The sequence below is a fragment of the Butyricicoccus sp. AF35-5AC genome (genome assembly GCF_003477715.1).
GTDB lineage: Bacteria > Bacillota > Clostridia > Oscillospirales > Butyricicoccaceae > Agathobaculum > Agathobaculum butyriciproducens.
This window is the reverse complement of record NZ_QUDX01000002.1, coordinates 1-57,147: the sequence shown is the minus strand read 5'-3', so window position 1 is coordinate 57,147 and position 57,147 is coordinate 1. Positions and strand designations below refer to the sequence as shown.

The following is a 57,147-nucleotide window of genomic DNA, read 5'->3' as shown; positions in this document are numbered from 1 at the left end:
CTCAATGAGAGGCCGGATAATACGTCCGCGCACCGGTGGAATGCCCGTGAGACCTTTCGCACCTGTGCCGCGCACCAGATGGAACAGCATGGTTTCCAGATTGTCGTCCGCATTATGCGCCACCGCGATTTTGTCTCCATGCGCGGCATGCTCCAGCCGCGCATAGCGAATACGCCGCGCGGTCTCCTCTACCGCGGAATCGCCTGCGGCAGCGGCTATGTCCACGCGCTCGACCGTCAGTTTCACGCCGAGCTTCTCACACAGCCTGCGGCAGAAGGCTTCGTCCCGGTCGGACTCTGCACCGCGCAGACAGTGGTTGAGGTGAAACGCCCGCACAGGATACCCCAGCTCGCGCAGACTCAGCAGAAGCGCTACGGAATCCGCACCGCCGGACAGGGCGACAAGCACATTTTCGCCGGTTTCGAGCATCGTATAGTCGGAAATCGTTCGTTTTACCGTATCCAGCATGGCTTACTCCTCGTGAATGCGGTCCGGGTTGGAGAAGGTCGTGTACTGACCGACCCACTGCAGCTCAATGGTGCCGGTCGCACCGTGACGGTTTTTCGCAATGATAATTTCTGCGATATTTTTGTTCTCGCTCTCGTCATCGTAATAATCATCGCGGTAGATAAACATAACGATGTCAGCGTCCTGCTCGATCGCGCCGGACTCTCGCAGGTCGGACAGCATCGGGCGCTTATCCGAGCGCTGCTCGGACGCACGCGACAGCTGCGACAGACACACGACCGGAACATTGAGTTCCTTCGCCATAATTTTCAGCGAACGTGAAATCTCTGCGACCTCCTGCACACGATTATCCATGTGACGGCCGCCGACGTGCATCAGCTGCAGATAGTCGATGACGATCAGACCGAGTTCGTCACCCAGTCTGCGGCATTTCGCCTTGATCTCCGCAACCGTGATGGCCGGATTGTCGTCCACATAGATATTCAGTCCTGCCAGTACGCCGGACGCACGCGCGATCTTTACCCAATCGTCACCGTCCAGATTACCGGTTTTCAGCTTCTGCGACTCAATGAGCGCCTCACTTGACAGGAAACGGCTGGCCAGCTGTTCCTTGCCCATCTCAAGCTGGAACACGCACACGCCGGTGCCCTTTTTGTCGCCGCGCTCCTTATTCTTAACACTTGCCTTAGCCGCATTGAGCGCCACATTGAGCGCAAACGCGGTCTTGCCCATGCCGGGTCGTGCCGCAATGAGAATCAGGTCGGATTTATTGAGACCGGTCAGCGCCGTGTCCAGCGCGTGGAAGCCGGTGGACATGCCGGGAATTTCACTGTCCGACCGGGCACGCTCGTCCAGTTCGGTATACAGATCAGCGATAACCTCAGAAAGCCGTGACAGACCCTTAATTTCACGTCCCTGACGGATGCTGTAAATACGCTGCTCCGCCAGCTCGGCAATGCCGGAGGCTTCACCGTGGGCTTCGAGGGCGTTCTGCTGAATCTCGCTGCCCGCATCCGCCAGCTGGCGCAGCAGGCTCTTGTCACGCACGATGCGGACGTACTCGTTGACGTTCCGCGCACCCGGCGTGACCTCCATCAGCTGAAAGAGATACGCGCGGCCGCCGGCCTCGTCGTAGTAGCCCATGCGCGTGAGCATATCCAGAACGGTTACCGGGTCAATGCGCTGTGCGCCGTTGAACATCGAGTAGATAGTCTCAAAGATGCGCTTGTTTTCTTCCGCGTAAAAATCATCGGCGCGCACCTGCTCGATGACCTCGGGAATGCAGTTCGGATCGACCAGCATCGCGCCTAAAAGCGACTGCTCCGCAGTCAGATCCTGCGGCACCTGCCGCATTAAAAGTTCGTCGGGCACTTACTTACCTCCCTCCGCTAAAAAATAAAAATGGAAAATGGAGAATTGCGAATGAAGAACGAAAAATGACAACGCAGGCATAGCCTGCGTCAATCAAATCCCGCTTTGCTTGCAAAGCGCAACCACATGACAGGTTTTCCAAACGGAAAACCGAGTCATTGGCCCGCAGCGCGACCAAGAAGTCGCGCAAGGATAGCGGCCGCGGCCGCGACCGTGCGTTTCACGCACGGCATGAAATAGGACACGGCAATACCGTGTCCGTAAAAAGTCAGGACATGCGCCTGACTTTTTACCCCCCGACCCAGCGCCCTTGGGGCGCGTCCGGGGGTATCGCCGGTCGGTTTCTCCGGAACCGACCGGCGTATATAGGGGGTATTGGATACCCCCTATAGGTACAGGTTAGGCCTCGACTACCTGCACCAGAATCTCGCCTGCGATATCCTGATACAGCTTTGCCTTTACGCGGTGTACACCGAAGGTCTTGATCGGCTCCTCGAGCACGATCTTCTGCTTCGGTACGTTCAGACCGTACTGCTTGTTCAGCTCCTCAGCGATTTCCTTGGAGGTAACAGCGCCGAACAGACGGCCGCCCGTGCCGCCCTTGGCCGGAACCTTTACCGGGCTCTCCTTGAGCTTCTCGGCTGCCTCGCGGGCTGCCTGCTGCTCGAGTGCGATCTTGCGTGCGTGTGCCTCATCCTGCGCCTTCTTGACGTTCAGGTTATCCGCGGTTGCCGGCTCTGCCAGACCGCGCGGCATCAGGAAGTTGCGGCCGTAGCCCTCGCTGACCTCGATCAGCTCGCCCTTTTTGCCCTTGCCCTTAACGTCGGCCTTAAGAATTACTTTCATGGTGATTACTCCTTTTGTGTTTGCTATATCGAATGCGGCGAACAGCTTCGCCTGCTTTTCGGTTTTATTTATTGTCGTCCTGCTTTTCGGTCCGCTGATCGTCGAAGTAGCTGCGAATGGCATCCGTGATCAGCTTGTCGGCCTCCTCCGGCGTGGTATTCTTCAGCTGTGCACCGGCCGCCGAATGGTTGCCGCCGCCGCCGAGTCGTTCCATCAGCAGCTGCACATTGACGTGGCCTGCCGCACGAGCGGAAACCGCCATATCATCGCCGCTGCGGAACGCAACAACGCTTGCATGTGTGCCGATGATGGACAGCAGCTCGTCTGCTGCCTGTGCGGCCGCAATACGGTCTACCTCCTCACCGGTGATAGCGAAGATAACGCCCTGACCGCAGTTGCGCGCGGACGAGATCAGCTTCTGACGTTCCATATACTGGTCAAAGCTGGACTGGAACAGGCGCTTGACATCGCTCGACTCCGCACCTGCGCGGCGCAGATACGCTGCCGCCTCAAATGTGCGGACGCCGGTACGCGTTGCAAAGCCCTTGGTATCCAGATAAATACCCGCCAGCATGGCTTCCGCCTCGCAGGTGAGAATGCCGCTGGTCGGCACAAGATACTGCAGCAGCTCGCTGACCAGCTCGGATGCGGACGACGCATACGGCTCGTGCAGGGATACGACTGCGTTCTCGATATAATCCGCCGCACGGCGGTGATGGTCAATGACTGCGATCTTGTTGATGGATTCGAGCAGCGCCGCGCTCTCCACATAGCCGGGACGGTTTACGTCCACCACGATAAGCAGCGTGTTGAAATCGCACGCGATCATCGCATCCTCGGCGCTGATGAACACGCCCTTGTACTCAGACTGGGTTTCCAGCCGTTCGATCAGGTCATTTGCCATGGTGTGCTGACGGTCCACAACAATGTGCACCGGTCTGCCCTTGACGCGCGCGGCACAGACCATACCGGCAGCAGCGCCGATGGCGTCCATATCGCTGTTCTTGTGGCCCATGACCAGCACCTGAGACGAGTCGCGGATCAGCTGGCTGAGTGCGTTGGCAACCACGCGGCTCTTGACCTTGGTGCGCTTCTCGACTTCCTCGCTCAATCCGCCGAAGAAGGCAAAGTTAAATTTATTCTTGATAACCGCCTGGTCACCGCCGCGGGACAGCGCCATGTCGACAGCGAGTCCGGCAAACTGATAGCTTTCCGCAAGCGTTTCGCCGTCGCGTCCGATACCGATGGACAGAGTGGCTACAACGCCCTCGTGGTTCTCAATTTCGCGCACCTCCTGCAGAACGGAGAACTTGCGCGCAACCAGCTTGTCCAGCTCAGCGTTTTCGATCACGAAGATATACTTGTCGCGGTCGTACTTGCGCAGTACGGCGCTCGAGTCCTTCACCCAGGCAAACAGACGTTTGTCAATGCCCGCCAGAATGTTGGATTTTTCCGAGTCGGTGGTGTTCTTGACCAGCTCCTCGTAGTTGTCGATTGCGATAACCGCGATAGCCGGACGGGTAGTCTCAGCCGCATCCCGCAGACGGACAAACTCGGTGCAGTCGATGAAATGCAGCATCATCAGTTGTCCCGCACCGCTCTGCACCATACTGCCGAATACATGGTACTGCCGCTTGCCAATGCCAAGCTCTCCCGGGAACGCGGTCTGTCCCTTGATGAGCCAGCCGGTCTCAAACGTCGGTGCGATCTCGCCCATGCGAACGCCGCTTACCGCAGTCCCCCGACCGCTGATTTCCGCAAATGCGTCATTCGCCCATACGATCTCGCCCGTGGTAGCCAGCGCAACAGCTGTCGGCAGCGGCGAGCGTGTCACCGCCGGACGGATCTCTCCGCCATCTACCTCGATGTTGTTCATCAGCTCCTGCACCTGCCGCCGCCGTGCCGCATTCGTACGCAGCGAAACAATCCGCAGAATGATACACACCACAATCCCCGCCGCACCGTACACGCGGGAGAAATAAAGTCCCACGACCGCAAACAGGAAAAACAGCACATAAAACATTACGCTGTTGGGAGCCAGCATCTTCTGTAATCTCTTTTTCAAACCCCTGCCTCCTTTTTTGGGACGCAAATATTCAACCTAATTATAGCAAGCCATTGTAGAAATTTCAACACTAAATGCAAACCGGTTTTGTATCTTTTCGCCGTCCGCTTGCAATTTTCACAGCTTCATGGTACAGTAACCGTAGATTCGCAATCAGGAGGATATCATTATGCAATTTTCGTTTGCACACAACAACTTCAACGTCCGCGATCTGGACCGCTCGCTTTCTTTTTATAAGGAGGCTCTCGGTCTGACCGAATCCAGCCGCATCAACGCACCGGACGGCAGCTTCATTATTGTATACCTGACCGATGGCGTAACGCCGCATCTGCTCGAGCTGACGTGGCTGCGCGACTGGGACAAGCCGTACAACCTCGGTGACAACGAGTTCCACCTGGCCTTCCGCGTGGATGATTTCGATGCCGCACACGCCAAGCACAAGGAAATGGACTGCATCTGCTTTGAAAATCCGTCAATGGGCATCTATTTTATCTCCGACCCGGACGGCTACTGGCTGGAGGTCATTCCCGCAAAGTAAACAGAAAACGCTTGGAGCTGCTGCTTTGAGCGTTTTTTTCATTCTCTTAACAGGATTATTCTGTTCATTTTTCGGCAACGGGTGTATACTATTGAAGTTATCTCCTGACGAAAGGACTGTATCATTTGAATCCTTACCTTGATCTATACCTCACGTTTGCAAGGATTGGCGTGTGCACGTTCGGCGGCGGCTATGCCATGCTGCCGATTCTGCAGCGCGAGGTCGTTGAAAACCGCCACTGGGCGACTGAGGACGAGCTGATGGACTACTACGCCATCGGTCAGTGCACCCCGGGCGTTATCGCGGTGAACACGTCCACGTTCATCGGCTACAAGACGCACGGCATTCTCGGCGGCATTGCCGCCACGGCAGGCATGATCACGCCATCGCTGATTATTATCACGATCATTGCCGCATTTATCCAGCAGTTTGCGCATCTCGCTGTCGTGCAGCACGCATTTGCCGGAATCCGCATCGCGGTCTGCGCGCTTGTGCTGCAGTCCGTGTGGAAAATGGCGAAAAAGGGCGTTGTTGACGTTCCGACCAGTGTTATCCTGCTCGTTACGTTCGCGGCTGTCGCTTTCTTCGGCGTATCGCCGGTTGTGATGGTCGTTATCGCCGCTGCTGCCGGTATTATCATCGGTATGATCCGGAGGAAACGCGCATGATTTTTTTACTGCTGTTTCTCGAATTTTTCAAGACCGGTCTGTTCGCCATCGGCGGCGGACTGGCGACCCTGCCCTTTCTCAAGCAGATTTCGCTGCGGTATCCGTGGTTCACGCCGAATGATCTGATGGACATGATTGCGGTCTCCGAGTCCACACCCGGTCCGATGGGCGTCAACTCGGCAACATACGCAGGCTTCCACGCAGCCGGCATTCCCGGTGCCATCACAGCGACCTGCTCGCTTGTGCTGCCGTCGGTCATCATCATCATTCTGGTGTCGCGTGCGCTCGATAAGTTCCGCGACTCTCCGCTGGTCCAGAACGGCTTTTACGGCCTGCGTCCGGCGTCCGCGGGTCTGATCTTCGGCGCAATGCTCGAGGTGTTCGCCGCTTCCCTGCTGCACACGGAAAACTGGGCCGGTATTGCCAGCATCGGTTCGGTCATCAATGTTCCGGCGATAATTATTTTCCTCGTGCTGTCGCTCGGTATCTGGAAGCTCAAAAAGCTGCATCCGATTGTGTTTATCCTGATCGGCGCGGTATGCGGCATTGTGTTTAATCTGTAAGTTTTGATTTGTTATCGTGCAGATTCTCTGTGGAACGGCGGGATGGGGCATCCCGCCCTACCCGATACATTCTGCCAAATGTTTTGCCGCATACACCATAATCACACGACATACCGTAGGGCGGGGTGACCTCACCCTGCCGCTACCCTCCGAATTGCACAAAAAATCCCTTTCTCAGTCGAGAAAGGGATTTTCTTTTTATTTCGTGAGGTATTCCTCAATCAGCTCACACGCATCCTCAATGCAGCCCGGACAGGAGCGCCGTACATTGCCGTCGGCTACGCCCTTGAGGTCGCGGCACAGATACGCGCCGTTCTTCTGCTCAAACTTCTCCTTGAGCATTTTCGTGACCTTATAGGTCTGACCCTTGGTCGTGCCCGGCTGATCCGCTCCTGCGCTGTTCTTCATGCCCGCGAGCATGAACGCACCGCTCAGCGCGCCGCACATCTCCATGCAGCCCATGCCAAAGCCGAAGCCTTCCGACATTTTATAGGCGGTCTCCTTATCCAGACCAACCAGATCGCAGTACGCGCAGACCACCGCCTGCGCGCAGTTGTAGCCCTGATTGTGAAAATCCTGTGCCAGTTTTGCCCGTTCTGTCATAACAAATATCTCCTTCTGTTAAAGCAAACCGCGCCTGAAAGACGCGGTGTTGCCTCTTTAATACTGCACCTGCGTGAAATAATACAGGATCGCATTGCGCTGTGCACGCGCCTGCTTCTGCCAGTCCTCCTCACTGTCGATGAACTTCTGGTCCTCCTCGTTATCAATGAAGCAGAATTCACTCGTCAGCGCCGGAATATTCAGCGCCGCTGCTGCACGGTTGGTGTAATAATAATCGCCGTGGCTGCCCTCGCGGAACACGATCTGGCGAATCGGAACCCCCAGCTTTTCGTACTCGTCGAGCAGCGCCTGCGCCAGAATTTTGGTCGGGCCGCCGTTCTTGTCCGCAATCTGCGCCAGAATTTCCGCTCCGCGTGCAGTGGTGTTGGCTGCATTGTGGTGGATACTAAAGAACAGGTCCGCCGAGGACGCATACTGTTTCATAACAGCGCCGCGCAGCGTCAGCTCGCTGCCTTCCTCAAGGGTATCGCGCACCATGATAACCTTTGCACCGGCTGCCTCAAGGTACTGCTTGAGGTACTGCGCCACATACAGGTTGACATGCTTCTCATCGAGCGAACCGCCGTTGTTCCCGCCGACATCGCTGCCGCCGTGACCTGGGTCGATAATGACCGTCATCACGCCGTCAATGTGCGAGGTGCGCGGCGGCTGTATCGGATCGTTATCCTCGTCGCCGCTGACGTAGTCGCGCACGCGCGTCAGGTAAGCCGCACTACAGTAGCGGCCGCTGCCCGAAGCGTTATCCATAATATGTGCCCAGCCGCTGCTGATGCTGTCAACCGCGATTTCCGCTCCGCTTTTCAGCACGCCGACCAGCGTGCCGGAGGTGCTCGGGCTCGAGCGAACAGACAGCTCGGAGTCCACGGTTACACGGTACACGCCGCTTGTGAATGTCTCGGCGGGCGTATCCGGCGTTGTCGGCTCAGTCGGCGTCGTCGGCTCGGCGGGAGTCGCCGGTGTACTCGGCGTCGAAGGTGCGCTCGGCTTGGAGACAGTCGGCTCGGTCTGCTTATCGACCGCCGCATTGTAATCTCTTACGCGCACCAGATAGTCCGCGCTGCAGTAACGGCCGCTGCCGCCTGCGCTGTCCAGTAGGTGCGCCCAGCCGTTCGACAGCTTATCCACGATAACCAGAGCATCCTTGGCGTACTCGCCGACTTCGGAATAGGTTTTGCCCGGACCGCTGCGCACGGTCAGCGCCGAATTGACATTGACGCGGTACACACCGGTCGTGAACGAAGCCGGAATCGGTGCAGGTGTCGGTGTTTTAAGCGAAACCGTGCGGCTGGGTACGTCATAATCCGCCGTAAAGCCGAGTGCAGCCGCCATATCGGCAATCTTGTAGTAGTTGTTTCCGTTGATGATGTAACCGTCAAACGAAACCTTTTTGCCGTTCACCTTGACGATAGCCGTGGTGGGTTTGCCTGCCGCGCTGGACAGTGCCGCCGTATTCAGCTCTCCGCCAACCGCGGTGTAATTTTTGCCGGTCGTCAGGGTGATGACGTTGGTGGATTTCTCCCAACCCACCTCAAACTCTGCGGTGCTGTTGCGCAGCAGATAGGCTACGTCACGCAGCTTGAAATAATTATACTTGTTAATTAAGTACGCCTGCGGATTGGTCACCGCCTTGCCGTTGAGCTGAAACGCATGCGTGGTCTTTGCCGCGCTGACGACCGCTCTCGCCTGCGGCAGATCCTGTGTCAGATCCCGCTCGGCGGCAGTCTCGGTCGTGACGGCTGTGGTTTCTGCCTCCACAGCATCCTGCGGCAATTCTGCGGCCGCCGCACCCGCTGTCATATATATCGCCGCACTCAAAAATACCGCGATCATTCGTTTGAAACGCATTCTTGAACCTCCATGCTGTTTCGCCGATGGGTTGCTTTCCTGCATGCCCGCTGCGGGCATTCTTGATGGTATTTTACCACAAAACGGGGCACATTTCAACGAAATATGACGAAACCGGGGCATTGTAATATTACAAATGCCCCGATTATTCCATATAAGTACAATATTTCGTTAAATTTCTTCCATCTGCCTGTTGATGGAATCCTCGCAGGAACGCATGGCATCCAGCGTTTGCTGCCACAGTTCCTCGAGCGTCAGTCCGCACAGCTCCGCGCCGCGCTCGATGACCTCACGCGAGCAGCCTGCCGCGAACTTTTTATCCTTGTATTTTTTCTTCAGGCTCTTGAGCTCCATGTCCTGCACGCTCTTGGACGGGCGCATGAGCGCCGCCGCACCGATCAGGCCGGTCAGCTCATCGGCTGCATACAGCAGCTTTTCCATCTCGTGCTCCGGCTTGATGTCCACGCAAATCGCCCATCCGTGGCTGCATACCGCGTGAATAATGCTCTCGTCTGCACCGCCTTCGCGCAGCAGCTCAGATGCCTTGACACAGTGCTGCTCCGGCCACTGCTCGAAATCAATGTCATGCAGCAGACCGACAATGCCCCAGAATTCCGGGTCATAGCCGCGCTGCTCCGCAAAACAGCGCATGACGCCCTCAACCGTCAACGCATGCCGTAAATGGAACGGCTCCGCGTTGTACCTGCGAAGAAGCTCCCATGCTTGTTGTCTGGTCATTTTACAAAATCCTTTCTGGCATTTTCAATGTATGCATAGGACGGGATGCCCATATCAGTTTTGCAGCCAGCTTGGCTTTTCTCGCATTCTGACGCCGGCGGCGATGCCGAGCGCGGCGAACATGGTTACGATAGACGTACCGCCGTAGGAGAAGAACGGCAGCGTCAGACCCATGACAGGCAGCAGACCGACATTCATAAAGATATTCATAAAGGTCTGGAACAGCAGCATGCCGCTTACACCGACCGCAATCAGCGCCGAAAACGGCGTAGAGGCGCGGTACGCCACATAAAACAAACGGATGATCAGCGCCATCAGCAGAATGATGATAAGCAGGCAGCCGAGGAAGCCCAGTTCCTCACCTGCGACCGAGAAAATGTAGTCGGTCTGGTTCTCCGGCACATACTGCATCTGGGTCATCGTGCCGTTGGTCCAGCCCTGACCGGTGAACTGCCCCGAGCCGATGGCGATCTTGCCGTAGGTCGCCTGTCGGGACTGCTCCACGTCAATGGACGGGTCAAACAGCACGAGAATGCGCGTTTTCTGGTAATCCTTGAGCACATAATTCCACAGGATCGGCACGCTTGCGATACCGACTCCGGCGGCAATGCCCAGCCACTTGAGCGGCAGACCGGCCGAGAACAGCATGATAACCGCGATCATCAGGTACTGGATCGCCATGCCGGTGTCGCCCGACGAGAGCACGACCGCCCCCATCATTACCAGCGTGTGCAGACCGACCGAAACCAGTCCGCGCCATTCGGTGATATGATCCTGTATTTCGGTCATGTGCGCGGCAATCGTGAAGATGAAGATCAGCTTGCCAAGCTCACCCGGCTGCAGGCTTGTCACGCCCAGATTGAGCCATGCACGCTGGCCGTTGACCTCGGTGCCGAGCGGCGTAAACAGCAGGAATTGCAGCAGAATGTTGCCGATCACGAATATTTTCCATAGGTCGCCCAGATTTTCCAAGTCGATCAGACTGAGCGCAATAAATGCCGCCAGACCGAGAATGATCGCGGCACCCTGTACATACAGGTTTTTCGTCGAGCCGTCCAGTGCCGTCACCGGGTTGAGCGTTGCCGAGTAAATGAGGAACATGCCGTAGATCGAGCAGACCAGTCCCAGCAGCATCAGATACAGGTCGGTGTTTTTGATATAATGCGTAACAGAGTGTACAATGGAACGAGCAGCGTCCATCAAACCCCTCCCTTTCAAAATGGAAAATTGAGAATTGAGCATCGGAAATTAAGGTATCGCCGCAAAGCGGCGGAATTAAGGCAATACCGCATAATTGAACAAGAGTGATTTGCGAGTAAATTTTGCGTACTGACGAGGCACAGTTTTGCGGCAATACTTGATGTATTACCGTAAAACTTCGGCAGCGCGGACGGAACTCGCGCAAGGAACCGAAGCCAAAGTCAGGACACAAAATTTCCGCAAAGCACCGCGGCAGCGCGACCGGAGCCTGCGCGAGGAGCCGCCGCTTTAATTGTGCGGTGTTGCCTTAAATTGCAGTGCTTTGCACTGCCACACTCATTTTCCATCCTCAATTACATTTCTATATGATACCACAACACACCCCTCTTTGCGAGTAACAATTTCGGCAAATTTTTCGCGTGCTTGTATGGAAAACCGGACGAAGTATTGATATAATGAATATATTATGTTACCCGCTGCAAAATAGAGGAGGAATTTCATGTTATCCGATATTGAAATCGCACAGGGCTGTCAGATGCGCCCGATCACCGAGGTTGCCGCTGCTGCCGGTCTGGATGCCGATGATCTGGAACTGTACGGCAAGTATAAGGCAAAGCTGTCCGCAGACGTGTGGACCAAGGTGAAGGAAAAGGAAAACGGCAAGCTGGTCCTCGTTACCGCCATCAACCCGACGCCTGCCGGTGAGGGCAAGACCACGACCTCGGTCGGTCTGGGGCAGGCACTGTGCAAACAGGGCAAAAACGCGATTATCGCACTGCGCGAGCCATCTCTCGGTCCGGTATTCGGCATCAAGGGCGGCGCGGCAGGCGGCGGCTACGCGCAGGTTGTTCCGATGGAGGACATCAACCTGCACTTTACCGGCGATATGCACGCCATCACGGCAGCAAACAACCTGCTGTGCGCCATGCTGGACAACCACATGCAGCAGGGCAATCTGCTGAACATTGATCCGCGCCGTATTGTGTTCACCCGCGTAATGGACATGAACGACCGTGCTCTCCGCAACATCACCATCGGTCTGGGCGGCAAGGTGAACGGCGTGCCGCGCGAGGACCACTTCATGATCACCGTAGCGTCCGAGGTTATGGCTATCCTGTGTCTGGCCGCTGATCTGGACGACCTGAAAAAGCGTTTCGGTGATATTCTGGTGGCATACAGCTACACCGGCAAGCCGATCTATGCACGCGACCTGCATGCAGAGGGCGCCATGACGGCACTGATGAAGGATGCCATCAAGCCCAACCTGATTCAGACGCTCGAGGGCACGCCCTGCCTGATGCACGGCGGTCCGTTCGCCAATATCGCACACGGCTGCAACAGCGTGCAGGCAACCAAGCTGGCACTCAAGCTGGGCGATATTGCCATCACGGAGGCAGGCTTCGGCGCTGACCTCGGCGCAGAGAAATTCATGGACATCAAGTGCCGCAAGGCCGGTCTGGCTCCGGACTGCATCGTACTGGTTGCGACCGTCCGCGCGCTCAAGTACAACGGCGGTGTAGCCAAGGCTGATCTCAACCAGCCGAACATGGATGCGCTGAAGCACGGTATCTGCAATCTGGATGCACATCTGGATAACATGAAGAAGTTCGGCGTACCGGTCGTTGTTGCCGTCAACGCATTCCCGACTGACACTGACGAGGAGATGGATTTCATCCGCGAGCACTGTGCCGAGCGCGGTGTGCGCGTAGCACTCTCCGAGGTATTTGCCAAGGGCGGCGAAGGCGGTCAGGCGCTGGCCGACGAGGTTCTGGCTGTGCTCGACGAGGGCAAGGCCGACTTCCACATGCTGTATGAGGATTCGCTCCCGCTCGAGGACAAGATCCGCAAGATCGCCAAGGAGATTTACGGTGCACTCGGCGTGACCATCGCGCCTGCCGCAAAGAAGGAGTTGGCAAACATCACCGAGATGGGCTACGGCAACCTGCCGGTCTGCGTTGCAAAGACGCAGTATTCGCTCTCCGATGACGCATCGCTGCTCGGCCGTCCGACCGAATTTGTTGTCAACGTACGCACCGCTCGTCTGGCTGCCGGTGCAGGCTTTGTCGTTGTAGAGACCGGCTCGATCATGACCATGCCCGGTCTGCCCAAGGTTCCGGCTGCGGAGAAGATCGACGTAGACAACAACGGTAAGATCACCGGTCTGTTCTAAATACAATTCAAATGAAGAGTGGAGAGAACATCGGCTGCGGTGTGCTCTCCACTTTTCCCTCTTCTTTTTGCTGTGAAAGTGATATTATGCAAATCAGTCTTATTTTAGCGCAGCAGATTGCCGAGCTGTTTCTCATTCTTCTGATCGGCTGCGTGCTCGTCAAGGCCCGGCTGCTCAAAAGTGCGGACAGCCGCGTGCTGTCGGTCGTGATGGTATATGCGGTCATGCCGTGTGTCATCATCAACGCCTTTCAGGTGGATTACACCCCTGCCGTTGTTACCGGATTGCTGTACGCCTTTGTACTGGCGATTGCGCTGCACGCGCTGCTTCTTCTGCTGGCGCGGCTGCTGCGCCGTCCGCTGCGGCTGGATGTGATTGAGCGCACCTGCATCATCTACACGAATGCGGGCATTCTGGTCATTCCGCTGGTGCGGGCACTGCTTGGCGAGGATTATGTGATCTATTCCTGTGCGTTCCTCGTCGTACAGCAGGTTCTCCTGTGGACGCACTGCCGCAGTCTGCTCTGCGGTACGCGCGGCTTTGCGTGGAAAAAGATCATCGGCAATGTCAATATCATCGCCATTTTGATCGGCGGTGCACTGTTCATCCTGCGGCTGCCGCTGCCCGGTCTGGTGAACGATTTGTTCTCTCAGCTTGGCGCGATGGTCGGCCCGATCGGCATGCTGCTGGCTGGCATCGTCATTGCGGACACGCCGCTCCGCCAGCTGTTTATGCGCCGTCGGCATTATGTTCCTGTGCTGCTGCGGCTGATTATCTGCCCGATTATCACGGTACTGCTGCTTCGTGTCATCGGTGCAGCAAGCTGGATTCCGGATGGACACAGTATTCTGCTGACCGTGTATCTCGCGTGCATCACGCCTGCGTGCGCTACCGTTACTTCGATGGCGCAGCTTTATGACCGCGATGCTGAGTATTCCAGCGCACTGTATGTGCTCACAACGCTGTTTTCCATTCTCACCATGCCGCTGATGGTATGGGTGTTTGAGGTGCTCATTTAACAAAAACCCGTGTATTTCACAAGAGATACACGGGTTGCGGCTGTCGCGAAACTACAGTTTCGCCGACAAGCAGGAACGGACCGCAGGCCGTTCCAAAGTCGTCCGAAAGTTCCTATGCAGAAACTTTCTCCCTCTAAAAGTGTAAAAAACCAGATACATGCTCCGGCTTTTTACGAATTTGCACAGCAAATTCTATTTTATGCGCGCTGTCGCGCGATTGAATTAAATTCAACTTTTTCGATAAACTAAACCCGTGTATTTCACAAGAAATACACGGGTTTTTGTTAAGGCAACACCGCACAATTAAAGCGGCGGCTCCTCGCGCAGGCTCCGGTCGCGCTGCCGCGGTGCTTTGCAGAAATTTTGTGCTCTGACTTTGGCTTCGGTTCCTTGCGCGAGTTCCGTCCGCGCTGCCGAAGTTTCACGGTAATACATCAAGTATTACCGCAAAACTGTGCCTCGTCAGTACGCAAAATTTACTCGCAAATCACTCTTGTTCAATTATGCGGTATTGCCTTAATATCCCAGTTTTTCGCCGATGAGCACGACCTCACAGCTTTCAAATCCGCTCGGCACGCCCATATGAATGACCATGGCGCGGCAGATGCGCTCCGGACTTTCGCAGTTGTGACACCTGCCGTCAACCGCACACGGTGTTTTTTTATTCAGCCGCTTGGCATTGAGCGGAGCGGCAATATTTCTTGCCCGCTCGATGGCGCTCTGCAGGTCGGGACGCAGCTTGTTCACGCCGCACACGAAAATGCAGCGCTTCGGTCCGAACAGCGTGGCCGCCACGCGGTTGCACTTGCCGTCGATGTTGACGATCTCGCCAGTCTCGCTCAGTCCGTTCGCTGAAGACAGGTAAACGTCCGGCGTCTGGCAGTACACGCCCTTGTCGATCCAATGCCAGTGCACGTCCGTGCTGTCCGCAAAGTTCTCCGGAAAACCAAGCTGCTTCATCGTCATTGAGCCGCCCATCGACACGGATTTGCCTGCACAGGTGTCTCTCAAGTAGGAAACTGCCTCATCTTTCGTTTCAAAGTAGCGGAAACCAAAGCCGTAACCGGTCAGAGCCTTCTCCACCTTGCTCACATCGGGCACGCCGTACTCGAACAGCGGCAGCAGATCGCTCGGCTCATACGCAAGCGCGTCCGCACCGGATGCACGCAGCTCCTCCGTCGAGCGAAATCCCCAGGCAACACCGATGGCGGTCAGTCCTGCGTTTACTGCGGTCTGCATATCGGTCGCGCTGTCGCCGATGTAGAGGGTCGTTTCCTTGTCGCCGCCCAGCTCGTCCAGCAGCTGCAGCACGCTTGTCGGATCCGGCTTGCGCGGGATATTCGGGCGTTCGCCATAGGTAATGCACACCAGATCGCCGAAATAGTGCTCAATCAGCGCTTTCGCGGCGGAATCGTACTTGTTCGACAGCACACCGACCGTCACGCCGTTCTCCTTGAGCGTTTCGAGCACCGAAACAATGCCCTCATACGGATGCGTGCGGTTCATCATGTGCTCGCCGTAGAACGCGCGGAAATCCGCCAGACAGGTGTCGATCATCTCGTCCGTGCGGCTCTCCTCGGGAATGCTGCGCTCGACTAGCTTGCGTACGCCGTTGCCGATGCGGATGCGCGTCTGCTCCATGCTCACCGGCGGAAAGCCGTGCTTCTCCACGGCATAGGTTACGCTGTCGCACAGATCACCGAGCGAGTTGAGCAGCGTACCGTCTAAATCAAAAATGGCAGTTGTCATTTTCATACATATTCGTCCTTTTCTTGTCCGTGAAAATAGAATACCGCACCACAGAATCCCGTGATGCGGTATCATTATAGCACATTTTCTTACCCGCGCATATACGTCTTGGTAATTTCACCGAGCATGGACGAAACCGTCGGGTTGAGCGCTTCCGCGCGCACGCGCCAGCGCCAGTTTTTGCCGCCGATAGTGGCAGGCGTATTCATGCGGGAATCCGCACCGAGCGAGAGCAGATCCTGCAGGGTCGTCATAGCGATGTTCGCCGAGGACGCCCATACGCACTTGATGGCACTCCAGCCCATGGCCTCGGCGTGCGAGGTACGCAGATAGCGGTATGCAAACTGCTTTTCCGGCTCGGAGCAGATGTCCATGATCTGCTCGCACACGGTCTGCGAGTCATGGGTCGAGGTGTAGACGATGCTGTTCGGCTTATAGTTGTGCGGCAGATGCTCGTTGTCGTAATCCGGCGTAAAGCCGAAAATCAGCACGCGCATGCCCGGGAAACCGCTTTCTTCGAGCAGCTTCTTGACCTCATCGGTCTGCACGCCGAGGTCCTCCGCGATGAGCGGCACCGGACCGAGTGCCTTCTCGATGGCGTTAAACAGTTCCATGCCCGGACCCTTGCGCCACTTTCCGTTGATGGCGGTCTCCTCGTCCGCGCCGACCTCCCAGTAAGCGGCAAAACCGCGGAAATGGTCGAGACGCACCACGTCGAACAGCGCCATGTTGCTCTTCATGCGCCAGATCCACCACGCGTAGTTTTCCGCCTTGTGCGCCGTCCAGTTGTACACGGGGTTGCCCCACAGCTGACCGGTTGCAGAATAGTAATCGGGCGGTACGCCTGCTACCAGCTTGGGACTGCGGTCGGGCTTCAACTTGAACAGCTTCGGGTGCGTCCATACATCGGACGAGTCGGCGGAAACGTAAATCGGGATGTCACCGATGATCTGAATGCCCTTTTCGTTGGCATACTCGCGCAGTGCCGTCCACTGCTTGAAGAAGATATACTGCAGAAAAATCCGGAAATCCACCTCGTCACGCAGCTCTGCGGTCACTTTTTCGAGTGCTGCAGGCTTGCGGTCGCGCACATCCTTGTCCGGCCACATGTAGACCGGCATGTGATGGTATTTCTCCTCCTTGAGCGCCATAAACAGCGCGTAATCCGGCAGCCATTCACTGTTCTTTTCAGTGAAGACGGCAATTTTCTCACGCATTTCCGGTGTCACGCGGCTGTATGCCTTGCGGAACAGCGGCCAGCGGGTATCGGCCAGCTGCTCGAAATCCGCGGTATCCGCCGAAGCGTTGAAGTCGCCCTGACGAACCTCATCCGCGGTGAGCAGACCGTCCTCAACGAGCAGATCCATGTCGATCAGATACGGATTGCCTGCCGCTGCCGAAAAGCACTGGTACGGCGAATCGCCAAAGCCGGTATGACCGAGCGGAAGCACCTGCCAGTAGGTCTGGTGCGCCGCCGCCAGAAAATCTACAAAATCACGGGCGGTCTTGCCCATGGTGCCCACGCCGTGCGGCGAAGGCAGTGAAGTGACGTGCGCAAGCACGCCGCTGGAACGCTTAAACATATCCTTCTCTCCCTCTGTCAGTGGATCTGTTGTTATTATAGCACAGATGTAGCATTTAACCAAGAACTATCTACAAATTTGCATATTTTTTGTGAAAGTTGTGGTCTTTCTGTAAATTTAACTGAGATAACGGTTGTGCCCGGCTATCTCTCTGTGGTATAATATTATGTCTATTATTGCAGAAGATGTGCCGCAGACCGAAGTATTCTGCGGCAGCTTACTCTTTTTTCGTCCTGTTTGAGGACAGTTTTCCGTACTATAACACTGATGTAAGGGGTTTATCACGCATGAGAATGCGCAAAAAGAAAAACTTGGACGTTCGATTTGCCGCCTGTGCGGACGTTATGGCGTTCGAGCCGAAGGAAAAACGCGGCAAGTGGCGCGCCCTGTTCGGCAACGACAATCCGATCCATCTGGAGATCGGCTGCGGCAAGGGCCGTTTTGCCATCGGCATGGCTGAGCAGCACCCGGATGTAAACTTTATCGCGGTCGAGCGCGAGGAAGGCGCGCTCATTATGGCAGCCGAGCGCTGCCAGCAGCAGCCGCTGCCCAATCTGCGGTTCGTATCCTTCGACGCAGCCGAGCTGCGCGAGGTATTCGCGCCCGGTGAGGTAGACCGCATTTACCTGAATTTCTCCGATCCATGGCCGCCCAACCGTCAGCGCAAGCGCCGGCTGACCTGGCGTGCGTACCTGGAAGTATATGATGAAATCCTGCGTCAGCAGGGTGATCTGTGCTTCAAGACGGATAATCAGCGCTTTTTCGAGTGGAGTCTGCAGGAGATCTGCCAGTTTGGCTGGCTGATTCAGAATATCTCGCTCGATCTGCATAACTCGGACTTTGAGGGCAATGTCATGACCGAGTATGAGGAGAAGTTCTCCGCGGAGGGTTACCGGATTTATCGTCTGGAGGCGCGCCGCCGTCTGCCGGAATTTCTGAAAAAGTAAACGAAAGAGGAAGGTTTTTACCTTCCTCTTTTGCTTTTTCAAAGTTCCGGTTATCAGTATTGTTTGTTAGTCTCTGCCAGACGGTGGTTGAGCGCTTGCGAAGCGAACGAAATCTTGCCTGCCCGGCAGGGGCACAAGAGGGTAGACACCAAGGTTTCCACCCTCTTGTGAATCACCCCTTTCCTAAGATAGTCTGGCGCAGACCAGAGACCGGCGACCGCTTCGAAAATGGGGAACGGCAGAGGATTTTTTCTTCCGTAGGGGCGCACAGAGTGCGCCCATTTCTCTACCTATTCGCAGTGTCAGATTCCATACTGCTACACATACCATTTCATCTCTGCAGACGCGACAACAAGGTGAATTGCCCGAAGGGCAAGAGAGAGTCCCTTGGAGGATGACAGCGTCGCGCAACTCGTTTGCGCGTTGTTACGGACGGCACCTACGAATTTCACCTATTCGTCAACTCCTAACTCCTACCTTGTGGAATCTCTGCACACGAAAAAAGAGGAAAGCACACGCTTTCCTCTTGCTCGTTACAGCTTATTGTACCCTCTCGGGGTGACGATTGCATCCAGTGGAGTGCCTGCGGCACAGTCCGGGCAGGCTTTGCCGCGCACAAAGTTCTGGTAATGCGGGAAATCCGCGCCGGAGAACAGGCTGACAACCTTTTTTCCGCTCAGCTCGCTGATATTGGAGAACAACGCCGCAAAGCCGGAAACGCGGCCGCCGTAATACTCAACGCACTCCTTCGCCTGCGAGAAGGTCTGACCGGTGGATGCGGAATTGACCAGCACAAGCACATTACGGTGCTCGATCATATGGCGCAGGTTATCCGAGAACACAAACTGACCGTTGACGTTGCTGTCCGGCTCGACAAGGTAAATATCCTTGCCGCTGTTGACATTGCCCATGCCCACGCTCGACAGCTCACCGGCGAGATACGCGCCGATGTACTCCGTGCCTTCCATGCACAGCAGTGTATCAATGCTGGTGGACGAGAACTGGTATGCAATGCTGCGTGCGGCTTCTCTGGACATTGCCATGCTGTGCTTGATCTCGGACATATCAATATAGTAGTTGATGTGCGAATGATTCGTGGCAAAATGCCCCGGTATCGCGTCCGCGTAAAGCCGTTTGTTCACACGGGAGGTGATGCGGATCGACTGCTTCATACAAAAACCACCTTTCTTACAGCGCACCCCTATCGAGGAATATCTGAGAATCTATCTATATTATACCTCAGTCCGGTTCTCGTGGCAAGAAAAAAGGCGCGGCAGCAGCTTCTCAAATTGCACGCCATGCATAGGGTCGGTATGCTGCGCGGCAGTGTAGGCGATGCAGTCCTTGACGAACTCGCCGGCAAGTGCACAGGCATCGGCAAGCCCCCTGCCGTTCAGCAGCGCGCCGAGCACGACCGCCGCAAACAGGTCTCCGGTGCCGGGATAATACTGCGCGATCCTCTCGTGCAGGCTGATGGTGCCGCCGTCCGCAGACAAACAGCCGGAACCGACCTTCCCCGGCTCGTAATCCAGACCGGTCAGCACAACCTGTGCGCCGTAGCGGCTGTGAAGTGCATGCAGCCACTCCTGTGCTTCCGTTTCGTTCTGCGGTGCGGAGGCCGGGTCGCGGTCGAGCAGGATAGCCGCTTCGGTCGTATTCGGCGTGATGATATCCGCAATTTCGCACAACTCGCGCATACGCGTGCACATTTCGGGTGTATAGGTGGCGTAGACCTCACCGTTGTCGCCCATCACCGGGTCGATGAACGCCGTACCGTTTTCGGATTTCAGCCGCAGTACGGCATCCCGCACGCAGTCGATCTGATCTGCCGAGCCGAGAAAGCCCGCGTACACCGACTCAAACCGTAACCCTAACCGGTCGTACTGGTCGATGACACGCGGCATAACACCGGTCAGATCGACCGTTTCCCAGCCGGGAATGGCCATGTGCGTGGAAAAATATGCGGTCGGCAGCGGCACGCACTGGTGTCCTGCCGCCGAAATCGCTGCAATGATCGGCACAAGCGACGAACGTCCGAAACCCGACAGATCGTGCAGCGCTAAAACCTTTTTCTGCATGGATTTGCTCTCCTTCTTACTCTATGGCAGCACCACATAATTAAAGCCGCGGCTTCTTGCGCAGGCTCCGGTCGCGCTGCCGCGGCGCTTTGCGAAAATTTTGTGTTCTGATTTTGGCTTCGGTTCCTTGCGCGAGTTCCGTCCGCGCTGCCGAGATTTCTTGCAATACGGCAAGTATTGCAAGAAACCGCGTCTTGTCAGTACGCAAAATTTACTCACAAATCGCTCTTGTTCAATTATTCGGTATTGCCCTGTCTGTATTTCAGCATACAATGAAAAACCTTTTCTGTCAACGCACCTGTCTGCCAGAATTCACATTATGTACTTAAATTTCCCGATCGGTTGTGGTATAATATAGGGTAACAAATTGGCGAAGTTGCTTTCACAAGCAGGGTATGCAATGGTTATGAAAGCAGCTTCCGGATAAAAGGAGATTCTTCATGCTGAAAAAACGCATTCTATCCATCGTGCTGGTACTGACCATGCTGATGATACCGGGCGCTTACGCCGCTCAGCCCGCAAAGGACAATATGCACGGTGTCTGGGTCGCGTCCGTACATAATATTGATTTTCCCTCCGAGCAGGGCATGACCGCCGACCAGCTCAAGGCCGAGGCCGATACCGAGCTGGACAATATTGCCGCAATGGGCCTGAACACGGTATTCCTTCAGGTTCGGCCTTCCGCCGATGCGCTGTATCCGTCCGAGCTGTTTCCGTGGAGCCGCTACGTCAGCGGCACGGCCGGTCAGGCACCGGATGGCAGCTTTGACGTCCTCGGCTACTGGGTAACCGCAGCGCATGAGCGCGGTCTGCAGCTGCACGCATGGATCAACCCATACCGCATTACGATTGACGGCGAAGCCGAATGGAACGCAATCCCGGATTCCAGTCCGGCCAAGCAGCACCCGGAGTGGGTAGTCAAGTACAACGATAACTACTACTTCGATCCCGGTATTCCGGCAGTGCAGCAGCTTGTCGTAGACGGTGCGGCTGAGATCGTCAAGAATTACGATGTGGACGGCATTCATCTGGACGACTATTTCTATCCGGGTACGGATTTTGCCGATGAGGCGACTTATGAGCGCTACGGTCAGGATTTCAGCAAGATCGGCGACTGGAGACGCGACAACGTCAACACACTCATCGCTGCTCTGAATGAGACACTGCATACGCTGGATAAGAACCTCTCGTTCGGTGTCAGTCCCGCCGGTATCTGGGAAAACAAGAGCGCAAACTCCAAGGGCAGCAACACGCAGGGGCAGTCCTCGTTCAGCGAACTGTACTGCGATTCCCTGCAGTGGATCAACGCCGGCACAGTAGACTATATCTGTCCGCAGCTGTACTGGTCGATCGGCTTTGAGCCTGCTGACTTCCAGACGCTTGTCAAGTGGTGGCAGAAGGCGGTTTCCACCAGCGATGTGGCGCTGTACATCGGCATCGGCGCATACCGCTCGGCAGAAGCGCAGCCCGGTGATACCTGGTACGGCACGGATGAAATCGAGCGTCAGCTTACTCTGCTCGATGACAGCATAGATATTCAGGGCGAGGTATTTTTCAGCTATGCCTCCCTTGAGTCCATCGACGGCTGTCCGGCCTTCCTGACCGCGCACTACGCGGCGGATAAGCCGGTCACCAAGCCGGATACCGACAATTCCGGCACTATCACCCAGGAGGAAGCACAGCAGCAGGCTACCCTGCTGGATATGCTTTCCCGCTTTATCGTTTCCCTGTTCCGCTAACCGCACATTTTTCGGAGGTGCATTCCCATGGTCGATCTACTCACCCGTGAATATGAGGTGAATTACAGCCACATTGACAACCGCGGCATTGCCAGGCCGTCCTTCCTGTGGAATATCATGCAGGACGCGGCGACCGTCCACGCAGAAGCGCTGCACATCGGTCCGCTCGATCTGCGGATCGTGTGGGTGCTCTCGCGCATGAAAGCGCGGCTGACGCGTCCGCTGCTGCCGTATGAGCGGCTGCGGTGCGAAACGTGGTGTCCGGGCATTAAAGGTGCAAGCTGGTACCGCAGTTTCTCGTTCTTTGTGGATAACAAGCCGGTTGGTGACGCACAGTCCATGTGGGTAACGCTCGACCCGGAGACTCACCGCATTGTGCGTCCGAGCGCATTTCCCGAAGCCGAGCAGTACCTGCACACCTCCCGCGGAGAGCTGTTTGCGCCGCTGCCCAAGCTGTCGTGTGACAACGTGCGCCTGCATCATGTTCACGAGGTCCGTTATTCGGATCTGGATGTCAACAATCATGTCAACAACGTGCGTGCAGTCGAGCTGATCTCGGACGCGCTCGACCTGTACAAGCAGCCGGGTTTTGTCTCCGAGCTGCAGGTCAACTACACCGCCGAAACCGCCTGCGGCGAATCGCTTTCGCTGCTGACCGGCACGGCGGACAGCGCACGTTACATTCGCGGTGAAGCCGATGGCAGAACCCGCTTCGAGGCGCTTGCCACGCTTTCGCCGCTGCCCGACCCGAAGGAGGGATTGGTATGACGCAAGCGATCGAGCAGGCTGTATGCGATATTTTGGGCGCGTGCCAGCCGGTCAAAATCATCCTGTATGCGGAAAAGCGTACGATGGCAACCGACAAGCTCAAGGCATTCAGCCTTTGCATTATCGTGCCGGAGAGCGCCAACTGCCGCACACTGCGCACACACCTGCACCTGGCGATTACGGTTTCCGTACCCGTCAGTCTGAGCGTTTACACCACCGAGGAATGGGCGGAGCTTTGCACGGACAGTACCTCGTATGCCGCATGGATCGCCCGGAAAGGCAAGGTGATTTATGACCAGACGGCGTAAAGGTGCATCCGACAGTTGTTTTTACTACAAATGGCTGGACAAGGCGCTGTGCGACCTGCAGGCCGCACGTCTGCTGCTGACCTACGGCGGCGATCATTACAACATCGCGTTCCACTGCCAGCAGGCGATTGAAAAGGCGCTGAAAGGCTATCTGCTGTTCCGCACCGGACGGCATTTTGACGGACACAACCTGACGTACCTGTGCCGTCAGGCGATCCAGCTGGACTCGAAGGCGTTCTCCGAATATCTGGACGAGAGTGCGGCGCTCAACGATTTATATATTGAGACGCGGTATCCAACCGACCTGCCGTTTGAGATTGATGAGCTGGAGGTCCGCCGGTATCTGGATATGGCAGAGCGGATGTTTGCCGCGATTCGACAGCAGCTGTATGAGGGCGGGAGACCGCATGAGATTGTGCAGCGCAGATAATTTTTATTTGCGCTGTTTGCCTAACGAATTAGGAATAGGTGCTAACCCTTAGCTGGGGTTCCCAAAGGATAGACACCAAGGTTTCTATCCTCTTGGGACTCCAGTTTCCTTTTGTTTGTTAGTCTGGCGCATACCAGAGACCGGCGACCGCTTCGAAAAGGGGAACGGCAGTCGGGTTACTCTTGCGTTTGTTTCGTAAAATATTCGCAGTTCACAGATACCTTACTGCTACACATATCGGCTACTCTCCGCAGGCGCGACACAGGGTGAATTGCCCGAAGGTCAAGAGAAGGTCCTCTGTGGGATACCCGCACCGCACAACTCGTTCGTCTGTAGGGACTGCAGACGGCACCTACGAATTACAATTATTAACCAATTTTACCGTAGGGTGCGGCAAGGTGAATTGCCCGAAGGGCAAGAGAAGGTGCCCTGGGGTGCGACCTCGGCGCACCGTTTTTCAACCATCTGCACATTGCCTAACCGCAGGGGCGGCCAGTGGCCGCCCACGCAACGCCCAATCATTACAAAACTCCTCACTCCTGACTCTTGCCTTGCATAATCTCTCCCATCTTGACACTTGCATACTCCATCAACTTTTGCTATCATATAAGGATGTAAGGAGTGACTAACCATGAACGCTGCGGAACGACGCACTAAAATCACCCACCTGCTTGCACAGGCGAACGGGCCGTTATCGGCGACCGCGCTGGCCGCGCAATGCGGTGTCAGCCGCCAGATTATTGTAGGCGATGTTGCGCTGCTGCGTGCAGGCGGATTGGCTGTGCTCGCTACGCCGCGCGGATATATTCTGGAGAACACCTCGGCGCCAGCCTGTGCGGAGCGGCACATTGTCAGCCATCACGACAACAGCCGCATGCTTGAGGAGCTATACACGGTCGTCGATCTCGGCGGAGCCGTGATTGATGTGACGGTCGAACACGCTGTATATGGTCAGATCTGTGCACCGCTGCATATTTTCTCGCGGTATGACGCCGACGCGTTTAACGAGAAGATTCAGCAGTCCGGCTCCCGGCCGCTGTCCAACCTGACCGGCGGCATCCACCTGCACACCATCCGCGCTACGGATGAGAAAACGCTCGAACGCGTAATTCAGGGACTCAAGGACAAAGGCTTTCTGCTGCTCGAGGATAACTAAAAACCACCCGAACGATAGATTTCGTTCGGGTGGTTCAGTCCATCAATAAAGTCCGTTTTCGCGATGCTGACGCTGCCGCGCGGCAGCGCGCATGAAATAGAATTTGCTGTGCAAATTCGTAAAAAAGCCGGAGCATGTATCTGGCTTTTTACACTTCTGGAGGAAGAGAGTTTCGACCATCGGGAGGAACTTTCGGACGACTTTGGAACGGTCTGCGGTCCGTTCCTGCTTGTCGGCGAAACTGTAGTTTCGCGACAGCCTCAACCACCCGAACGATAAATTTCGTTCGGGTGGTTTTCTTTTACTCGTTATCTGCCTGCTGCTCCTTATACATAGCGATCTGCTCCGCGTCCCATACCTCCAGATCACGCACACCGGCGCGTCCCTCGACGTGATGACGGAATTCATGCCGCAGAACTTTTCGCATTTCTTCGGTCAGCTCATCCTCATCCAAACGGCGATATGCCCGCTTGAACGAGCCGTAGTACATTACAATATATTTGCCCATCGCCGGATCAATGCGGTACTGCCCCATCACATACAGGGTGCCGTTGCGGTCCTCCGGATGCAGAAGATACCCGGGTTCCACGACGATACCACCGTTCAGTTCCTCGTAAAACGACTGCGGAATCTCCTCCGCGAGATCGGATAAAATTTCTTCAAATCGGTCAATCGAGATCATGCCTGTCTTCCTTTCTGACCTTGCTGCTTGTCTGCCATTACTATAGCACAACCTATTTTTACAGGCAACCAAACTTTTTGTGAACAAGGTGTCTTGACAGGTGTTGTTTTATGTTGTATACTTCTATCTGTTCACAACTCAAATATTGGAAAGGACCTGTTCCCATGGTTAAGAGTAAAAGTTTGTATCATTTGGCGCTGGCCGGCGTACTGTGTGCGATCGGCATCATCATCCCGATTTTTTCTCCTGTAAAGATTCGACTCGACCCGATGAGCTTCACGCTGGCAAGCCACGTTGCTATTTTTCTGGCGATGTTCATTTCTCCGGCTGTCGGCGTGGCCGTTTCAGTCGGCACGACGCTTGGCTTTCTGGTCGGCGGCTTCACCATGCCGGTCGTCCTGCGTGCGCTGACCCACGTTGTCTGGGTTGCGCTCGGTGCATACTATCTGCAGAAGCACCCGGAGCTGATTGACTTCCGTCAGCAGGTTGAAAACCGCAACGCAAAGCTGTTTGGTCTTGGTGCGGTACTCAGCATCATCCACGCGGCACTGGAAACCCTAGTCTGCGTACCGGTTTACTTCGGTCAGGGCCTGTCCGGCGCGGAAACCGTTCGCATTCTGCTCGGTCTAGTGCTGCTCGGCTCGTTCATTCATTCGATGATCGACTATGCGCTGTCTCTGCTGATCTGGCGTCCGGTCAGTGGCACGATGCGCACTAGCAGAGTTTCGTAAACTGCAAAAACACCCGTCAATGACGGGTGTTTTTCTTTTCTTATTTCACCTCGCAGCCGCCCCATTCCACAACGGTGAAGCCGTCTCTCGCAAACGACGTGAATGTCTGCGGCTCGATGGTCTGCGGCCTGCCCAGCGGCTTCCACGCCATGAATACGCGGAGAACGCTGTCCGGTGTCGGGTCAATGTCCAGCTTGGCGATGTCCGTGTAGCGCTCGGACTGGAACGAAATAAGGTTGTACGGGTTATCCTGCATCTTGGGCAGCCAGTACACGATAAATTCGTTGTACTCGCGCGGTGTCAAGCCGATCTCGGCCAGTTTTTCGCGGAGAAAATCCGCCGTGTCCGCTCCGGCGACGCAAAAGCCTGTGGAGAAGTCGTAGTCGGTGTTGTTCTCGCCCTCCCAGAACAGGTAGGAGTATTCGTTTCCGTTTTCATCGTACAGCGTGCCATCCGGTTCGGCGGTGACGCGCCAGCCGTTCTCATACGCCGGATAGGTCGCGGTCAGCGTGCCGTCATAATTGAGCGACACCGAAACCGCTGTTTCCTGTTCGGGATATAGGTAGATGACCGGCTTTTCAGCACATTCTTCATCGCTGACGCAACCCGCCAGACCGAAAGCCAGCGCCGCCGCAAGTGTTCCTGCAAGCAATCTTTTCATAGCGATTCCTCCTTTGTTCGGTTAGACGAAATCGGGGCGGTTTGGTTCCCTATTCTGCGGAAATTTACGGTCGTACCCACTCACCGGTCAGCTCATTCTTCTGCAGAACCAGATGGAAGCCGTCGGCATCATTAAAATAAACCGCCTTATCCATATCCTCAATCGGCAGGACAACGGTATATCCCGCACTCATCGTGTTTGCACTGCCGAATGCGTTGTAAAACGTGAGATAATGTTCGCCGTTCTTCGGCTCGTCCTTATAATTCCGGATATCCTCAATCGGCGGAAAGACAGCTGCATGGAGTGTCAGTGTTTTCCCGTCCTCGGAAACCGTATAATCGCGCAGTGTGACATTCTGCTGCTCGGTCAATCCTGATCCCACACGAAATAGCAGAAACGGCACAAAAACCGCTGCGAATACAGCAATAATTCTTCGTATTTTCATCGTTTTTCTCCTATCCTTTTATCTGTAAAAATGCGAAAGGCCGTCCGCAAGGGACGACCTTTCCGCACTCTCTCTTTTCTCTTTTCCCTATACAGCAGTTACTTCTTCAGGCGATTGATGTACTCCAGAATAATATCGGTGGAATATTCAACGCCCAGACGGCCTGCGTTAATGCAGAGGTCGTAATGGTCGCACTTGCCCCATACCTTGCCGGTATAGTAATTGTAATAGGTAGAACGCTGCTTATCCATCTTCTCGAGAGCAGCCTCGGGCGTCTTGCCCTCGATGACGTAATCACCGCAGGTCTGAACACGCTTTACACGGTCCTCAATCGAGCCATGGATGAAGAAATCGAACTTATTCGGGAAGTCACGCAGTACATGGTCTGCACAGCGGCCAACGATAACACACGAGGAATCCTCTGCCATCTCGCGGATGATATTGGACTGAGCCAGATACAGCTGATCGGTCAGGCTCATGCCGTTCAGACCAACCGAACCGAACATCGTCAGCGAGTACAGGAAGCTATTGGTGGCACGCTTGTCGAGCTGCTCAAACAGTTTTTCGTCAAATCCGGTCTTTTTAGCCGCACGGGTAATAAGTTCCCGGTCATAGAACGGAACGCCCAGACGGAGCGCCAGCTTCTGACCGATCTCACGACCACCGGTACCATATTCACGACCAATAGTAATAATCAAGTTGTTATTCATAACGCACCCTCCTTACCAACCGGAATTATACAAATTGTACAATTCTCTATATCTGTAGTATGAACCATTTATGCGTTTTTGTCAAGTAGGATTCAAAAATTTTTTCATTCTGTAAATTTGATTGGTTTTCGCTTCAAAGCGAACGCGCCTTGCCTGCCTGGCAGGGGCACAAGGTGAATTGCCCGAAGGGCAAGAGAAGGTGCCCCGGGTACGACTCGGCACACCGTATCTGTTTTGACAAAAGAAAACCCGCTCGAAAGCGGGTTTTCTCGTTATCTCTTTACTTATTCTTGATCAGCATCGGTCCGACTTCATTGATATTGCCGGCGCCCATGGTGAGCACCAGATCATTCGGGCCTGCCTCCTTACGGAGATAATCTGCAATCTCGTCAAAGCTGTCAAACGATACCGCGCCCGGCACCTCCCTGGCGATATCCGAGGAATAAATGCCGATGGTATTCTTCTCGCGGGCGGCATAGATCGGAGCAAGAACCGCCTGATCGCACAGCTTGAGCGCGTCCACAAACTCGTGGAACAGCGCCTTGGTGCGGGTATAGGTGTGCGGCTGGAATGCACACAGGATACGGTCGAAGTGCATTTCCTTCGCGGTGTTCAGCGTGGCCTTCATCTCGCTCGGATGATGCGCGTAATCGTCTACGACGGTTGCGCCGTTCGGCATTTTGCCGACCAACTGGAAACGGCGGGACGAACCGGTGAACTTGTTCAGACCGCACTCGGCAGCGTCACCCGGCACACCGAGAAACTCGGCAGCGGCGCAGCACGCCAGAGCGTTCAGCATGTTATGACGGCCCGGAACGGACAGCGCCACCTTAGCGTACTCCTTCCCCTCTACCATAACGGTAAAGCGGTAGTAGCCGTTCTCATCGCGCACGTCAGTCGGGTAAACGTCCGAGGTTGCGCTCGTGCCGAAGGTACGGACCTTGCGGTTGATGCCTGCCACACTGCGCATTGCATGCGGGTCATCGCCGTTGACGACAACAAGACCGTTCATCGGGGTCAGCTCGGCAAACTCATGGAACGAGTGGATGATATCGTTGATATCCTTGAAGAAATCGAGATGATCCTCCTCCACATTGAGGATAACCGCAACGGTCGGTGCAAAGCGCAGGAACGAATTGCAGTATTCGCAGCTTTCAGCCACAAAACAGCCCTTGCCGCCGATACGGAGCGTACCGCCGATGGCAGGCAGGTTGCTGCCGACCATAACGGTCGGGTCCATCTGCGCTTCCATGGTCATGAGCGTCATCATCGAGGTGGAAGTTGTCTTGCCGTGCGTGCCTGCCAGACAAACCACGTTGTCATAATCGCGCATGAGGTGTCCCCATGCCTCGGCACGCTCCATGACCGGAATGCCCAGCTCATGGGCGCGGACAATCTCCGGATTTTCGTCATGCACAGCAGCGGTGCGCACGATGAGCGACGCACCCTCGACGTTCTCCGGCTTGTGCTCGTAGGTAATCTTTGCACCCAGAGCCTCCAACCGTGCGGTAACATCCGTACGCAGACGGTCGGAGCCGGAAATCGGCACACCGCGGCTGAGCAGCAGCTCGCCAAGCGAATTCATGGATACGCCGCCGATGCCGATCAGGTGGATGCGTTCCTTATTTTCAATGTAGGGCTTAATAGACAGAGCCATTTCCCTAAGCCTCCTGTATTTTTGTTTATCAGATTTATTATAGTACAAAATCGCCCGGAATAAAATAGCTAACCGAGAAAAACTCCTGCCGGACCTGAAAAAAAGGAATATATGATACCGGAAATACCGCTGCATATCGCTTATCCGCATACATTTAACTAAAGTGTAGTTTGATTTTTTCACATGTTTACGATAAAATATCTTTAGGCGTGCTGTCCGGTCTGGTCAGCACAAACGCCGCAATATAAGGAGAGGCATTGTATGAGAGTACTGATTTTATCCGTCACCGCCGGATTCGGCCACCATGCCACCGCAAAGGCCATCGGCGACATGCTGGAATCCAAGGGCGCGGAAGTTCACACACTGGATGTTTACGCCTATATCAGCAACCTGATCAAAACCACCATCGACAAGGGCTATCTGTTCTCCTCCAAGCACATGCAGACGCTGTACCGTCTGGTCTACCAGCTGGCCGAGAACAACGGCGCAAGCTATTTTAACTCTGCGCCGAGCATTATCAATATCATCAACGCACTCGGTGCGTCCAAGTTTGCCAAGGTCATTGCGAACCATGTGCCCGATGTTATCATCTGTACGCACGTTTTTGCCGCACAGATGGTCGATGAACTGAAAAAACGCAAAAAACTCGCCGATATCGAGACCATCGGCATTGTTACCGACTACACGCTCCACCCATACTGGGAGGATGTGCCGCGCGTGCAGTACATCGTCACTGCGAGTGAACTGCTCACCTACCGCTGTGTGCAGCGCGGCCTTCCGGAGGACCGCATCCTGCCGTTCGGCATTCCGGTGCACCCGAAATTCAACGAAAAGCTGTCCCGCGAGGACGCGGCGGCACAGCTCGGCATTGACCCGAATAAGAAAACCATCCTGCTGATGGGCGGCAGCATGGGCCACGCCGACCATGTGAAGAACATCGAAAGCCTGTCGCAGATCGGTACGCCGTTCCAGTTTCTTGTGGTATGCGGCAACAACAAAAAGATGCTCTACCATGTAGAGCAGTTTGCCTCACACTATCAGGGCAGCTGCAAGATCTATCCCTACGGCTTTGTACACAACGTAGAGGTGATGATGAGCGCGTCCGACTGCATTGTATCCAAGCCGGGCGGTCTTACCGTGTCCGAGGCTCTGGCGAAAAACCTGCCGATGCTGCTGTTCGATCCGATCCCCGGTCACGAGGAGCGCAATGTTGATTTTCTGGTCAACAACGGCATGGCGGCGCTCATTACCAAGCACTTCCCGATCGACGAGGCGGTGTACGAGCTGTTCTGCAATCCGGTGCGGCTGGAGACCGTGCGGAGAACCATGAGCGAGATTGCCCATCCGGATGCCACCGAACGGCTGGCTGAATTTGTCCTGCGTAAACGATAATACAGTGAAAGGGAGTACCCGCCTGCGGGTACTCCCTTTCGTGCCGTTAAATTCCTACTGATTTACTCAGTTCTGCACTGCATCCGACTGCGGCACCAGCGGTGTCAGCGGTGTCAGCAGCTTAGTGATCAGGCTGACCATCTCGGTCTTCGGGATAGGCTGCGACTCAGTGATCCACTTTTCGGTCATGCCGATGACACCGGTCGCAAGGAAGCGTGCAGCATACGCATCCTCGACACTGCGGTACGGCAGCAGCTCCATGCGGCATTCCTCGATAACGCCGATCATCTTTTTGCCGAAACCATCCGGCGCATTGACCTTGATGAGTGCGGTGACGATCTCACGATTCTCCTCCAGATAATCCATCAGACGGCTGAGCACCAGCTTGAGCGTTACCGTCTCACTCGGACGGATGGCTGCGATCATCCCGCGGAAATCCTCGATCATCCCTGTCTCGATCTTATCGCGCAGGTCATACACATCCCGATAATGCGCATAAAATGTGCCGCGGTTGATATCCGCTTCGCGCACTACGTCGGTCACGGTGATGCTCTGGAAGTCCTTCTGCTGCATCAGCCGCGTCAGTGCCTGCCGCAGCAGCTTTTTCGTTCGTCGGATGCGCTTATCCTCCACTTCTGCCATGGTATTTCACTCCATTCATATTGCTTTTTCCGTTCCATTTCCGTAATTCGCATTTTAACGAACATATACAATATTTTTGTGCGTTATCATCCACTCTTATCATATTTGATTATTGCGTTCGTTATCCTTATGTACTATACTATAACACGAAAAGAAATCCTACACAATATCTATTTCTGAGAAAGATGGTGTTTTCTTTGTGAAACTTAAAGGACATAGCCCTGTTGACCTGATCATTAACAATCGAAAACTGATTGAAAAGATCTATATCGTACTGATCATCTTCAGTTTAATCTGTGTGCCAATGGTTGGGATCAACTACGATTTAACAAAATACCTGCCGGATTCGTCTCCGTCCGCACAGGCGCTGGACATCATGGAGGACGAATTTACCTATCCCGGCATGGGACGCGTCATGCTCGAGGATGTGACGCTGTACGAAGCCAAAAACATAAAGGACCGTATCGCGGACGTTGACGGTGTGGACATGGTCATGTGGTGCGATATGGCCACCAATATCTACGGCTCGAGCGAATTCATCAACTACGACAATATCGACGACTACTACAAGGATAACACCGCCTACATGGATGTTATCTTCACCGACAAGGACTCGTCCAACCAGACCCACAAGGCGGTGCGTGAGATTGAAAACATCGTCGGTGACAGAGGTCTGGTAGCAGGCTCCGCTGTATCGGATACCAACCTCGGCCCGACCATTAACAAAGAGGTCGCCCGTGTTATGGCACTGGCCGTTGTCATTATTTACATCATTCTGACGATCACGACCACCTCGTGGTTTGAGCCGGTGCTGTTCCTGTCCGTGCTCGGCATTGCAATCCTCATCAACATGGGCACGAACATCATCTTCGGCGAGATTTCGTTCCTGTCCAACGCCGTTGGTGCGGTGCTGCAGCTGGCCTGCTCGATGGACTACTCCATCTTCCTGCTGCACGCCTTCACGCAGGAGCGCGCAACCGGTGCAGAACCCGAACAGGCGATGGCGAACGCCTGGCGAACCGCCTTTTCATCCATCGGCGCTTCCGGCATGACGACCATCGTCGGCTTTGCCGCCATGGCGCTGATGAACTTCGGCATCGGCCCGGATATGGGCTTCGTATTGGCCAAGGGCATCGCGCTCAGCCTGCTGACCGTGCTGCTGCTCATGCCGGCGCTCATCCTGCGTTCGCAGAACATCATTGCCAAGACGCAGCACCGTCCGTTTATCCCCAAACAGGGCCGCGGCATCGGTGAATTTGCGTACAAAATCCGTCGCATCGTATTTCTTGTGGTTGTTATCATCATCATTCCGTGCTATATTGCACAGGGTATGGCGAATTTCTCTTACGGCAACGAGGCCGTTGCAAACTCACCCGGTACACCGGTTTACGAGGCTGAGCAGCAGATGAATGCCAAGTTCGGCAAGAGCAACATGATGATCGCACTTGTCCCGCCCGACAGCAACATCACCGAGAAAAAGATGACCGAGGAGATCGACGACCTGTCCTACGTCAAGTACGCGCTCAGTCTGTCGTCCGTTCTGCCGGAAGGCATTCCCGAGGATTTCCTGCCGGAGAACATCACCAGCCTGATGCACTCGAAAAACTGGGCACGCGTGATTATCAACGTGCGTTCCGCCGGTGAAAGTGACGATGCCTTCAAATTCTCGGACAACATCCGCGCGATCATTGACAAGTATTACCCGAACGAAACGACCTACCTTGTCGGCGTAACGCCGTCCACGCAGGATATTAAGGATATTATTGTGCCGGACTACAACCGCGTCAACATCGTTTCCCTGCTGGGTGTAGCACTCGTTATCGCGATAACCTACAAGGCACTGATCCTGCCGATCGTCGTACTCATCCCGATCGAGTGCGCGATCTTCATCAACACCGCTCTGCCGTACATTTACGGTCAGCGAACCATGTACCTCGGCTTTATCATCGTCGGCTGTATCCAGCTCGGCGCAACCGTTGACTACTCCATACTGATGACCGGCAACTATCTGGATGCCCGCTCACAAGGAGATAAAAAGGAAGCCGCAATACGGGCGGTATCGGTCAGCGCCGAATCGGTTATGACCTCCGGTCTGATCGTTATGACGGTTGCCTACGGCCTGTACTTCATGACCTCGGTCGAAGCGATTTCCGGTCTGGGTCAGCTGATCGGCCGCGGTGCACTGATTTCGGTTATTCTGGTCCTGTTCTTTCTGCCGATGTGCCTGATGTTGTTCGACCGCTGGATCGTCAAGTCGGATTACGCAGAAAAGAAGCACGCCAAGATGAACAGGATCCGCGCGACCAAGATCAAGCTGCCGATTCTGAGCGAGCTGCGTCAGCAGCGCGTCAACCTGCAGAACCAGATCCGCGAGAACCGCAAGGCGCGCAACAAGGAGCTGCACCTCAAGCTCAAGAACCTGATGAACGGCGATGGCTTCAAGCTGCCGCAGAACTACACGCCGCCGACGCAGGAGCCGTCCAAACAGCAGCAGACCGAAGAATCTGCACACAAGCGCATGATCGGCAAAAAGCTGCGTATGCGCATCCATAACCGCATTGAGATGCGTAAGGAACAGCTTGAGCATCTGGCCCAGCGCCTCGGCAGCGACAAGAATAAGCCGAACAACAGCCAGAACGACAACCAGAACGATAATACGGAGGAGAACGACCATGAAAACAGATAAGCTGCGCCGACTGACCGCAGCCTCGCTTGTTCTTGCGTTCACACTGCCGCAGGCGGCACAGGCCGCCGCGCCCACGGTAGAAACCGACGAATCGGTATATATCAACATGGATTACTACGGTGCGCCGACCAATACGCGCATCGTAAAGGGTGTCAGCCTGAACGGCCACACCGAATTCACCGATTTCGGCAGCTACGCAGATGTGTACAACATGAGCACCTACGACGAGCCGGTCATCAAGGACAATTCGGTGTACTGGAAGCTGTCCGACACCAGCAAGCAGCGCTTCTACTACGAGTGCATCCCGACCGACAAGGTCAACATCCAGATGCCGTGGAACTTTGATGTTTCCTACAAGCTGAACGGTGTTTCGGTCAAGGCGGAGGACTGTGCAGGCGCAAACGGTCTGGTAGAGATCACCATTCACGCGGTGCCGAACAGCTACGCAAGCGACTACTACAAAAACAATATGATGCTCGTCTGCGGCACCGGTATCGACATGAGCAAAGCACTTTCCATTGATGCACCGGGTGCTCAGGTCCAATCCGTGGGAACCTACAAGCTGGTCGTATTCATGGGTATGCCGGGCGAGGAAAGCACGTTCACCGTGCGTATCGGCTCGAATAACTTTGAGAACATGGGTATGTTCATGTTTATGACGCCGGCTACTCTGTCCTCGCTGGATATCATCTCCGACCTGAAGGACGTCAAGGACCGCCTGAGCGATTCCGGCGACAGCCTGTACTCCGGCATGAGCAACATGCTCGACACCATGCAGTCCATGCAGAACGGCATGGGTACGATGTCGAGCGGTATTTCGGGTATCAACGCCGTGCGCCAGCAACTGATCAAGGACCGCGGCACCATTGATCCCAAGACGGATGCCGCGCTGACCGCTCTGGAAAAGCTGACTGGCGAAAGCGATTCGCTGATTCCGGAACTGAACAACACCAAGGACACGCTCGTTAAGCTGAACGCGACTACGAACAGCATTCTCAATACGCTTGAGGAGTCCGGCGCGGACATCACTGAGTATCAGACACTTCTCAAGAACATCAAGACCTCGCTGGGCAACCTTGAAAACCTGATGGACGATCTGGACGATAAGACGGGTTCGGAGTGGCTGTATATCGACAGCCTGAAGAAAAATATCTCCGATATGCAGAAAGACCTCAAGGCACTGCGCAACGATTTGGATGACCTCAGCGACCCTGTCGGCAGTATTTCGTCCGATGTTGTGTCTGCAATCAGTAATGTACAGGATGTATTGAAAGACCTGAAAGGCTACGGCCTCATTTCCGATGACCGCTATAACAGTATTAACGGCACACTGGACACCATGAAGAATAACAGCTCTAATCTCGGTGATTCTTTGCAGGATGTGAGCAGCGATTTGTCCAGCCTGAGCGGCTCCCTTAACAATTTCCTGGGAACCACCAGTGATGTGCTCGACAATCTGGATGACATCTGCGACATTCTCGACGATTACAAGGGTCTGGGACAGGACTTCACCGCCGAGGGCAAAAAGCTGACCGAACTCGCCAACACCACACTCGACCGCGTCAACCAGCAGCTGACCGAGATTCCGGCACTGACCAAGTCGCTCAACCAGCTGACCTCGATCACCTCGTCCTCCATCGACAAGGGCACCGAGTTGCTCGACACCACCACCAAAACGCTCACCGCCTCCCACCAGCTGCTCGACACGGTCAACAGCATACTGCGTTCGGTTCGCAGCGACGCGGATGCCAGCACACAGACCACGCTCGACGGCCTGCTCGATGTGCTTGATAAGGCTTCCCGCTCGAACAGCTCGAATAAGCTGCAGAACGCGACCAATGATATTCATAATGCCATCGACGACGCTAAGACCGACCTTGAGGACGATACCAACATCCTCAATATCGACTCCTCGGCCGACCTGCAGTCTGTCACAAGCAGTATGAACCCGACACCGAGCAGTCTGCAGTTCATCCTGCGCACGCAGGAGATTTCGACCGACGATGACGATGAGGCTGTCACCTCGGATCAGGATGCTGCCGACGAAGGCGTTCTCGCGCGTATCGTGAATATCTTCAAGAAGCTCGTAAGCGCGATTTACGGCGTATTTGCTTCGGAAGAGTAACCGCATATAGACCAAAAGGACAGGAAAATTTCCTGTCCTTTTTCCTTATCCACAGGTTGGGGATAATTGCGTAACCGTATGGTGTGAAACCGTTTGTCAAATCCATTTATATCATCGACGTTGATTGGTGCAATTCAAGTAGAAACAGCGGGGTGAGATCCCCCCGCCGTTCCAAAGAGAATCACACGATAACAAATCAAAATTCGCATAAAAAAACGGTTCCGTCTCCGGAACCGTTTTTCCTATCCATTTATCATGCGCGAATCTTCTCGCCCATCTCCGCGCTTGCGTGACTGAGCACCGGAAGCAGCACCGCACCAACGATAATGCCCGCAATGCCCTGCACGATATTCATCGGCACGCCGAGAACAACCGCGGCTGCCGCAGCGCCCATGCTGCTGCCCATCACGACTTCCATGCCGACCTCGTACACAAAGTAGCCCAGAACCATGACGATCTCTGCCGGAATGCCGCACAGAACCACACGGGTAATCGTATTCATGCCCTTGCCTGCCATGCGGTGGTACAGCCAGCCGCCGAGCAGAGCGGTCAGCGCCTTGATGGCAAACGTACCGGGCACCCATGCCATGTAGCCGCCGATAAGATCTGCCATCATCGAGCCGATACCGGCTGCCAGTGCGCCCAGACCGGGACCGAGCAGAATGCCGCAGATCAGCACCATGCCGTCACCGAGATGAATATAACCCTGTGTCGGTGTTGGAATGCGGATGATCATCGTAGCAACTGCCGTCAGTGCCGCCAGCAGTGCTGCCAGCACAAGCTTTCTGATGTTTTTTCCTGTCATATCGCATACCTTCTTTTCCAGTAATTCTGTCTGTAAGACTATTGTATGCGATATCGTGGCTTTGGGAAAGTGTCAGTTCAAACAAGTTTCACAAGGTCAGTTTCAGGCATTCGCCTTGAAATTATTGATGTAGTAATCGCCGTTTTCGTCGTCCATCACAACGCAGACCATCTTGCCCTTAGCGACAACCTTGGCCTCATCCACGCCTACGCAGATCCACTTGCGCGGGTCAACCGTGGTCTTGAGTTTAGCCGCCGCGTCTGCCGCCTGCTTTTCATCCGCAAAGCGCAGAACAACGATGGAATGTGCCTGCGAGGTAATCATAGACTCGGAGGCCACGCCTGCCTCAAACTTGATGTCATCCGTGCCAAGGTACCAGAACAGGCCGCGGCTCATGCCGTCCTCACCCATGCCGTTGTAGAGCGCCTCCTCAGCAACGCCCATGCCGCCGAACGGATGCGCACCGTAAATCTTGCTCACCAGCGCGGAAAGCTTCTCGTCCACCTTGGCGGTCTCCGGCTGCTCCGGCTCGGTCACCTCCGGCTTTTTATAGCCCCAGACAGCCTCGCCGTACTTCTTCATGAACAGGTCATAATTCTCGTTGTAGCGCTTCTTATACACGCTTTCAATCTGCGGGTCAAAGGTGTACGCCGTACCGTCAATGGTGATCTCGGTCCACGCGTGAACCGATTCACTGCCCTTAGGCGAAACACCGGTGCCCGGAATCGCCTGTGCGTCAAAGCCGACCTGACGAGCGAGGTAAGTAAAGCCTGCCGCCCACGAGTAGCAGTTGCCCTTGTGGGTCTTAAGCATATCGGTCGCGGAGGTCAGCGCCCAGTCGCTCTTCGAAGTGTCAGCCGCGCCGATGCCGAGGTAACCGAACGTATTCTTCGCGTAATCATACACCGCACGCAGCTTCTGCTGCTGGGTCATGCTGTCCTTGACAACGCTCTTTACTGCCGAAGCCAGCAGCGCGTCCAGCTCGGTCGAGCCGGTGATGTAGCAGCCGTTGTGGTCAAGCTCGAGCGAGCCGATGAACTTGTCATGGTCAAACTGCTTGTCATCGTTGACATGGAACAGCTTGCCGCCAATATTATGCCAGCCCGGCGTCAAATCGGTAGTCTCCTTATCGAACGAGGTCCACTGTTCGGTGCCGCTCGACTTGTTAAACTTATGGTCGGTGGTTGCCTCAAGCATATCCCAGTATGCCCAGTGCGTGTTCGGCACGTCCGGCATAATACGGATGCCCTCACTCGTATTGATCGTAAACTCGTCCGCCTGACGGCCGAGCACACGGTTGAGGATGGTTACCGTCTCCGCACGGGTAATCGGCGCATTCGGACGGAAATTCGTGCCTGCCGAAATCCAGCCCTGTGCCAGAGCGGTCTGCACCGCATTGTACGCCCAGTTGGTCTTGGGTACATCAGCGAACGACTTGTCCGTGCCGATGTCGGTGTGCGGGAAGCGCGACAGAATCGCTACAAACTCTGCACGGGTAATCTTGGCGTTCGGCTTGAACGTGCCGTCCGTGTAACCGTTCACCAGACCGAAACCAGTCATTTGACGAACAGCATCCGCATACCACGCGGAAACCGAAACGTCATGAAACAGATGGTCCTCATTCTTGACCTTGTTCACCAGCAGAGAGGCCAGCAGCTTGCTCGCCTCTGCACGGGTGATGGATGCATCCGGGCGGAAGGTGCCGTCCGTGTAGCCGTTCATATACTGCATATGCTCTGCGGTATTCAGCTGCGGCTGCGGCGCCGAATTCTGAGCCGCGCACGCGGAAACCGGCAGGACTGCCGCCATGAGTGCCGCAAGCATACCTGCGGTCATTCGTTTTTTCATCATACTTTCATACTCTCCTTCAGATCATTTTCGTGGATAGTATTGAATTAGACGGAATCACTCGTCATTTGGTTCCCTGTTTTGCTCATCTTTTTTACTTTTTTCTTTTTCGGGATCGAGCACGACCGGAATGAGCGCTGCCGCCAGCTTGCCCTTGCCGCGGTGCTTGACGTAGAAGAAGCCGATGATGGAAAACGCGATCGCACCGATGCAGTTGACCTGCAGATCCTTCATCGTATCAATCAGGCCAATATCCAGATAGCCGCCAAGCTGCTCCGTCCAATCCTCACCGTTGACAATGACCGACTCAATCTGCGCATGCACCGGCACATTCAGGCCGTCCGGGTTGAGCGACACCGTGTTGACCTCGTGCACGACATAGTCCTTCTGCATGTCCGTGTGCATCACCTGATCAGCGGTGAACTCGAAAAATTCCCACAACACGCCGACCGTCATGGAGAAGCAGAACGCTACGATAGCCAGGAACAGCGGCGACAGCTTGAAGGTAAACCGTTCGCTTCGGTTAAACAGGTCAACCAGGCAGAAGCCGACCGCCGCGACCAGAAATCCGTTTATCGTGTGCAGCATGGTGTCCCATCCGGGAATGATGGTGTAGAACGAATTGATCTCACCCAGGATCTCGGCGGCATAGATAAAGCAGTAGATGATAGCTTCCATCATCGGCGGGATGTCGATGGCCAGCTGTTTTTCAATCAGCGTCGGCATCGCCAGCAGCACAAGCGACAGCACGCACACGAACATATTCTCATACCGCTGCATGAACGCACAGCGGATGAATGTCAGCACGACCAGAAGCGACAGTACGCCGCGAATGGTCAGTCTGCGGCGTACGCGGCGGCGCTGCTCCGTGACGCGCTGCTGTAATTGTTTTTTATCCATATTTGTTAACTCCTTAAAGTAATTGCGAAAAGCGTAAAAGAGAGAACAACAATCTGTTGTTCTCTCCATTTCTCAACTAACTACCAGATTTCATCGTCCCGCGCGGCAGCGCGTATAAAATAGCATTTGCATTGCAAATGCCAAAAAGAGGGAGCATATATCACTCTTTTTTGACTTTAAGAGGAAGAAAGTTTCTGTATAGGAACTTTCGGACGACTTTGGAACGGCCTGCGGTCCGTTCCTGCTTGTCGGCGGAACCGTGATTCCGCGACAGCTCAGAGAACGTAAACCTGCGTGGTCTCGTACACCTCGTAAACCTTCTTGAGAGAGGCCATCTCGGTGCCGGCCAGACGAGCACATGCACGACCCATCGCAACAGCGTAGCGTGCCACCTCGTCAAACTTCATGCCCGCGTGCATAGCGTTTGCAATCGCGCCGACCATTGCATCGCCGGTACCGACCGCACCTTCGTCGTAGATTTTCGGGTTGGTGGTAACGTACAGCGACTCCGGCTCGTCCTTTGCGGTGAGCAGAGCGCCCTCCTGACCCATGGAAACGCAGACAGCCTTTGCGCCCATATCCAGCATCTTGCGTGCGGAATGTACAACGACCTCGGGATCGGCGGACGGCTTGTCGCCGACAGCCTCAGCCAGCTCGAAGATGTTCGGCTTTACAAAGTCCGGCTCACACCCCAGTGCCTCCAGCAGCAGCTCGCCCTGTGCGTCGATGATCAGCTTGCAGCCGTGCTTCTTGATGGTCTTGCACAGCTTACGGTAGTTCTTCAGCGGGAACTCCGGCGGCGTAGAACCCGACAGAACGAAGATATTGCCCTCGTCCAGATAGTTCTCCATGCGGTCGAGCAAACGCAGGAAATCCGAATCATCCAGCTTGTTGCCCGGCTCATTTACCTCGGTATGGCCGCCCTGCGCATCAATGATCTGCGTATTGACACGGAGTTGTCCCGCAATATCAACAAAATCGTGGTGAATGTCCGCTGCTGTCAGCATGTCCTTCATAATGCGGCCGTTCGTGCCTGCACTGAAGCCAAGCGCAATACTGCTGCCGCCCAACGCCTTGATCGCGCGCGACACGTTGATGCCCTTGCCGCCCGGTTCCAGATGACTGGACACCGCGCGATTAAGCTTGCCCACCTGCAGCGGGTGCTCGATACGCTGCGTACGGTCCAGTGCAGCGTTAAGCGTTATCGTGATAATCATGGGACGCCCCTCCTGAAATATAATTTCCCTCATCGCGGCTTCGCATTTGTCCCGTGCGAATAACCGCGTTCTCATCTATATTACATTTTACAAAATCTTATGAATAAAGTAAATGGTTTTTCTTGATGTTAGCCACATTTAACCGGGTTGTTTTTATACCCAAACTTTATTTGAGCCAGCCGGAGTCACCGCACCACGGACACTCCCACTGTTTGCCCGTGACTTTTGCTTCCGCGCCGCACATCGGACAGCGCATTTTGCCGGTCTTTGGCTGCGGCCTCGGCTTTGGCGGCTCTTTCGGTGGTTCCTGCTGCCGACGGTACAGCCGCACAAAAAAGACTACGCCGAGCAGCAGCACCACGGCGATCGCCGCGATCTGTTCTTTTGTCATGCTGTCCCTCTTCTCACTTATGGTACTTGCCGCCTGCCGCGATATTGAGCGCGCGGTAAATCTGCTCGAGCACCATCACTCTTGCCAAATGATGCGGAAACGTCATCGGTGACATGGACAGCCGCAGCGCCGCCTTCTTTTTCACCCGCTCGGACAGACCGCACGAGCCGCCGATGAGCACGCAGATCTTGCTTGTCCCCGATACGGTCAACTTGCCGAAATAGTCCGCCAGCTGCTCAGAGGACATCGGCTTGCCTTCTACGCACATCGCAATCACAGACGCGCCGGGCAGCAGCTTGCTCTCGATGAGCGCGGCTTCCTTTTCGAGCGCCTGCGCGATCTCGCCCTCAGAGGGCGTCTGCGGCAAGCGCTGCTCGGGCAGCTCGATGATCTCTAATTTACAATATGCGCCGAGGCGCTTGGTATATTCCTTTACAGCGTCTGCCCAGAATTTTTCTCCGAGCTTTCCGACGCAGATCAGCCGGACAGAGAGCATAGCCTTTCCTCCCCAAATGATACCGGATGCTCCATGTGCTCCTTCGGCGCAACGAGCACCTCGCACGCGGGCAGTCCGCGCAGCGCCGACAGCGTTTGCTGCCGCGCCAGCTCCGGCATGTTGTTTTTCTCACTCAGATGCGCCAACACAAGCGTTCGCGTGCCGCTTTTCACCAGATCCGCTGCAAATACGGCGCAGTCCGGATTGGACAGGTGCCCGCTCGGTCCGGCAACGCGCATCTTGAGCGAATACGGGTACGGACCGGCCTGCAGCATATGCGGATCGTGGTTGCTCTCCAGCACGACCATTTCGCAGCCGCGCATAAGCTCGGCCGCATCGCGCGGCACAAAGCCGAGGTCGGTGGCAAAGCCGAACCGGCTGCCGCCGTGCTCGAATATGTAGCCCGTGCTCTCTGCCGCGTCATGCGGCGTCGGGAACGGCACAACGTCCACATCCCTGACCCAGAAGCGCTCGCCGCTGTCGAATACGTTCAGACGGTCGGCGTACTCCGGATTCTTTTCCTCGAAAGCCTCGGCTGTGCCGCGAGTAGCAAACACCGGCGCCTTCGCTTTTTTAAGAAACATCGGCAGTCCCTTCACATGATCGATGTGCTCATGCGTCAGCACCACCGCCGAAATATCCTCCAGCGTGAGCGACAGTGCCTTCAGCGCAGTCGTAATCCTGCGCAGCGACACACCGAGATCGATCAGGATCGCGGTGCCGTCCGCCATATATAAGCCGCAGTTGCCGCTCGAACCGCTGGCGATACTGTAATAATAATGCTCTGCCATGGTACTCCTTCAGCAGTTGTTTTCATCCGTTTGTGTGCTGCAGAAAGGCAGTTCGTGTTAGAATCATCGGTGTGACGTTTCCGCAGTAGAATGCGAACGGTTCCCCGGCAATCTCTGCGCCGAATCCGGTAAGAATGTGCACCGTTGCGTCTCTCGCTTCGAGGAAAATGTTATCCACATCCTGTGCAAAAACATCTTCCAGCACACATTTCAGCAGAAAGGTTCCCTTGTGCTGTCCGCGCAGCCCGCGCGCGACCGTGATACGGCCCATGTGACACTGCCCGCCCTCGCGGTAGATGGCCGCTGTGCCGACGAGTTCGCCGTCATGCTCCATGCACCACCACTGCGGCTGCTTATCCGCCGGAATGAAGTTCAGCTCCTTCGGAATGTCCTGCTCGTCCGCGAAAATCTGCGCGGCAAAAGCGAGAACCGCATCCATGTCCGCATCAGACGCACGCCGAACCATACACTCTGCTTTCATTCTGCTCATCTGCCTTATATTCTGCAAAAAAGGCGAAAGGATGCTCCCTCCGCCTTTTTTCCTCATTACAATTAGAAATTACTTGTTCTCGGCGCTTTCCGGAATCTCGGAGCGATACATATCCGCACCCAGAGCAACAAACTTCTCTACGAGCGTCTCATAGCCGCGCTCGATGTTCTGCACCTGCTCGACCTCGGTAACACCCTTGGCTGCCAGACCGGCGATGACCATCGCCGCGCCTGCACGCAGGTCGTGTGCACGGACCGGAGCACCATTCAGCTCCCTGACACCCTCAACAACCGCGATCGCACCGTCCACATGAATGTTCGCACCCATGCGGGTCAGCTCCTCGGTATAGCGGTAGCGGCTGCCCCAGATCCCCTCGGTGATGATGCTGGTGCCCTCTGCCAGACACAGCGCCGTCGTCATCTGCGGCTGCATGTCGGTCGGGAAGCCCGGGTACGGCAGGGTCTTGATGTTAGTCTTGGTCAGCTTGCCCTCGCGGCGAACGAGCACCGCATCGTCAAACTCGGTGACCTCAACGCTCATCTCGCGCAGCTTTGCGGTGATGCACTCCAGATGACGCGGAATAACATTCTTCACCAGAACCGAACCGCCGCAGGCTGCAACGGCTGCCATGAAGGTGCCCGCCTCGATCTGATCCGGAATGATGGAATAACTGCCGCCGTGCAGGCTCTCTACACCGCGGATCTTGATCACATCGGTGCCGGCGCCCTTAACATCCGCGCCCATTGCATTCAGGAAGTTCGCCAGATCGACAATGTGCGGCTCCTTCGCGCAGTTCTCCATAATCGTCTGACCCTTGGCCAGAACGGCTGCGAGCATGATGTTCATGGTCGCGCCGACCGTAACAACGTCAAAATAAATATGTGCGCCGTGCAGACCGTCCTCGGGTGCCTCGACCCGGATGTAACCGCCCTTGGGCAGCGTTACCTTTGCGCCCAGAGCTTCAAAACCCTTGATGTGCTGGTCGATCGGACGGACGCCGCCGAAGTTGCAGCCGCCGGGCATTGCTACCTCGGCAAAGCCGTACTTGCCGAGCAGCACGCCGAGCAGATAGTAGGATGCGCGCAGCTTGCGCTCCAGCTCGTGCGGCTTGAGACTCGGGTTCTGCGTATTCTGGATTTCCACCGTAGTGGCGTTGATCTGGCGGATCTGCGCGCCCAGCTCACGCATGATCTCCATCTGCAGCGTTACATCAATGATCTTGGGCACGTTTTCAAGACGAACCGGGCCATCTGCCAGCAGAGCCGCCGGAACGATTGCGACCGCTGCATTCTTTGCGCCGGAGATGGTCACCTCACCATTCAGCGTCTTGCCGCCGTTGATTACATACTTTGTCAATCTACCTACTCCTCACTAAGCCTTGGCGCGGAAATCTCCGCGTTTTTCTCCGAATACTGTATCTTATGTCAGCGAATGACTGTCCGTGCCGATCCTCTTTGCAGGCAGCTCCGACAGCGGCTAAACCCATTCGCGTAAAATCTCACTAATACATTTTACCACAATTTCAGATAAAGAAAAGCAGTTTTTCAGTTTTCTTCACCGATAATCGTCTTTTTGTCACAATCCACCAAATATTCGCCTGTTTCGGTGTCAATCTTCCAAGTAGGTGTAAGACGAATACGGCGGCTGCTGTCGGTTTGCATACGATAACCGGCCGTCATCGACTCGATCGTACCGGTTTCACCGCTTTCTGCGGCAAACTGCAGCAGAGCATCCGCTGCGCTGCAGGTAATGCTGATGCCGTTCGCAGTGGTATACGGCGTACCAAGGCTCCACAGTCCGACGAGCGACACTGTGCCGTCGCCGGCGGAAAAGTCCAGTGTCAGCCGCCGGTTGTGCACCGGCAGTCCGGCGACCGAGCCGGTCAGCGTAACTGCCATGTCATTCGCCGTCCAGTTGGCCTGCTCGGCCTGAAAGCCCCACCGGCTGCACAGTCGGCGCGCCTGCTCGAGCGCTTCCGATGCGGAAGTCGGCGCAGATTCAGTCAGCGTATAGTCCGCCTGCACATTGCCGTCCGCCTGCCACTCGAGCGTGCCCCTGTCGCTCTCAAAGCGCACCGTGCCGTCCTCCTGCTCGGTGCGTTCAGCGTGTTCGCCCAGCATGGCGGCTGCGATTTTTTCCTCATCTGCGCGGCTGCGGTCGAGCGACAGCTCGGGCAGCGTGATGTCCTCCGGAAGCGAGAACGCCGTATCCAGCTGCATCCCTCTGGCGCTCACCAGCGTGCGCAGATTGGCCTCAAGCTCACTCGCTCTCCGATGGCTTTGCCAGCCGCGTACCGCCAGATTGCCCAGCAGAAACAGGTTGATCGCAAGCAGTATTGCGATCAGTATATTTTTGACTTTATCCCATTGCAAGCGCTCTCATCTCCCTTCTGCGGTCACTCTGCCGCATTTTTCAGATAGAACCGGCTCGGTACATACTGTCCGTCCTGTGACCGGTAGGCTGCCATCAGACCGCGTTCCGCGCCGGAGGCTCCGGCTGCCGCCTGTTTTGCGGGCATGACCGTGCGTTTGCCGCCGGTCGGCTGAAATTTCTGCAGCCGAATCGTTGCCGTACGCAGCGCACTGCCGTTGAATACGAAGGTAGCAAAGTCCGCGTCACCAAGCACCGGCACGCCGCTGTACATCTGCAGAAAAATCAGCGTGGTTTGATCTTCGCTGCGCTCCACCGCGTACAGCGACGCATGCGTATCCGTATCGCCCGCTCGCTGCGCCGCATCGAGAATCAGCCGGGCGCAGTCCAGCTGTGCATCCAGTGCCGCCGCATCCGTGATATCGCTTTCGTCATAGGCGCTCACCGTTGCCGAGCCATCCGTGGACGCGTACTGCACCAGACCGGACGCACTCAGCCGCAGCGTGCTCGTATCATCGAGGAACACGCGGACAGTTTCGTCCTGCTCGTTGTAAAAATCCGTGTAGGCCGTGTAGCCGAATGCGCCAAGCAAATCCTCCAGTCCGGTGCCGCTCTGTGCGGTAAACAGGTTGATCTGCGCCGGTTTCAGCACCGGAAGCGACAGCGCCTCGCTGTCAAACAGCAGCGTTTCCGGATAGACCGCATACGCATCTTCCGCAAAGCTGCACGACAGACCGCGGAAGTTCTTCTGTGCCTCCTCAAGCGCATTCTGCGAGACCGCTGTATCCGCGGCATACAGACTGCCGTCTGCCATGCGGACAAACAGCCGCTGCACACCGGCGGCATACACCAGTGTTTCGACCTGCAGGCGGTCGTTATCCTTCCACGAGCCGCCCAGCCAGCCCGCAATAGACTGCATCGGGATCGCACCGTGGTAGCGCAGCAGCGCACAGCTGCCCGACCGCAGAGCCGTGCACAGCTCACCCTCATCAGCCGGCCGCAGTCCCTCACCTGTGAGCGCCTGCGACCACAGCGAACGCGTTGCCGTGATGCCGGCGTCAATATCGGTCAGATTGTACTGCACGCCGTACAGCTTGCCGGCAACAGTCAGCGCCATCTGGGCCGGATCCGCCGCCGAAACACCGGAGGACCGTATCTCATAGCCCACCGCACCGCCTACAAAGCGGTCGTGCAGACGGCGAAGTGCGCTGTCTGCGGGCATTTGCGCAATGTTCAGACCCATCAGCCAGTTGACCTCGCACAGCACGCCCATCAGTCCGCACAGCACCAAAAGCGAGATATTCTTTGCGGTGTTCTTCGCTGAGCGTTTCGCACCTCTCATACCTTATCCTCCCTGCCGTGCGGCTTGAGGTCGGTCGGAAGCGTGATCGTCACGGTCGTGCCCTTGCCGTATTCACTGGTCAGAGCGATCTTGCCCTCGTGCTGCTCAACGATCTCCTTGGCGATCGCCAGACCCAGTCCGGTGCCGCCTGCGGCACGCGAGCGTGCCTTGTCCACGCGGTAGAATCGCTCAAACAGGCGCGGCACATCGTCCGCCGGAATGCCGACACCGTTGTCCTCAACTGTGATGCGCACATGGTTTGCGCCTGCGCGCTTTGCCGCCAGACGAATCCTGCCGCCCGAAGGCGTGTACTTGACCGCGTTGGACAGAATATTGACCACAACCTGCTCGATGCGTTCCCTGTCACCGACCATTGGCGGCAGGTCCGGCTCGGTCTCAATGCGGATCATGTGACCGCTGTCCTCAGCGGTCAGCTTCATGGCATTCGTCACCTTTTTCAGCAGATCGGACACCGAGAACCGCGTCATACGCAGATCCATCCGTCCGTAATCCAGCTTGGAAAGCGTCAGCAGATCGGTGACAATACGCGCCATGCGCTCGCTCTCGCTCGAAATAACGCCCAGAAACTGCTTTTCCGTGTCAAGCGGCAGCTCTCCGGCGGCATCGAGCAGCGTTTCGGTGTACGAGCGGATGTTCGTCAGCGGCGTGCGCAGCTCGTGCGACACATTTGCCACAAACTCGCGGCGTGCGTCATCCAGACGGCGCTGCTCGGTGACATCGTGAATGACCGCGATGACGCCGCCCTCGCCGTCTAGTGCGCCGTAAGGCGCCAGCGTGACGGACAGCACGCGCCCAAATCGCGTAATCTCGTTCGTAAGGAAGCTGCGCGAGACGGTTTCGTCCGTATCCGGCATGTCCAGATCAGCGAACATCTCATCAAAGCTCAGCTTCTGCTCCACACGCACGCCCAGCAGATTTTCGGTTGCCGGATTCATGTGGATGAGCGTGCCGTCGGTCGTAAAGGCGGCTACACCGTCGGTCATGTGCAGGAACAGCGTGTTCAGCTTGTCGCGCTCTCCCTGTACCTCGCCGACCGTGTTTTTCAAACGGTGTGCCATGTAATTGAACGAACGGGTCAGCTCGCCAATCTCATCCGACGACTGCACGCCGAGGTCCTGATCGAAGTTGCCTTCCGCGATTGACCGCGCACCCTCAGTGATGCGCTCGATCGGCGTGGTGATGGTCTTGCTGAGCAGGAAGGACAGCAGGATCGCCGCCAGCAGGCCGAACATCATCGCCTGCATGACAATCTGGAAGAACCGCCACGACAGGTCGGAAATCTCCCGCTTGTTGTCCGCGATATACACGATGTAGTCCACCGCACCGTCGCCGTTCTTGTCCAGCGGCACCGCAATGTCCATAATGCTGTCGGACACCGCCGAGCGCGTTCCGGTCTCTCCTGCCATTGCGGCAATGACGTTGCTCGTGCGGGTGACGGATACGTTCGGGTTGGAGCCGTCAAGGAAGCCGCCCTCACTGTCGAGAATGGCATAATTGCGGTAATCGTCAATGCCGAGTCGGCTCTTGTGTGCATCTATGATGGTTTTCAGACCATCCGTGCCGGGTTCGGCAGCCGCCTCCTGCATGGAGCGGATGGTGTCGGTCGTGAACACCGCCTGCATCTGCTCATAAAAGCTGTTCAGATAGAAGGTGTTGATACTGTTGATCAAAAACGTGCCGACCACCGCCATAACGGATACGATCAGCAGCACCAGAATCAGCACCAGTTTTCTGTGTAGTGAACGGAACATAGCTTACTCCCCGTCAGCAAAGTAATATCCCATGCCTCTTTTTGTGATGATGTATCTGGGACTTGCCGGTTCATCCTCGATCTTCTCGCGCAGACGGCGGATCGCCACGTCCACCGCACGCAGGTCGCCGTAGTAGTCATAGCCCCAGACCTGCTCCATCAGCTCCTCACGGGAGAAAACCCGTCCCGGAGCAGCGGACAGAAAGCACAGAATATCAAATTCCCGCGCGGAAAGCTCGAGCGGATGGCCGTTTTTGTACACCATGCCGTTGTCCTTGGATACACGCAGACCGCCGCCGGACGGCGCTTCCGCCTTTTCCCTGTCCTCTCCTGCGTAGGTACGGCGCATGTTCGCCTTGACGCGCGCCATCAGCTCACGCATAGAGAACGGCTTGGTGATATAATCGTCTGCACCCAGTTCGAGACCCATGACCTTGTCGGTCTCTTCCTCACGGGCGGTCAGCATGATGATCGGTGTGTCCTTTTCCGTGCGCACCCGCCTGCAGACCTCGAAGCCGTCCATCTCGGGCAGCATCACGTCCAGCAGAATCAGGTCGGGCGCTTCCTCAAGCGCGCAGCGCAGACCTTCCGCGCCGTCATACGCCGCGAGTGTGTCGTAGCCCTCACGCTGTAAATTGAATACCAGAATGTCTGAAATGGCCTTTTCGTCCTCAACCACAAGGATTTTTTTCTTATCCAAACCCTTTCCTCCTCTGCACTCTCCAATCTCCACTCTTATCTTAGTAAAGATTTTTCAGCTTTGCTCTATACATAGCCGCCACCGTTTTTGCATCGCGGATCTCGTCCCGCTCGATCATTTTCTCTACCTCTGCGATCGGCAGTCGCACGACCTCGACAAATTCGTCCTCATCCGGCTGCATTTCGCCTTCGGTCAGGTCAAGCGCGGCAAACAGGTAGGTCACCTCGGTCAGAAAGCCGGGAGACGGATAGATCGCGCCGAGCGGCACGATGCGTCCGGCGGTACAGCCGGTCTCCTCCTTCAGCTCGCGGATGCCGCATTCCTCGGCGTCCTCCGGACCGTGATCCATCTTGCCGGCGGGCATTTCGAGCAGCTCGGTATCGAACGCATAGCGGAACTGCCGCACAAGAATAACGTTGCCGTCCTTGTCGATCGGCAGCACGCCGACACCGCCGACGTGCTCACAGACCTCTCGCGGCGCGGTCTTGCCGTTCGGCAGCGATACCTCGTCCACACGAGCGGTCATGATCCTGCCTCTGAACTTATATTCGCTGGAAAGCTGTTTTTCTGTCATATCCATAGAAAATCCTCCTTAATCGGCTGCATTTACACAGCGCAGGATATAGGCGGTCTCCGGCGGGACGGATACGATCAGACCGTCCGGGTCGGCGTACGCGAAGCCCTCGCCGCTGAGCAGGTCGAGCGCATACAGCGCATCAATTTTTGTTTCCACATGCTGGTGTCCGCGGTTGACCGCAATCACCAGACGCGAGTCACCGCTCGTGCGCTCATAGCGCAGCAGTGCGCCGGCTGTCGTGTCGCTGAACTGCAGGTCGCCGTCCGCAAGCGTCTGTTCCTCGGCACGGATTTCGCACAGCTTACGATAGAACGCAAGCAGCTCCTGGTTTTCGTGTCCCCACGGGTAGGTCCGGCGGTTGAACGGGTCCTCGAAGCCCTGCTGACCTGCCTCATCACCGTAGTAAATGGTCGGCGAACCCGGCATGGTGAACTGGATGACCGCCGCCATCCGCAGGCGGCGCAAGGCGATTTCCAGACGGTCCGGCGGCAGCTGATAGTGTGCGCGGCCGTTTCTGTCCAGCTTCCACTCGTTCTCGGTTACGCCGAGAAGGGTGAGCGCACGCGCGGTGTCATGCGTACCTACAACGTTCATTAGGTTGTAGAACACGTCCCGCGGGTAGTTTTCGCGGATGCACTCCATGCTCTCCGCGAAATGCTCGGCCGTGCCGCCGTTCAAAAAGCCGAAAATAGCGTCTCGCAGCGGGTAGTTCATAACCGAATCCAGTTCGCCGCCCTGGAAATAGCGTCGGCGCTCGGAGTACGAGATTTTGTTGGACGCATCCTCCCACACCTCACCGATGATGAACGCATCGGATTTCTCCCTGCGGGCGGCAGCGTTCAGCTTCTGGATGAAGCTGTCCGGCAGCTCGTCGGCAACATCCAGCCGCCAGCCGGACGCGCCCAGCCGCAGCCAGTGGCGGACCACGCTGTCCTCGTCCTCGATGATGTAATTCTGATAACTGCCGTCGGTCTCATTGACCTGCGGGAGCGTGTAGATGCCCCACCACGAGCCGTACTCGTTCGGCCAGTTATGAAAGTCGAACCAGCTGAAATACGGCGATTCCTTGGACTGGAACGCGCCTACGCTGTCGTAGTGACCGCGAGCGTTGAAGTAACGGCTGTCATAGCCGGTGTGATTGAATACGCCATCCAGTACAACGCGCATGCCGCGTCTGGCGGCCTCGCTGCACAGCGCCCGGAAGTCCTCCTCACAGCCGAGCAGTGGGTCGATGCGCTTGTAATCGCCGGTATCGTAGCGGTGATTGGAATACGCCTGAAAGATCGGATTGAAATAAATGGTGGTAACGTGCAGGCTCTCCAGATAATCCAGCTTGGCGTATACGCCGCGCAGCGTGCCGCCGAAAAAGTCGTTGTTGAGGATTTCGCCGTGCTCATCCGGCAGATAGACCGGAATATCGTCCCAGTTCTGGTGCAGCACACGCTCGACCACGCCTTCACTCTCCGGCTGCTCGGGCGCCTTGTCGCGGCAGAACCGGTCCGGAAAAATGTTGTAGGTGATGCCCTCACCGAACCAGCGCGGCGTATGGTACTCGCCGTCGTACACGGTCAGCTGGTACTTATCGCCGACCGCCTCGAGCAGCTCCGCCTGACCGCCGTAGCCGCGTGCACAGTAGTGCAGACCATCCGCCAGCTCCACCGAAAAATAATACCAGTACAGACCGGGATGCGGCGGCGTATAGGTTACCGTATACCGATCATGTGAGCCTTGATAGCCGCACCAGTGCAGCGGATGAGATTCGGCCTGACAGCCGTCTTCCTCAATCCAAAGGGTAACATGCAGCGCGCCCTGTGCCCGCTGCGGATAAACAGAAAACTCGACCGCCTGCCCTGCCGGTACCGCGCCATACGGCTTCTTGCATGCAGTGCTGCGGGAGTGAAACATACTATCAGAAATGCGATTCACGCAAGCTCCTCCAAACATATATCCTCTTGCCAAATCATACCTTACCATTATATCAGCAATATTGGCGGTAGTATTTTTAGTATAGCACAAAACCGCAAAACGGTAAACAAAAGCTGTCGCACGAAAGAAAAGAAAACCGGCTCAATACAAACCTTTTAGACGCAAAGCAAAGAGCTGGCTCCAACGGAGTCAGCTCTTTTGATTCGGTTTTGATTTTAGCCAAGCAGATTCAGGATTTCTTCCTTCGGCATAGCGCCGACAGCCTTATTGGCAACCTCGCCGTTCTTCATCACGATCAGGGTCGGGATGGAGACAATGCGGAACTGCATGGACAACTCACCCTGCTCGTCTACATTGATCTTACCGACCTTGATATCGTCACGCTCGTTTGCGATCTCGTCCACAATCGGTGAAACCATGCGGCAGGGACCGCACCACGTTGCCCAGAAGTCCAGCAGGACCGGCTTGTCCGACTTCAGCACTTCGTTCTCGAAATTTTCCTTCGTAATGGTTACTACTGCCATATTAAACACTCCTTAACCTTTCAGTGATAATTCATAATAAAATGCATACTGCTGCATGACACCCGCAAAGCCTTTATATCGTTTCAGCGGAAACCCTTTCGGATAGTGTGTGTCCAGCATTTGCCGGATATGCGTATCGACCGGAAATGCGTCGATGTGATGCAGCGCAAACAGACAGATACACTCCGCAACCTTGATGCCGACACCGGTCAGGCGCAGCAGCTCGGCTTTGGCGCGGGCGTAATCCATGTGCCGGATAGCTTCCAGATCGACCTCACCGGACGCGACCTGCCGTGCCGCGGCGCAAATGTATTTGGCGCGGTAGCCGAGGCGCACCGGCGCAAGGTCCTCGGGCGTGCACGCCGCCAGACGCTCTGCCGTGGGAATGCTATTGTATACCTGTTCACTCTTATTATAACAGGTTTCCCCGAAAAGGGAACACAAATTTTCGACACACTTGGTAATCCGCGCGATATTGTTCTGCTGCGAGATGATAAAGCATAGAATAGTTTCCCACAGATCCTGCCGCAGAATACGCAGTCCGCCGCCGTATGCAACGGCGTTCTGCAGATAGATGTCGCGTTTGGCAACTGCGGCTTTGCAGCGACCGTAGTCCGTATCCAGATCGAAATACGGCCGCCAGATGGCGTTAAACTCGTCTTCATCGCAGTCGAACCGTACGGTCCGGCCGTTCTGCTGAATATTCAGCAGGTGTGTGCCCGCAATCAAATCGTACGACTTATCCCCAACCCTGTGGAAGCGGAAGCACTGACCGGAGTTTGCGATCTGGTCAACGTCGAAATCGTTCAGTACGCGCTCGATCATTGGTGCATAGCCTCATGCTCGCGCACCAGCTCGGTAAACAGGTCGCTCAGCGTCCAGCCGATATTGTGCTCGGTGACCATGGCCTTGTACGGCACAGAAACACCATGCGCCTTCATTTCACGGAGCAGAATGTCCAGTCTCTTTTCAGTAAAGCCGTCCAGCACCATCATCGGTGCGGAAGGCGCATCTGCAGTCGCGTCAGTCGGCTCAAAGCCCTTGCGGTTCAGCAGAAAGCCGACAGTCTGACCGGCAGAGACCGCTTCGACGTTCTGAATCCGCACGCCCATGCGAACGAGCACGGTCTTGAGCGCCGCAGTCTGTTCGCTCGGCTGCGGCTCGAAATATAACACTTTTTCACGGGATACCGCCATAGTGGAACCCTCCTGTTTTATTCTCATAAGATTGTATACTAATATTATATCATTTCTGTCAAGTCCCCTATTGACAGAAAGTGTGTTCGGTGCTATGCTCATAGTTAGCAATAACTAACCAACTAAAAAGAGAGGTGCGTATGATACAGCAGACATTGCTTTGGGCGGCCGCAGGCACAGGCTTCACCTTCCTGATGACCACGCTCGGCGCCGCCATGGTATTCTTTATGAAACGACAGTCCAGCGCTCTGATGCAGCAGATTTTCCTCGGATTCGCGTCCGGTGTGATGATCGCCGCGTCCATCTGGAGTCTGCTCATTCCCGCGATTGACGAGGCCGCGCAGAACGGCCAGCCGGGCTGGATACCCGCTGCAGGCGGCTTTATCCTCGGTCTGGTGCTTATGCTTGCGCTGGACGGATTAATGCCACACCTGCACAGCGGCGCAGAGCAGGCCGAAGGTCTGCCATCCTCCTTTCGGCGAACCACGCTGCTTGTTCTTGCAGTGACGCTGCACAACATTCCGGAAGGCATGGCTGTCGGTCTGTCATTCGCTCGCGCCGCGCAGCACACCGGCAACGCAGGATTGTTTGCAGCGGCAGGCGCGCTTGCCATCGGCATCGGCATTCAAAATTTCCCGGAGGGAGCCGCAGTCGCGCTTCCGCTCCATCAGGAGGGGCTGAGCCGCGCACGCTCATTCGTTTACGGTTCGCTGTCCGGCATCGTTGAGCCGATTTTCGGCGTGCTTGTCGTGCTGTGCGCGTCCGCGCTGACACCGTTCATGCCGTGGCTGCTGTCCGCTGCCGCAGGCGCGATGCTGTACGTCGTGGTCGAGGAGCTGATTCCCGAGGCACATCTCGGCGAGCATTCACATCCGGGCACGCTTGGTGTGATGGCGGGTTTTCTGGTGATGATGGTGTTGGATACAGCTTTGGGATAATTGAAAATGGAGAATTGAGAATGGAAAATGAAGTTTTCTTTCTCCTTCCCCAAAAACGAAAAGCGTCCCAATGGGACGCTTTTCGTTTTTCAAATAATCCGTGTTTTAACTTTGCCTAATACAGATTATCCTCAATATCTATTATGAATCTGTTTGCAGTAATCAAAATAGACTTGCCGCAATTCCTTCAGATTTTTCTTGCGAATGAGCACCACATCGTCGTTTGTAAGGATAAAGTCCTTATCCACAGCTTTGACGTAGTTCATATTCACAAGGAAGCTCTGGTGGCACCGCAGAAAACACGGAGCCGTCAGTTCCTGCTCAATCTCGCTGAGTTTTTTATATATTGTGTATGTCTTTTCGCCCGCCTGATGCAGAATGCACTGTGAGTTATGGCTTTCCACATACATAATCTCTTCGCGCGGAATGTGTAGCACCTGCAAACGATTCTTGATCGCGTATGTATTCTCGACGATATCGGACAGTACGCGGTGCATGGTTCGCTCGAACGTCTCCGGGGTATATGGCTTGAGCAGATAACCGGATGCACCGACTTCAAAGCTGTCCGGTGCAAAATCCAGCGCAGCGGTACAAAATACGATCGTGCCCTTGTATCCGATCTCACGCAGACGGCGTGCTACATCAATGCCGAGCGGCGGGTCCATCAGAATATCCAGCAGAATAATATCAAACCATCCGCCGTCCCCAAGCTCATAATAGAGCGGTTCACCGCTGTCGTACATTTTGCAGGAATAGTCAATCGCATGTGCATTGCAGTAATGACTGAGAAAATCCGCAAGGATATCCCGTTCTAACGCCGAATCATCACAAATTGCGACCCGCAGCATGGTTATTGACAGTCCTTTCTCGTCAGTTTTTGTCGAATTTCTTAACGGTTTCTAAACATGTTCTGCCGATTTCACAAGATTCTGTTCCAATTTCACAGAATAGCAAAAACCGCGTGATTCTTCTGATAAAATAAACATGTTCCCAAATGAAGTGGGAACATCAGCAAATATCGACGGAGGAAGCATCATGTTTGTCTACAAAGTAATCAAAAAAAATCACTATTCGCCTGAGACCGGAGCTTATATATCTTTCGGTATCAGTGCTCACGATCCACAGCACGGACAAACCTGCTTCGTCCCCGATGTGTTCATCGGTGAGCCGGAAGCACGCGCCTTTACAGAACGCCTGAATACGCTTCAGGTGTCGCCCATCCATTTGATCGATGTGATTGAGGACGCATTGGGCGTTTAACACGCAGCTTACATAAAAATGCCCAGCTCAGAGGCCAGAGAGCGAATTGCCTGCACAATGCCGATGTATTCGGCCGTGACTTCGTATCGCAGTTCCGTGATTTCCTCATCCCGATTGCCGCGCAGCGCTTGCAACAGTGCTGCGCTCTTCTTTTCCAGCCGTATAAAGCCAAAGCTGCGTGCCTGTCCGGTCAGCGTGTGTACCGCTTTGATTGCCGCATCGCGATCGTGCCGACCCAGGGCATCGTTCAATTCCGCGCAGCAGGGCTCGTCCAAAAATCGGATCAGGAATTTCTGTAGCATATTCTCGTTGTAAAAGCGACGGCAGGCTGCTTCAAAATCTCCATCTATCGCTCGATAAAATTTATACAGAGACATATCGACATCTCCCTACAGATATTCTATCATTTCAAAAATCGACTAGCAAGAGGTGAAAATAGTTTTCTATCGTCATTTCTCGACAAAGATCGCGTTTTGCAGTAAAAGAAAAACGCCTGATCAAATGATCAGACGTTTGTATGGAGCTGCTAACCAGATTTGAACTGGTGACCTCATCCTTACCAAGGATGCACTCTACCGACTGAGCTATAGCAGCGAAAGAAAAAACGGCACGATTACGGTACCGTTTTTTGGCGACCCGGATGGGACTTGAACCCACGGCCTCTAGCGTGACAGGCTAGCGCTCTAACCAACTGAGCTACCGGGCCATATTAACTTAATTTGGTGGGCCTTCGGGGACTTGAACCCGGGACCGACCGGTTATGAGCCGGTTGCTCTAACCAACTGAGCTAAAGGCCCATATAGGGAATCGACTTTACCCTGCCGTCACGATAAAGTGACGGCAAAGCATTGTCTGAATGGCTCCTCAAGTTGGACTCGAACCAACGACCCTGCGGTTAACAGCCGCATGCTCTACCAACTGAGCTATTGAGGAATATCGAGCGGATCTGCGATCCGCAGGTGTAGGCGTTGAGTTATCTTCCCGGGCCGTCGCCAGCCAAG

Annotated in this window: 55 protein-coding genes and 4 tRNA genes (1 of these 59 only partly in view); 17 read left to right on the top strand and 42 right to left on the bottom strand. The window is 55.4% G+C overall.

Features of this window, described 5'->3' with window-relative positions; all coding sequences use genetic code 11:
* The 4 genes from tilS to DWZ82_RS03710 all read right to left on the bottom strand — a co-directional run.
* Nucleotides 1-468, bottom strand: partial view of a tRNA lysidine(34) synthetase TilS gene (tilS, locus tag DWZ82_RS03725; RefSeq protein ID WP_118478872.1) — the beginning only. It extends 885 nt beyond the left edge of the window; 468 of the gene's 1,353 nt are visible here — the first part of the coding sequence; its start codon is at nt 466-468; its stop codon lies off the left edge, out of view.
* Nucleotides 469-471: 3 nt separating this feature from the next.
* Complete coding sequence (gene dnaB / locus DWZ82_RS03720) at nt 472-1,839, bottom strand: replicative DNA helicase (protein ID WP_188886039.1); 1,368 nt, start codon at nt 1,837-1,839, stop codon at nt 472-474.
* A 399-nt stretch (nt 1,840-2,238) separates the two neighbouring features.
* Nucleotides 2,239-2,685 carry a 50S ribosomal protein L9 gene (rplI, locus tag DWZ82_RS03715; protein WP_110436125.1) on the bottom strand — a complete coding sequence of 149 codons (447 nt, stop codon included), beginning with the start codon at nt 2,683-2,685 and terminating at the stop codon, nt 2,239-2,241.
* 64 nt (nt 2,686-2,749) lie between these two features.
* On the bottom strand, nt 2,750-4,750 hold the full coding sequence (locus DWZ82_RS03710; RefSeq protein WP_118478870.1) for a DHH family phosphoesterase: 2,001 nt from the start codon (nt 4,748-4,750) through the stop codon (nt 2,750-2,752).
* Between the two features lie 169 nt (nt 4,751-4,919).
* Here DWZ82_RS03710 and DWZ82_RS03705 point away from each other — a divergent pair, with 169 nt between their 5' ends.
* The 3 genes from DWZ82_RS03705 to DWZ82_RS03695 all read left to right on the top strand — a co-directional run bounded on the left by DWZ82_RS03705 (nt 4,920) and on the right by DWZ82_RS03695 (nt 6,519).
* Nucleotides 4,920-5,288, top strand: coding sequence for a VOC family protein (locus DWZ82_RS03705; protein ID WP_118478868.1), 369 nt, complete (start codon nt 4,920-4,922; stop codon nt 5,286-5,288).
* Between the two features lie 125 nt (nt 5,289-5,413).
* Nucleotides 5,414-5,956: a chromate transporter gene (locus DWZ82_RS03700; protein ID WP_117751790.1), complete on the top strand. Its 543-nt coding sequence runs from the start codon at nt 5,414-5,416 to the stop codon at nt 5,954-5,956.
* Nucleotides 5,953-6,519: a chromate transporter gene (locus DWZ82_RS03695; protein WP_118478866.1), complete on the top strand. Its 567-nt coding sequence runs from the start codon at nt 5,953-5,955 to the stop codon at nt 6,517-6,519. Before DWZ82_RS03700 ends, DWZ82_RS03695 begins: the two co-directional genes overlap by 4 nt.
* Before the next feature lie 198 nt (nt 6,520-6,717).
* On the opposite strand, the gene DWZ82_RS03690 is transcribed toward DWZ82_RS03695, so the two are convergent.
* The 4 genes from DWZ82_RS03690 to DWZ82_RS03675 all read right to left on the bottom strand — a co-directional run bounded on the left by DWZ82_RS03690 (nt 6,718) and on the right by DWZ82_RS03675 (nt 10,926).
* Nucleotides 6,718-7,122, bottom strand: coding sequence for a C-GCAxxG-C-C family protein (locus DWZ82_RS03690; protein WP_118478864.1), 405 nt, complete (start codon nt 7,120-7,122; stop codon nt 6,718-6,720).
* Nucleotides 7,123-7,179: 57 nt separating this feature from the next.
* Entirely contained in the window at nt 7,180-8,988 is a 1,809-nt protein-coding gene (locus DWZ82_RS03685; protein ID WP_158575073.1) for an N-acetylmuramoyl-L-alanine amidase, read from the bottom strand.
* A gap of 171 nt (nt 8,989-9,159) precedes the next feature.
* Nucleotides 9,160-9,726, bottom strand: coding sequence for a hydrolase (locus tag DWZ82_RS03680; protein WP_118478860.1), 567 nt, complete (start codon nt 9,724-9,726; stop codon nt 9,160-9,162).
* A 54-nt stretch (nt 9,727-9,780) separates the two neighbouring features.
* Complete coding sequence (locus tag DWZ82_RS03675) at nt 9,781-10,926, bottom strand: FtsW/RodA/SpoVE family cell cycle protein (protein WP_158575072.1); 1,146 nt, start codon at nt 10,924-10,926, stop codon at nt 9,781-9,783.
* 499 nt (nt 10,927-11,425) lie between these two features.
* Here DWZ82_RS03675 and DWZ82_RS03670 point away from each other — a divergent pair, with 499 nt between their 5' ends.
* Nucleotides 11,426-13,096, top strand: a complete 1,671-nt coding sequence (locus DWZ82_RS03670; protein ID WP_118478856.1) for a formate--tetrahydrofolate ligase — start codon at nt 11,426-11,428, stop codon at nt 13,094-13,096.
* 86 nt (nt 13,097-13,182) lie between these two features.
* On the top strand, nt 13,183-14,115 hold the full coding sequence (locus DWZ82_RS03665) for an AEC family transporter (RefSeq protein ID WP_118478854.1): 933 nt from the start codon (nt 13,183-13,185) through the stop codon (nt 14,113-14,115).
* A 516-nt stretch (nt 14,116-14,631) separates the two neighbouring features.
* On the opposite strand, the gene DWZ82_RS15520 is transcribed toward DWZ82_RS03665, so the two are convergent.
* A complete protein-coding gene (locus tag DWZ82_RS15520; RefSeq protein WP_243022877.1) occupies nt 14,632-15,870 on the bottom strand; it encodes an HAD-IA family hydrolase in 1,239 nt (412 codons plus the stop codon).
* An 83-nt stretch (nt 15,871-15,953) separates the two neighbouring features.
* A complete protein-coding gene (gene malQ, locus DWZ82_RS03655) occupies nt 15,954-17,447 on the bottom strand; it encodes a 4-alpha-glucanotransferase (RefSeq protein ID WP_118478850.1) in 1,494 nt (497 codons plus the stop codon).
* Nucleotides 17,448-17,734: 287 nt separating this feature from the next.
* On the opposite strand from malQ, the gene trmB reads away from it, so the two are divergent.
* Complete coding sequence (trmB, locus tag DWZ82_RS03650) at nt 17,735-18,394, top strand: tRNA (guanosine(46)-N7)-methyltransferase TrmB (protein WP_110436112.1); 660 nt, start codon at nt 17,735-17,737, stop codon at nt 18,392-18,394.
* A 533-nt stretch (nt 18,395-18,927) separates the two neighbouring features.
* On the opposite strand, the gene DWZ82_RS03645 is transcribed toward trmB, so the two are convergent.
* Both DWZ82_RS03645 and DWZ82_RS03640 read right to left on the bottom strand, forming a co-directional pair.
* Entirely contained in the window at nt 18,928-19,566 is a 639-nt protein-coding gene (locus tag DWZ82_RS03645) for a phosphoribosyltransferase (protein WP_110436111.1), read from the bottom strand.
* A 60-nt stretch (nt 19,567-19,626) separates the two neighbouring features.
* Entirely contained in the window at nt 19,627-20,472 is an 846-nt protein-coding gene (locus DWZ82_RS03640; RefSeq protein ID WP_118478848.1) for a PfkB family carbohydrate kinase, read from the bottom strand.
* A gap of 440 nt (nt 20,473-20,912) precedes the next feature.
* On the opposite strand from DWZ82_RS03640, the gene DWZ82_RS03635 reads away from it, so the two are divergent.
* The 5 genes from DWZ82_RS03635 (at nt 20,913) to DWZ82_RS03615 (ending at nt 24,873) form a co-directional block, all read left to right on the top strand.
* Nucleotides 20,913-22,211 carry a glycoside hydrolase family 10 protein gene (locus tag DWZ82_RS03635; protein ID WP_118478846.1) on the top strand — a complete coding sequence of 433 codons (1,299 nt, stop codon included), beginning with the start codon at nt 20,913-20,915 and terminating at the stop codon, nt 22,209-22,211.
* A gap of 27 nt (nt 22,212-22,238) precedes the next feature.
* Nucleotides 22,239-22,979 carry an acyl-[acyl-carrier-protein] thioesterase gene (locus DWZ82_RS03630; RefSeq protein WP_118478844.1) on the top strand — a complete coding sequence of 247 codons (741 nt, stop codon included), beginning with the start codon at nt 22,239-22,241 and terminating at the stop codon, nt 22,977-22,979.
* On the top strand, nt 22,976-23,287 hold the full coding sequence (locus DWZ82_RS03625; protein WP_118478842.1) for a hypothetical protein: 312 nt from the start codon (nt 22,976-22,978) through the stop codon (nt 23,285-23,287). Before DWZ82_RS03630 ends, DWZ82_RS03625 begins: the two co-directional genes overlap by 4 nt.
* Nucleotides 23,271-23,717, top strand: coding sequence for a HEPN domain-containing protein (locus tag DWZ82_RS03620; RefSeq protein WP_117489955.1), 447 nt, complete (start codon nt 23,271-23,273; stop codon nt 23,715-23,717). Before DWZ82_RS03625 ends, DWZ82_RS03620 begins: the two co-directional genes overlap by 17 nt.
* A 631-nt stretch (nt 23,718-24,348) precedes the next feature.
* Nucleotides 24,349-24,873, top strand: coding sequence for a transcription repressor NadR (locus DWZ82_RS03615; protein ID WP_110436105.1), 525 nt, complete (start codon nt 24,349-24,351; stop codon nt 24,871-24,873).
* Nucleotides 24,874-25,174: 301 nt separating this feature from the next.
* Here DWZ82_RS03615 and DWZ82_RS03610 read toward each other — a convergent pair whose 3' ends face one another.
* Nucleotides 25,175-25,555 carry a metallopeptidase family protein gene (locus tag DWZ82_RS03610; protein WP_118478840.1) on the bottom strand — a complete coding sequence of 127 codons (381 nt, stop codon included), beginning with the start codon at nt 25,553-25,555 and terminating at the stop codon, nt 25,175-25,177.
* Between the two features lie 164 nt (nt 25,556-25,719).
* On the opposite strand from DWZ82_RS03610, the gene DWZ82_RS03605 reads away from it, so the two are divergent.
* Complete coding sequence (locus tag DWZ82_RS03605) at nt 25,720-26,286, top strand: hypothetical protein (protein ID WP_117489964.1); 567 nt, start codon at nt 25,720-25,722, stop codon at nt 26,284-26,286.
* 40 nt (nt 26,287-26,326) lie between these two features.
* Here DWZ82_RS03605 and DWZ82_RS15515 read toward each other — a convergent pair whose 3' ends face one another.
* From DWZ82_RS15515 to murC, 4 genes are all read right to left on the bottom strand, one after another.
* Nucleotides 26,327-26,947: a hypothetical protein gene (locus DWZ82_RS15515; protein ID WP_243022876.1), complete on the bottom strand. Its 621-nt coding sequence runs from the start codon at nt 26,945-26,947 to the stop codon at nt 26,327-26,329.
* A gap of 64 nt (nt 26,948-27,011) precedes the next feature.
* Nucleotides 27,012-27,392: a hypothetical protein gene (locus DWZ82_RS03595; protein ID WP_118478838.1), complete on the bottom strand. Its 381-nt coding sequence runs from the start codon at nt 27,390-27,392 to the stop codon at nt 27,012-27,014.
* Nucleotides 27,393-27,490: 98 nt separating this feature from the next.
* Nucleotides 27,491-28,102 (bottom strand): cytidylate kinase-like family protein, encoded by a 612-nt coding sequence (locus DWZ82_RS03590; RefSeq protein ID WP_110436100.1) that lies wholly within the window; start codon nt 28,100-28,102, stop codon nt 27,491-27,493.
* A 280-nt stretch (nt 28,103-28,382) separates the two neighbouring features.
* Nucleotides 28,383-29,759, bottom strand: coding sequence for a UDP-N-acetylmuramate--L-alanine ligase (gene murC, locus DWZ82_RS03585; protein WP_118360666.1), 1,377 nt, complete (start codon nt 29,757-29,759; stop codon nt 28,383-28,385).
* Nucleotides 29,760-30,020: 261 nt separating this feature from the next.
* Between murC and DWZ82_RS03580 the strand changes: the two genes are divergently transcribed.
* A complete protein-coding gene (locus DWZ82_RS03580) occupies nt 30,021-31,151 on the top strand; it encodes an MGDG synthase family glycosyltransferase (RefSeq protein ID WP_118478836.1) in 1,131 nt (376 codons plus the stop codon).
* A 66-nt stretch (nt 31,152-31,217) separates the two neighbouring features.
* On the opposite strand, the gene DWZ82_RS03575 is transcribed toward DWZ82_RS03580, so the two are convergent.
* On the bottom strand, nt 31,218-31,793 hold the full coding sequence (locus DWZ82_RS03575; protein ID WP_118478834.1) for a TetR/AcrR family transcriptional regulator: 576 nt from the start codon (nt 31,791-31,793) through the stop codon (nt 31,218-31,220).
* A gap of 199 nt (nt 31,794-31,992) precedes the next feature.
* Between DWZ82_RS03575 and DWZ82_RS03570 the strand changes: the two genes are divergently transcribed.
* Nucleotides 31,993-34,479, top strand: a complete 2,487-nt coding sequence (locus tag DWZ82_RS03570; RefSeq protein ID WP_243022875.1) for an efflux RND transporter permease subunit — start codon at nt 31,993-31,995, stop codon at nt 34,477-34,479.
* Nucleotides 34,466-36,604 carry a hypothetical protein gene (locus tag DWZ82_RS03565; protein WP_118478832.1) on the top strand — a complete coding sequence of 713 codons (2,139 nt, stop codon included), beginning with the start codon at nt 34,466-34,468 and terminating at the stop codon, nt 36,602-36,604. Before DWZ82_RS03570 ends, DWZ82_RS03565 begins: the two co-directional genes overlap by 14 nt.
* Nucleotides 36,605-36,857: 253 nt before the next feature.
* Here the strand turns inward: DWZ82_RS03565 and DWZ82_RS03560 are convergent, their stop codons facing one another.
* The 18 genes from DWZ82_RS03560 to DWZ82_RS03475 form a co-directional block, all read right to left on the bottom strand.
* A complete protein-coding gene (locus DWZ82_RS03560; RefSeq protein WP_118360663.1) occupies nt 36,858-37,409 on the bottom strand; it encodes an ECF transporter S component in 552 nt (183 codons plus the stop codon).
* A 102-nt stretch (nt 37,410-37,511) separates the two neighbouring features.
* Nucleotides 37,512-39,260, bottom strand: a complete 1,749-nt coding sequence (locus DWZ82_RS03555) for an S-layer homology domain-containing protein (RefSeq protein ID WP_118478830.1) — start codon at nt 39,258-39,260, stop codon at nt 37,512-37,514.
* 54 nt (nt 39,261-39,314) lie between these two features.
* On the bottom strand, nt 39,315-40,157 hold the full coding sequence (locus DWZ82_RS03550; RefSeq protein ID WP_118478828.1) for a hypothetical protein: 843 nt from the start codon (nt 40,155-40,157) through the stop codon (nt 39,315-39,317).
* 275 nt (nt 40,158-40,432) lie between these two features.
* Nucleotides 40,433-41,374, bottom strand: a complete 942-nt coding sequence (locus tag DWZ82_RS03545) for a 1-phosphofructokinase family hexose kinase (protein ID WP_158575071.1) — start codon at nt 41,372-41,374, stop codon at nt 40,433-40,435.
* Nucleotides 41,375-41,540: 166 nt separating this feature from the next.
* The gene (locus tag DWZ82_RS03540) at nt 41,541-41,765 is read right to left on the bottom strand and encodes a hypothetical protein (protein WP_118478824.1); all 225 of its coding nucleotides are present in this window, start codon (nt 41,763-41,765) and stop codon (nt 41,541-41,543) included.
* Between the two features lie 13 nt (nt 41,766-41,778).
* Complete coding sequence (rlmH, locus tag DWZ82_RS03535) at nt 41,779-42,261, bottom strand: 23S rRNA (pseudouridine(1915)-N(3))-methyltransferase RlmH (RefSeq protein ID WP_110436090.1); 483 nt, start codon at nt 42,259-42,261, stop codon at nt 41,779-41,781.
* On the bottom strand, nt 42,243-43,052 hold the full coding sequence (locus DWZ82_RS03530; RefSeq protein WP_118360657.1) for an MBL fold metallo-hydrolase: 810 nt from the start codon (nt 43,050-43,052) through the stop codon (nt 42,243-42,245). The genes rlmH and DWZ82_RS03530 overlap by 19 nt, the downstream gene beginning before the upstream one ends.
* Before the next feature lie 22 nt (nt 43,053-43,074).
* Complete coding sequence (locus tag DWZ82_RS03525; RefSeq protein WP_158575070.1) at nt 43,075-43,533, bottom strand: GNAT family N-acetyltransferase; 459 nt, start codon at nt 43,531-43,533, stop codon at nt 43,075-43,077.
* 78 nt (nt 43,534-43,611) lie between these two features.
* The gene (locus DWZ82_RS03520; protein ID WP_110436087.1) at nt 43,612-44,898 is read right to left on the bottom strand and encodes a UDP-N-acetylglucosamine 1-carboxyvinyltransferase; all 1,287 of its coding nucleotides are present in this window, start codon (nt 44,896-44,898) and stop codon (nt 43,612-43,614) included.
* Between the two features lie 188 nt (nt 44,899-45,086).
* On the bottom strand, nt 45,087-45,914 hold the full coding sequence (locus tag DWZ82_RS03515; RefSeq protein ID WP_118478820.1) for a hypothetical protein: 828 nt from the start codon (nt 45,912-45,914) through the stop codon (nt 45,087-45,089).
* 23 nt (nt 45,915-45,937) lie between these two features.
* Complete coding sequence (locus DWZ82_RS03510; RefSeq protein ID WP_118478818.1) at nt 45,938-47,254, bottom strand: hypothetical protein; 1,317 nt, start codon at nt 47,252-47,254, stop codon at nt 45,938-45,940.
* The gene (locus DWZ82_RS03505) at nt 47,251-49,026 is read right to left on the bottom strand and encodes an ATP-binding protein (RefSeq protein ID WP_118478816.1); all 1,776 of its coding nucleotides are present in this window, start codon (nt 49,024-49,026) and stop codon (nt 47,251-47,253) included. The genes DWZ82_RS03510 and DWZ82_RS03505 overlap by 4 nt, the downstream gene beginning before the upstream one ends.
* A 3-nt stretch (nt 49,027-49,029) precedes the next feature.
* On the bottom strand, nt 49,030-49,725 hold the full coding sequence (locus tag DWZ82_RS03500; RefSeq protein WP_118478814.1) for a response regulator: 696 nt from the start codon (nt 49,723-49,725) through the stop codon (nt 49,030-49,032).
* Between the two features lie 40 nt (nt 49,726-49,765).
* Nucleotides 49,766-50,305: an NUDIX hydrolase gene (locus tag DWZ82_RS03495; RefSeq protein ID WP_118285006.1), complete on the bottom strand. Its 540-nt coding sequence runs from the start codon at nt 50,303-50,305 to the stop codon at nt 49,766-49,768.
* Between the two features lie 12 nt (nt 50,306-50,317).
* On the bottom strand, nt 50,318-52,228 hold the full coding sequence (locus DWZ82_RS03490) for a glycoside hydrolase family 13 protein (RefSeq protein WP_158575069.1): 1,911 nt from the start codon (nt 52,226-52,228) through the stop codon (nt 50,318-50,320).
* 215 nt (nt 52,229-52,443) lie between these two features.
* Nucleotides 52,444-52,752, bottom strand: a complete 309-nt coding sequence (gene trxA, locus DWZ82_RS03485; protein ID WP_116705145.1) for a thioredoxin — start codon at nt 52,750-52,752, stop codon at nt 52,444-52,446.
* A gap of 12 nt (nt 52,753-52,764) precedes the next feature.
* Nucleotides 52,765-53,577, bottom strand: coding sequence for a DNA-3-methyladenine glycosylase family protein (locus tag DWZ82_RS03480; protein ID WP_118478810.1), 813 nt, complete (start codon nt 53,575-53,577; stop codon nt 52,765-52,767).
* Nucleotides 53,574-53,948 (bottom strand): DUF3783 domain-containing protein, encoded by a 375-nt coding sequence (locus DWZ82_RS03475; protein WP_158575068.1) that lies wholly within the window; start codon nt 53,946-53,948, stop codon nt 53,574-53,576. Before DWZ82_RS03475 ends, DWZ82_RS03480 begins: the two co-directional genes overlap by 4 nt.
* A 140-nt stretch (nt 53,949-54,088) precedes the next feature.
* Between DWZ82_RS03475 and DWZ82_RS03470 the strand changes: the two genes are divergently transcribed.
* On the top strand, nt 54,089-54,886 hold the full coding sequence (locus tag DWZ82_RS03470) for a ZIP family metal transporter (protein WP_207663669.1): 798 nt from the start codon (nt 54,089-54,091) through the stop codon (nt 54,884-54,886).
* A 131-nt stretch (nt 54,887-55,017) separates the two neighbouring features.
* Here the strand turns inward: DWZ82_RS03470 and DWZ82_RS03465 are convergent, their stop codons facing one another.
* Nucleotides 55,018-55,734, bottom strand: a complete 717-nt coding sequence (locus tag DWZ82_RS03465; protein WP_118478806.1) for a LytR/AlgR family response regulator transcription factor — start codon at nt 55,732-55,734, stop codon at nt 55,018-55,020.
* Between the two features lie 187 nt (nt 55,735-55,921).
* Here DWZ82_RS03465 and DWZ82_RS03460 point away from each other — a divergent pair, with 187 nt between their 5' ends.
* Nucleotides 55,922-56,146, top strand: a complete 225-nt coding sequence (locus tag DWZ82_RS03460; protein WP_118478804.1) for a DUF6514 family protein — start codon at nt 55,922-55,924, stop codon at nt 56,144-56,146.
* A gap of 8 nt (nt 56,147-56,154) precedes the next feature.
* Here DWZ82_RS03460 and DWZ82_RS03455 read toward each other — a convergent pair whose 3' ends face one another.
* The 5 genes from DWZ82_RS03455 to DWZ82_RS03435 form a co-directional block, all read right to left on the bottom strand.
* Nucleotides 56,155-56,523, bottom strand: coding sequence for an Hpt domain-containing protein (locus DWZ82_RS03455; RefSeq protein WP_118360649.1), 369 nt, complete (start codon nt 56,521-56,523; stop codon nt 56,155-56,157).
* A 141-nt stretch (nt 56,524-56,664) separates the two neighbouring features.
* Nucleotides 56,665-56,740 (bottom strand) — tRNA-Thr (locus DWZ82_RS03450).
* A 35-nt stretch (nt 56,741-56,775) separates the two neighbouring features.
* Nucleotides 56,776-56,852: transfer RNA gene (locus DWZ82_RS03445), tRNA-Asp, on the bottom strand.
* A 14-nt stretch (nt 56,853-56,866) separates the two neighbouring features.
* Nucleotides 56,867-56,943: transfer RNA gene (locus tag DWZ82_RS03440), tRNA-Ile, on the bottom strand.
* A gap of 60 nt (nt 56,944-57,003) precedes the next feature.
* Nucleotides 57,004-57,079: transfer RNA gene (locus DWZ82_RS03435), tRNA-Asn, on the bottom strand.
* Nucleotides 57,080-57,147 lie beyond the last annotated feature (68 nt).

Excerpts from the sequence above, each read along its gene's own strand:
- rplI (WP_110436125.1), bottom strand. The coding sequence starts at position 2,685 with ATGAAAGTAATTCTTAAGGCCGACGTTAAGGGCAAGGGCAAAAAGGGC.
- DWZ82_RS03705 (WP_118478868.1), top strand. The coding sequence starts at position 4,920 with ATGCAATTTTCGTTTGCACACAACAACTTCAACGTCCGCGATCTGGAC.
- DWZ82_RS03695 (WP_118478866.1), top strand. The coding sequence starts at position 5,953 with ATGATTTTTTTACTGCTGTTTCTCGAATTTTTCAAGACCGGTCTGTTC.
- DWZ82_RS03690 (WP_118478864.1), bottom strand. The coding sequence starts at position 7,122 with ATGACAGAACGGGCAAAACTGGCACAGGATTTTCACAATCAGGGCTAC.
- DWZ82_RS03685 (WP_158575073.1), bottom strand. The coding sequence starts at position 8,988 with ATGCGTTTCAAACGAATGATCGCGGTATTTTTGAGTGCGGCGATATAT.
- DWZ82_RS03680 (WP_118478860.1), bottom strand. The coding sequence starts at position 9,726 with ATGACCAGACAACAAGCATGGGAGCTTCTTCGCAGGTACAACGCGGAG.
- DWZ82_RS03675 (WP_158575072.1), bottom strand. The coding sequence starts at position 10,926 with ATGGACGCTGCTCGTTCCATTGTACACTCTGTTACGCATTATATCAAA.
- DWZ82_RS03670 (WP_118478856.1), top strand. The coding sequence starts at position 11,426 with ATGTTATCCGATATTGAAATCGCACAGGGCTGTCAGATGCGCCCGATC.
- DWZ82_RS03665 (WP_118478854.1), top strand. The coding sequence starts at position 13,183 with ATGCAAATCAGTCTTATTTTAGCGCAGCAGATTGCCGAGCTGTTTCTC.
- DWZ82_RS15520 (WP_243022877.1), bottom strand. The coding sequence starts at position 15,870 with ATGAAAATGACAACTGCCATTTTTGATTTAGACGGTACGCTGCTCAAC.
- malQ (WP_118478850.1), bottom strand. The coding sequence starts at position 17,447 with ATGTTTAAGCGTTCCAGCGGCGTGCTTGCGCACGTCACTTCACTGCCT.
- trmB (WP_110436112.1), top strand. The coding sequence starts at position 17,735 with ATGAGAATGCGCAAAAAGAAAAACTTGGACGTTCGATTTGCCGCCTGT.
- DWZ82_RS03645 (WP_110436111.1), bottom strand. The coding sequence starts at position 19,566 with ATGAAGCAGTCGATCCGCATCACCTCCCGTGTGAACAAACGGCTTTAC.
- DWZ82_RS03640 (WP_118478848.1), bottom strand. The coding sequence starts at position 20,472 with ATGCAGAAAAAGGTTTTAGCGCTGCACGATCTGTCGGGTTTCGGACGT.
- DWZ82_RS03635 (WP_118478846.1), top strand. The coding sequence starts at position 20,913 with ATGCTGAAAAAACGCATTCTATCCATCGTGCTGGTACTGACCATGCTG.
- DWZ82_RS03630 (WP_118478844.1), top strand. The coding sequence starts at position 22,239 with ATGGTCGATCTACTCACCCGTGAATATGAGGTGAATTACAGCCACATT.
- DWZ82_RS03625 (WP_118478842.1), top strand. The coding sequence starts at position 22,976 with ATGACGCAAGCGATCGAGCAGGCTGTATGCGATATTTTGGGCGCGTGC.
- DWZ82_RS03620 (WP_117489955.1), top strand. The coding sequence starts at position 23,271 with ATGACCAGACGGCGTAAAGGTGCATCCGACAGTTGTTTTTACTACAAA.
- DWZ82_RS03615 (WP_110436105.1), top strand. The coding sequence starts at position 24,349 with ATGAACGCTGCGGAACGACGCACTAAAATCACCCACCTGCTTGCACAG.
- DWZ82_RS03610 (WP_118478840.1), bottom strand. The coding sequence starts at position 25,555 with ATGATCTCGATTGACCGATTTGAAGAAATTTTATCCGATCTCGCGGAG.
- DWZ82_RS03605 (WP_117489964.1), top strand. The coding sequence starts at position 25,720 with ATGGTTAAGAGTAAAAGTTTGTATCATTTGGCGCTGGCCGGCGTACTG.
- DWZ82_RS15515 (WP_243022876.1), bottom strand. The coding sequence starts at position 26,947 with ATGAAAAGATTGCTTGCAGGAACACTTGCGGCGGCGCTGGCTTTCGGT.
- DWZ82_RS03595 (WP_118478838.1), bottom strand. The coding sequence starts at position 27,392 with ATGAAAATACGAAGAATTATTGCTGTATTCGCAGCGGTTTTTGTGCCG.
- DWZ82_RS03590 (WP_110436100.1), bottom strand. The coding sequence starts at position 28,102 with ATGAATAACAACTTGATTATTACTATTGGTCGTGAATATGGTACCGGT.
- murC (WP_118360666.1), bottom strand. The coding sequence starts at position 29,759 with ATGGCTCTGTCTATTAAGCCCTACATTGAAAATAAGGAACGCATCCAC.
- DWZ82_RS03580 (WP_118478836.1), top strand. The coding sequence starts at position 30,021 with ATGAGAGTACTGATTTTATCCGTCACCGCCGGATTCGGCCACCATGCC.
- DWZ82_RS03575 (WP_118478834.1), bottom strand. The coding sequence starts at position 31,793 with ATGGCAGAAGTGGAGGATAAGCGCATCCGACGAACGAAAAAGCTGCTG.
- DWZ82_RS03565 (WP_118478832.1), top strand. The coding sequence starts at position 34,466 with ATGAAAACAGATAAGCTGCGCCGACTGACCGCAGCCTCGCTTGTTCTT.
- DWZ82_RS03560 (WP_118360663.1), bottom strand. The coding sequence starts at position 37,409 with ATGACAGGAAAAAACATCAGAAAGCTTGTGCTGGCAGCACTGCTGGCG.
- DWZ82_RS03555 (WP_118478830.1), bottom strand. The coding sequence starts at position 39,260 with ATGATGAAAAAACGAATGACCGCAGGTATGCTTGCGGCACTCATGGCG.
- DWZ82_RS03550 (WP_118478828.1), bottom strand. The coding sequence starts at position 40,157 with ATGGATAAAAAACAATTACAGCAGCGCGTCACGGAGCAGCGCCGCCGC.
- DWZ82_RS03545 (WP_158575071.1), bottom strand. The coding sequence starts at position 41,374 with ATGATTATCACGATAACGCTTAACGCTGCACTGGACCGTACGCAGCGT.
- DWZ82_RS03540 (WP_118478824.1), bottom strand. The coding sequence starts at position 41,765 with ATGACAAAAGAACAGATCGCGGCGATCGCCGTGGTGCTGCTGCTCGGC.
- rlmH (WP_110436090.1), bottom strand. The coding sequence starts at position 42,261 with ATGCTCTCTGTCCGGCTGATCTGCGTCGGAAAGCTCGGAGAAAAATTC.
- DWZ82_RS03530 (WP_118360657.1), bottom strand. The coding sequence starts at position 43,052 with ATGGCAGAGCATTATTATTACAGTATCGCCAGCGGTTCGAGCGGCAAC.
- DWZ82_RS03525 (WP_158575070.1), bottom strand. The coding sequence starts at position 43,533 with ATGAAAGCAGAGTGTATGGTTCGGCGTGCGTCTGATGCGGACATGGAT.
- DWZ82_RS03510 (WP_118478818.1), bottom strand. The coding sequence starts at position 47,254 with ATGAGAGGTGCGAAACGCTCAGCGAAGAACACCGCAAAGAATATCTCG.
- DWZ82_RS03505 (WP_118478816.1), bottom strand. The coding sequence starts at position 49,026 with ATGTTCCGTTCACTACACAGAAAACTGGTGCTGATTCTGGTGCTGCTG.
- DWZ82_RS03495 (WP_118285006.1), bottom strand. The coding sequence starts at position 50,305 with ATGGATATGACAGAAAAACAGCTTTCCAGCGAATATAAGTTCAGAGGC.
- trxA (WP_116705145.1), bottom strand. The coding sequence starts at position 52,752 with ATGGCAGTAGTAACCATTACGAAGGAAAATTTCGAGAACGAAGTGCTG.
- DWZ82_RS03480 (WP_118478810.1), bottom strand. The coding sequence starts at position 53,577 with ATGATCGAGCGCGTACTGAACGATTTCGACGTTGACCAGATCGCAAAC.
- DWZ82_RS03475 (WP_158575068.1), bottom strand. The coding sequence starts at position 53,948 with ATGGCGGTATCCCGTGAAAAAGTGTTATATTTCGAGCCGCAGCCGAGC.
- DWZ82_RS03470 (WP_207663669.1), top strand. The coding sequence starts at position 54,089 with ATGATACAGCAGACATTGCTTTGGGCGGCCGCAGGCACAGGCTTCACC.
- DWZ82_RS03465 (WP_118478806.1), bottom strand. The coding sequence starts at position 55,734 with ATGCTGCGGGTCGCAATTTGTGATGATTCGGCGTTAGAACGGGATATC.
- DWZ82_RS03460 (WP_118478804.1), top strand. The coding sequence starts at position 55,922 with ATGTTTGTCTACAAAGTAATCAAAAAAAATCACTATTCGCCTGAGACC.
- DWZ82_RS03455 (WP_118360649.1), bottom strand. The coding sequence starts at position 56,523 with ATGTCTCTGTATAAATTTTATCGAGCGATAGATGGAGATTTTGAAGCA.